The sequence below is a fragment of the Nocardioides sp. NPDC006303 genome, assembly GCF_040613175.1.
Lineage (GTDB): Bacteria > Actinomycetota > Actinomycetes > Propionibacteriales > Nocardioidaceae > Nocardioides.
The window spans coordinates 167,691-223,680 of record NZ_JBEXRR010000004.1; the positions used below are offsets into that span (position 1 = coordinate 167,691).

Genomic DNA, 55,990 nt, shown 5'->3' on the forward strand with positions numbered 1-55,990 from the left:
CAGGCCTTGGCCGGAGCTGCCGCGAGCCGGGTCGCGAGCCAGCTGTCGAGCACGGAGCAGTTGAGCTCCATCTGCGCCCGGGCGACCGAGGCGTCACCGTACGTCAGCCAGTTGACGCCGAATCCGTCGGCGAGAGTGGCCAGGACGTAGGTGGCCTCGTCGATGACCTCCGGCGTGACCGGGTCGCCCGCGGATGCCTCCTGCAGCGCCTTGCGCACCGTCTCGAAGGCCTGGTCGTAGACCGCGATGCCGCGGTCGCCGTGCTGACGCCGGGCCCAGTTGACGAGCTCGAAGGTCGCGGCGGTGAAGCTGGGCGAGTCGAGGTAGCACTCCATCACGCCGCGCAGGATCTGCCGGGCCGCGTCGGGAAGCGTGGTGTGCGGGTCGCTGCCTTCGATGACCTCGCGGTACTTGCCGGCCACGAAGGTGTAGACGTCCGCGAAGAGGTCCTCCTTCGAGTCGTAGCAGTAGTGCAGCATCGCCACGTTGGCCTTGGCCTGCTCGGCGATCCGGCGCGTCGTCGCGCCGTCGATCCCGTGGGCGGCAATGACCTCGACGGCGGCCTCGATGAAGTCGCGACGTCGCTGGGCGACGGGGATGCGTGCCATCAGGTCCTCCGAGGGTGTCGGTGCGCCCTCAGTGAGTTGGGCGCTTGATTTAGTCACAGCGACTATATCAGTGCCGCCCGCCGGAATCCGGGCTCTGAAAACTTAGTCAAACATCTTAGTCATTGATCTTGATCACATGACTAACTAGGCCGTAGCGTATGAGCCGGATCACACATCCCCGATCGGAGGCCACTCATGGCGCAGATGAACCAGCAAGCGGCACCACGTCGCCGGGCGACGGCAGGACACGGGCCCGACAAGGGTCTGCTCATCGGCATCGGCGCGCTGATGGTCGTGCTGACCAACGCCGTGATCTTCATCCTTCCGCCGCTGCTGCCGGTGATCCAGGCGCAGTACGGGCTCGCCACGGTCGCCGAGACGACCTGGCTCTACACCGCCCTGACGCTCGGCGGGGGAGCGGGATTCATCCTGCTGCCGCGCCTCGCCGACCTATACGGCGACCGCAACGCCTCCGTGGCCGCGTCCGCCTTCCTCGCTGTCGGCGCGGCGGTCCCGGCGATCGGCGACTCCTATCCGACGCTCCTCGCCGGGTGCACGCTGATGGGCTTCGGCTGCGCGGCGCAGCTGCTGCCGCTCGGCTTCCTGCGACGCAACCTCGGCGAGTCCGGCATCACCGTCGGCGTCGCCGTCCTGGTGATCGCCACGGGCGCCGGCATCGTCGTCGGCATGATCGGCGGCGGTCTGATCGTCGAGACCCTGTCCCTGCGCAGCTTCTTCGCCATCCTCACTGCCGCCTGCGCGGCGACCACCCTCGCGACGTACCTCCTGGTCCCGCACGCCCCGCCGGCCGAACGAGCCGGTCGGATCGGTGTGGTCGGCACGGTCTGGATGATCGGCTGGGTCGCGGCGATCCTGCTGACCCTGACCCAGGGACTCGTCTGGGGCAACGCGGCCCTCATCCCGCTGACGATCGGCATCGTCGGCGGCATCGCCTGGATACGCGCCCAGCGCCGGTCGTCGACGGCAGTCTTCGACGTGGCCCTGATGCGGGCGCCGCTGGTCACCGCCTCGTGCCTGTCCATCGCCCTGTTCGCAGCGGTGAACTCGGCCTTCCTGCTCCTGCTCAGCACCTACGCACAGGTCATCCCGGAGGCGCTCCGCCCGGTCGACGCGTACGGCCTCGGGCTCTCGGCCCTCCAGACCGGCTGGCTGATGGTGCCCTTCGCGGTGACGTTCCTGGTCGGCGGCGCGGTGGTCGACCGTCCTGTCGCCAACGGTCGCGGCGTGCCCGTGTTCGTCGTGGGTGCCCTCATCAGCGCGGCGGGCCTGGCCTGGCTGGCGATGATGCACGACCAGCAGTGGCACTACCTGGTCGGCGCCGCCGTCATGGGCCTCGGCTGCAGCATCGGGTACGCCGCCGGCTTCACCCTGGTGCAGGCGGCCGTGCCCGAGGAGAAGGCCGGGATGGCCGCCGGCGTCGCTGGCACCTTCATGGCAGTCGGCTTCGCCTTCGGCACCGCACTCGTGAGCGCCGACCTCAGCGCCTCGCTGGTCCCGGTTCCCGGCACGACGCTCGAGGTGGCTGCCGAGAGTCTCTACGGCACCGGCTACTGGATCTCCGGAGTCCTTGCGCTGCTCGTCGTGGTGACCGTGCTGGTCTCCCGTGCCCGCGCGCGCCGGCGTACCAGCCGGCTCGCCGCCTGATCCGCTCCCTCCATCTCACCTGAAGGAAATCTGACATGAAAGAGCTGCTCTTCCTGCTGGCCGATCTGTGGATGATCGTCGTCGGCTTCACCTGCGGATGGAAGTTCATCCGGCGCTACGACAACTACCTGCTCGGCCTGGAGTGGATGGTCGTCGCGACGTCGGGCTCGAACTTCCTGCTCTGGTCGCTCATCAGCGGCGACGAGGGCCACGTCCTGTACGACATCGCCTACTTCTTCGACGCGTTCTCGCGGTCGGTGGGCATCACGTTGATCGCCGTCCTCGGGCTGATGCGGGTGACCCACCGCTACAAGCCCAGCGTGACCGTCGAGGTCGGCGTCTTCGGGCTCGCGATCGCCGCCGGTCTCTACCTGCAGCAGTTCCGCGGCCACGAGCTGCACGTGGGACCTGCGTCGTACTACCTCGTGGTCAACCTGCTCACCACCGCGTTCCTCGCCTACTTCTCGTGGCGTCTGTGGACCATCGGAGCCAGGGGCCACGCGGTCGTCGCCGGCCTGGCGAGCGCGGCGGCGACGGGGATCGCCCTGACGTACGACTTCTTCCCGTTCCCGGACGATGCGCACCGCACCGTCTTCTACATCCTGGCGCTCAGCACCTGGGGCTTCCAGATGTTCATCTACTACCGCGCCTACGGTGCCTTGCACGACCACAACGTCGCCACGGGCCTCGAGCCGGCGGGCGATGCTCGCAAGGTGGTCCGCGCATGAACACCGACCACGTCACCTACACCGCCTTCACCGGATGGGTCGACCCGCCGGCAGACGTCCGGGGCGCGCTCAACGGTGACCTCGAGTGCGAGGTCGTCGTCATCGGCGGAGGCATCAACGGGATGTCGACCGCCCTGCGACTCGTCGAGCGCGGTCAGGACGTCGTGCTGCTGGAAGCCGAGTTCTGCGGCCACGGCGCCAGCTCGCGCAACGCGGGGCAGCTGGCGGGTGCGCCGGGTGGCGACCTCCAGCTGCTCAACCTGCTGTCGCGCAAGAAGATGCCAGGCATGATGCGGCTGGCCGAGCATGCCGCCCACCACGTCGAGGACTTCATCGCCAAGCACGACATCGACTGCGACTACGAGGCGACCGGCAACGCGTTCGCCGCGGTCTCGCGCGGCCAGATGGGGCGGGTACGCCGGGTCGCCAAGATCGTGACCCGGGCCGGCGGCCACGTCGAGGTCGGCACAGCTGCCGAGCTCGGGATCCCGCGCGGCCTCGTGGGTGGGATGCGCGAGCTCGTCGGCGGGATGATGAACCCCGGCAAGTTCGTCCTCGGCATGCGCCGCGTCCTGCTCGACTCCTCCGCGCGGGTCTTCGAACAGACCAAGGTCACCGACGTCACGCGCGACGGAGGCGAGGTCGTGCTGACGACCTCGCAGGGCACGGTTCGGGCGAACAGGGTCGTCATCGCCACGAACGCCTACGCGGGGGAGTGGGACATCACCCCGAAGCACCTCTCCGTGCCGATCTACGTCATCGAGGTGGAGACCGAGCCGATCGCACCCGAGCGACTGGCCGCACTGGGCTGGACCAGCCGCATGGGTCTGGTCACCCAGCACGCGATCATGGAGAACTACCGCCTGACGCCCCGCAACACCATCGTCTTCGGCGTACGCCGCCTGGAACGGGGCACGAGCTATCCGCTCCCGGAGAAGGTGCCCGACCCCGGCCTGGTCGAGGAGCTGGCCGGGGCATTCGCGACGCGCTTCCCGTCGCTGGCAGACGTGGCGATCGACCGCGCCTGGGGCGGATGGATCGCGATCACCTCGTCCTGGCTTCCGCTCGCCGGCCAGGTCGGCGACGACATCTACTACTCGATCGCCTGCAACGGTCACGGCCTGGCCCAGGCGCCGTACATCGGGACGCTCATCGCCGACGCGATCGTCGACGGCGAGCGGCACGAGGACCTGCAGGCGGTGTGGCAGGAGAAGCCCAGCTTCCCGCGGCCGATGATGATGAGCGGCGCCGGACTCAGAGCGATCTGGGCCGTGGACCGATTCAACGACCTGATCAACGGCAGCCGGCGCCGCGCTCGGCTCAGGGCTTGAAGACGACCTTCACCATCCCGTCGGACTTCTCCTGGAAGGACTTGTACGCCTCCGGGGCCTCGCTCAGGGGGAGGTGGTGGGTGGCGAACGAGTCGACGCCGAGACGGTCGTCGTCGCCCTCGAGGAACGGCATCAGGTCCTCCGTCCAGGCGCGTACGTTGGCCTGGCCCATGCGGATGCTGACCTGCTTGTCGAAGAGCTGCATCATCGGGAACGGGTCCATCGCGCCGCCGTAGACTCCGGCGATCGAGACGGTTCCGCCGCGGCGCACGGCCTCGAAAGCGGTGTGGAGGGCGGCCATCCGATCGACGCCGGCTGCCTGCATCACCGGGCGGTTCACGACTCCCGGCATCGTGGCCAGCAGCTTGGTCATCCCCTCGACGATCGGCGAGCCGTGGGCCTCCATCCCCACGGCTTCGACCACGGCGTCGGCTCCGCGTCCATCGGTCAGGTCGCGTACCCGCTCGGCGACCTTGCCGGACTCGAGGCTGATCGTCTCGGCCCCACGCTGCCGCACCCGGGCGAGACGCTCGGGCTCGCGATCAACGCTGATGACCCGGTGGCCGGCGTCGAGCGCGAAGCGGCTCACCATGTCACCGATAGGACCGGCGCCGAGGACCAGCACCGTGCTCTCCGGGTCGGGGTCGGCGTACTGCAGTGCCTGCCAGGCGGTCGGCAGGACGTCGGAGAGGAAGAGGAACCGGTCGTCGGGCGGACCGTGCGGGACCTTGATCGGCAGCTGGTTACCGAAGGGAACGCGCAGGTACTCCGCCTGGCCGCCCGGGACCTGGCCGTAGAGCGAGCTGTAGCCGAAGAGGCTGGCGCCGGTGCCCTTGTCGCGGTTCTGGGTGGTCTCGCACTGCGAGTGCAGGCTGTGCCGGCACATCCAGCAGGTGCCGCAGCTGATGTTGAACGGCACCACGACGCGGTCGCCGACGCTCACCTCGCGAACCCCGGGACCGACCTCTTTCACGATCCCCATCGGCTCGTGCCCGACCACGTCGCCCGGTGTCATGAACCCGGTGAGCACCTCGTAGAGATGCAGGTCGGATCCGCACAGTCCGGTCGAGGTGATCTCGACGATGATGTCGTCGTCCTCGACGATGTGCGGATCGGGGACGTCGTCCACCCGGATGTCCCGTCTTCCTTGCCAGGTGACTGCCTTCATGGGTGTTCCTCCTTCGGATCGAGTCACCTCCGCGGTACCCGGATCCGGCGATTCAAGCCTGGTGGGCGGCAGTGCTGAACCCGGTCGCGGTGGGTACCGGTGAGGCTCACACAGCGGACCGGCCGCAGGGAGGGCGTGGACAACATGAAGGTGGTCGTCATCGGTGCGTCGGGAAACCTCGGCAGCGCCACCATCCGGGCACTCACCGCAGACGGGGCCGCCGAGGTCGTCGCTGTCGCGCGACGGGCTCCGGACGGCCCTCGGTCCAACGAGCATGCCTCCGTCGAATGGCGCGTGGCCGATGTGTCGACGGCCAACCTGGAGCCGGTGGTGGAAGGTGCCGACGCGGTCGTGCACCTGGCCTGGAAGTTCCAGCCCACACACCGCCCCGAGGAGACCTGGGCCACCAACGCCGTCGGCACGCGCCGGGTCCTCGAGGCCGTGGCCCGGGCAGGTGTCCCGGCTCTCGTGTGCGCCTCGTCGGTGGCGGCGTACTCTCCGGTCGATCACGACGACCCGGTCGACGAGACCTGGGAGACCGACGGTGCGTCGGCTGCCGCGTACTGCCGGGAGAAGGCGTACGTCGAACGGGCCCTGGACGCCTTCGCCTGCGCCCATCCCGAGGTCCGCCTGGTCAGGGTCCGGCCCGCATTCGTCTTCCAGCGCTCGGCCGCCAGCGAGCAACGACGTATCTTCGGCGGCGCCCTGGCCCGGCCGGAGCTCCTGGATCGGCGGCGCATCCCGGTGGTGCCGGTGCCAGCAGGCCTGCGGTTCCAGGCCGTCCACGCCGGAGATGTCGGCCGGGCCCTGGCCACGGCAGCGACCACCGATGTGACGGGCGCGTACAACCTGGCCGGTGACGGCGTCATCGGCCGCGACGAGCTCGGCGAGCTGATGGACGCTCGAACGGTCGAGGTCCCGCCGCGTCTCGCGCGTCATGGCCTGGAGGGTGCCTGGCATGCCCGGCTCGCGCCGGTCCCCGGAAGCCTCCTGGACGCGGTCATGCAGCTGCCGCTGATGTCGACCGCCCGCGCGGAGCTGGAACTCGGTTGGCAACCGCGCCACTCGGCCATGGACGCGCTCGAGGCGGTCCTGTCCGGGATGCCGGCGAAGGCGGGCAGCGAGCTCCCGCCGTTGCGACCCTGACGTCCAGAGAAGGAGCAGCCATGAACGACGACATGTTGCACGCCTACCTGCAGCACCACTGGGCAGGGTCCAGCGCCGGGGCCGCGATGTTCGAGCGAGTCGGCCGCTCGCACTCGGACACCGACGTGGCCGCCCGGGTACGTCAGCTGGCGACCGAGATCAACGAGGACCGGGAGCAGCTGCGGCAGATCATCATGGCGACGGGAGCCACCCCGTCGCGCATCGCCGCCACGACGGGGCGGGCAGTGGAGTTCGCCGGCCGGTTCAAGCCCAACGGCCGGCTGGTGCGGCGCTCGCCGCTCTCCGACCTGTTCGAGCTGGAGGCACTGCGTGACGCGGTGACCGCCAAGCGGGCCGGGTGGCAGCTGCTGCGTGCCGCCACCGAGGACGACGCACGTATCGACCCGCTGCAGCTGGACGAGCTCATCCGTCGCGCCGACGACCAGATCGCCCGACTCGAGGACCTGCACCTGCGGGTGGGCCGTACGGTGATCGGCGCCTGACGGCGAGGGATCAGTCTGGAATCAGTTTGGAGACGTGGTAGTGGCTCAACGCCCATCCGGCTTGCCCACGTTGTGCGATCACGGTGAGGTAGACCGTCACGTTTCCGTCGGGCCGCGTGAACAGCACACGGGCATATCCAGCTAAAGCCTCCTGGGCGAGCTCGCGTGTGGAGAGGAGCTCGTACTCCGCCCGTAGGCCGACCGGCTGCTTGGCGTAGTAGCGGTTGATGAAGTCGCGACCGACGCCGGGCGCGGGGTCGAAGCCCTGGAAGAGTGCGTCCTCGGTGAAGAGGGCGGCGACATCGGCCGGTCGGCGCTCGGCGATGGCCGTGACCCACTGGTCAAGGACGGTACGCAGTTCGTGCTCCGCGCTGATGGTCTCGCTGGTCATGGAAGTTCTCCTTCGGGTGAGGTGGGACGACTCAGTGGCCGGCACTCTGGCCGCCGTCGATGTGGAGGAACTCGCCCGTAACGAAGGGCGACTGCTCCAGGTAGAGCACGCCGCGGGTCACGTCGTCGATCTCGCCCAGGGTCCTCATGGGGTGGAGCGCAGTGAGGAAGTCATGGGTCTCGGGTGCGTGCATAGGTGTCTTGATGATGCCGGGGGAGACCGCGTTCACCCGGATGCCTCTGCTGGCGTACTCGATGGCGAGCGACTTGGTCGCGGCCGCGACCCCACCCTTGCTGAGGGACGCCAGGACCGAGGGCACCGCAGCGGATGCGTTCTCGACCAGGGTCGTGGTCACGCTGACCACGTGGCCTCCGTGTTCCTGGTGGAGGAGTTGGGCGAGCGCCGCCTGTGTGATGTGGAAGAAGCCGTCCAGGTTGGTGTTCTTGATCGCCTCGTAGTCCTCGATGGTGTAGTCGGTGAACGGCTTGGCGACGAAGATGCCCGCGTTGTTGATCAGTGTGTCGATCCGACCGAACCGATCGACGGCCGTCGCGATCACGCGCTGTGCGACCGTGGCGTTGCCGATGTCACCCGCGACGGTCTGCAAGGTGTCGGTCGAGGCTGACTCGATGGATCGAGAGTTGGCGACGACGGCATAGCCGAGGTCTTGATAGGCCGCGACGAGGGCGGCTCCGATTCCCTGAGAAGCGCCGGTGATGACGGCGACCTTTCGCGTGCTCATGGCGATGGAACATAGACGGTCGGTCAACTATTCCGCTAGGCGATCGGTCTACAATCGGTGCGTGGGACGGACTTCTGATGCGCGCGAGCGGCTCGTCGCTGCAGGCACCGAGCTGTTCAGCGAGCGGGCCTACAGCTCGGTCGGTGTGGCAGAGATCGCCACCCGCGCTGGCGTGCAGAAGGGATCCTTCTACTACTTCTTCCCGTCGAAGGAGGCCTTGGCGCTGGCTGTTGTCGACGCCCACTGGGAGTGGCAGCGTGGCGAGTGGTCCGCGATCCTGGCGGGGCCGGGTACGGCGTTGGAGCGCCTTCGGGGGATCTTCGACGTGACGGCACAGATGCAGGCGTCAGCGCTACGCGGCACTGGAGCGGTCACCGGCTGCCTGTTCGGCAACCTCGCCCTCGAAGTCAGCGCGAACAACCCGTCGATACAGAAGAGGCTTCAGGAGATCTTCGACGAGCAGGTCCAGATGATCGCCGAGCATCTGACCGTTGCGGTGGATGCCGGCGAGATCGAGATAGCGGACGCTCGAATGGCCGCGAAGTCGATCGTGGCGCAGCTCGAGGGGCTCGTGCTCTTCGCCAAGTTGTTCAACGACCCTGGCGAGCTGGACGACCTCTGGGGCAACAGTCTGCGACTGATGGGCACCACCCTGTCCGCCGAGGAGTCGGCTCCTCTGTGAGGGCCGGACCTCTCTAGCGTGCGTGCCGGCTGCCGCTCGGGAGGGTGATGGGGCGGCTCGTACGGAAACCGGCAGTGCGGAATAGGTTCACGCCATCGTTGTTTAGTAGATGGTCGGTCAACTATGAACGGCCCTCAAGAGAAGGGACTCACCCCATGTCCGAAAACGTGAAGGTCACGATCGTCTACTACTCCTCGACCGGTACCACGGCAGAGGTCGCCCGCGAGCTCGAGAAGGGAGTGCTGGCGACCGGCGCCGAGGTGCGCCTCACCAAGGCCCCGGAGCTCGCCCCACTCTCGGCCATCGAGTCGAATCCAGCCTGGGCGGCGAACCACGCCACCACTTCCGACGTACCGGAGGCGTCGCCGGACGACGTCGCGTGGGCCGATGTCGTCCTCTTCGGCACGCCGACCCGGTTCGGCAACGTCTCGGCCCAGCTCAAGCAGTTCATGGACACGCTCGGTGGTCTGTGGGCTGAGGGCAAGCTGGTCGACAAGGTCTACAGCGGCTTCGTCTCGTCCTCCAGCCTCCACGGAGGCCAGGAGACGACGCTGCAAGCGCTCTACACCTCGGTGCACCACTTCGGCGGGATACTCGTCGCCCCCGGCTTCACCGACCCGGTCAAGTACGACGACGGCAACCCGTACGGAACGTCGCACGTCGACGCCCAGGGGACCAACCCCGTCGGCGACGTGACCCGGGCCTCGGCCAAGCACCAGGCCCAGCGTGTGGTCGAGATCGCCCGGCGCCTCAAGGCCGGACAGGCAGCCTGAGAGAGGAGTGGACCGATGGCTGAATTCATCGTTGAGATCACGACCGTGGTCCCCGACGGGACCCCGCAGGCGGAGGTCGATCGACGTCGGGCCGCCGAGGCGGCCCGGGCTGCGGAACTGACGGCGAGTGGCAACCTCGTTCGGCTCTGGCGGCCGATCGGCGAGATGCGGAGCATCGGCCTGTGGGTCGCCGCCGACGAGGCGGCCCTTCGGGCGGACGTCTTGGAGACCTTGCCGCTGTCCCCGTGGATGACCTTCGACGTCACCGCGGTGGCATCGCACCCGAACGACCCGGCCGCTCGCGACCGCTGAACGAAACGCGCCCGCCAGCCGCGTTGCACCTCGTCGGACCCTCGGGCGACGGCGAGGTCAGCCGCGGCGGCGGCGCACTCGTGATCGGCGCATGACAGCAGAGTCCGCCGGTTACCAGGTGGCATGACATCACCGACTTGCCTGATCCTCAACTGCACCCTCAAAAACTCACCCGATGAGTCCAGCTCAGCGCTGCTCGGGTCCCAGATCCTGACGGCGCTCATGGACTACGAGGTGAAGGGCGAGATGGTCCGGGTCGTCGACCACAACGTCCGCTTCGGAGTCTCCACCGATGAGGGTGACGGCGACGCGTGGCCGCAGCTGCGCGAGCGGATGCTCGCCGCTGACGTGCTCGTGCTGGTCACCCCGATCTGGCTCGGCCAGCCGTCCTCGGTGTGCAAGATGGTGCTCGAGCGCCTCGACGCCGAGCTCAGCGAGACCGACGACGCCGGCCGGATGCTGACCTACGACAAGGTCGCCGGCATCGGCGTCGTCGGCAACGAGGACGGCGCCCACCACGTCACCGCCGAGCTCTGCCAAGCCCTCAGCGACGTCGGCTTCACCATCCCCGCCAACGGCTCGACCTACTGGGTCGGCGAGGCCATGCAGGCCGTGGACTACAAGGACAAGCAGCCGACGCCGGAGAAGACCGCGGGCACGACCAAGACCATGGCTCGCAATCTCGCCCACCTCGCCGGGCTGCTGGCCGACTCGCCGTATCCGCCGGAGGAGTGATCCCACCGGCTCGTCGACGTCTTCAGCCTCGCCGTACCGCTCCACGACCGGTGCAAAGCGTCCTGGTTCGTCGGCGATGTGGGCGTGGCCATCTGCGATCGAGCAGAGTCATGACAGTCAGTCGTCCGCCTTGGGCTGCCAGCGGGAGGCCCAGTCATCGAGCTGAACAAGTGATTCTCGAAGGGTCATACCTTGTTCGGTGAGAACGTACCCGTCGCCGGTGTTCTCGACGAGGCCGGCCTGCCCGAGCTCGCGAAGCCTGTCTGCCAGGACGCTTGATGAGACCCCGTCGCAGCGTTGCTGGAGCTCGCGGAAGGTGGGAGACGAGTCGTCCCGCAGCTCCCACAGGACCCGCATCGCCCAGCGTCGACCCAAGAGGTCCAAGAGCGCCATGATCGGGCGCCCTGTGTGTGAGCCGCGGACCGGGCGGCCCGGGAGTGGTGTTGGCTTTGTCATTTGCTTCCCTTTCCGAAGCGCCCATGTTAGCGTCTTGCTATGCCTCTGAAATCGAAGCAGCCGCGCATCGAGCCGCTTACGCCCCCCTATGGTGAGGAAGCGAAGGAGGCACTCGAGCTCCTCGGGCACTCGCCCATCCAACTGTTCCGGGTGTGGGCCCGCCGGCCTGACCTCGCCCGTTCCATCGCGGGCTGGGGGAGCTACTACTTCTCTCGCCAGTCGGCTCTCACGCTGCGCCAGCGCGAGCTGGTCATCGACCGAACTACTGCGTTGTGTGGCGCCGACTACGAGTGGGCCGTGCACGTCGCGGCGTTCGCCGAGAAGGCAGAACTCGACGCGGAGCAGCTCGCTTCCCTGACGCGTGGCAGACCGGCGGACGCCTGTTGGAACAGCGCAGATTGTGCTGTCCTTGAAGCCGTCGATGAGCTCCACTCGACCTCCGACCTCACCGACGACACCTGGACGCGCCTGGTCGCTGTCGCCGGTGAGTATGCCGCACTCGACCTGGTCCTGGTCTGTGGTTGGTACCACGCCATCTCGTTCGCGGTCAGGGCGCTCCGGCTGCCCCTCGAGCCAGGAACCGAGCCGATCTCCGCACATTGATGTCCGATCAGATCTCTCATCCCACCACTGGAGGTTCTATGCCCAAGGGCTACTGGGTCAGCGTCTATCCCACCATCGAGGACGCCGAGAGACTCGATGCCTACAACAAGCTGGCGGGCCGAGCCGTCACCGCCATGGGCGGGCGGGTACTTGCCAGCATCGGCGGCCGGGTCGAGGCGTACGAAGCCGGAATACCCGAGCGTGTCGTACTGATCGAGTTCGACAGCTTCGAACGGGCGGTCGCCGCACGCGCGAGCGCGGCCTACCAGGAGGCGCTGGCTGAACTTCCCGAGGGCTTCAAGCGCGACTTCCGCGTCATCGAGGGCCTCGGCTGATCACGGGAACGGAGAGCGCGACCATGACAGAGTTCCCTTCACCTGCGGCGCGAGTCGCCGTCGCCACCGCCCTGGCCGAGGACGAGGCGGGCCGGGACATCACCACGGCGTGGAGCGTCCCCGACGGCCTCGCGGCCGTGGCCGAGATCCGCGCCCGGCAGTCCGGCATCGCCAGCGGGCTTCCCGTGGTCGCCGAGGTCTTCGCCCAGGTCGACCCCGACGTCACGGTGGAAACGCTAGTCCCCGACGGCGCCCGGCTCGCCGACGACGATGTGCTGGTGCGCCTGTCCGGCCCGGCTCGCAGCCTGATCACGGGCGAGCGGGCGGCGCTGAACTTCTTGCAGCGCATGTGCGGCATCGCGACGCTCACGGACCGTTACGTCCAGGCCGTTGCCGGGACCGGGGTGCGCATCTTGGACACCCGCAAGACGGCGCCTGGCCTGCGTGCCCTGGACAAGTACGCGGTGACCGTCGGTGGCGGCCACAACCACCGGCTCAACCTGGCGGCGATGGTGCTGCTCAAGGAGAACCACATCGCTGCGGCAGGCGGCGTGACCGCCGCGATCGGCGCGGTCCGGCGCGGGATGGAGCGTACGGGGGAGAATGTGGAGACCGATGTCGAGGTGCAGACCGTGGCGCAGGGCGTCGAGGCCCTCAATGTCGGGGCCCGCTGGATCATGCTCGACAACATGTCGGTGGCCGACATCGAGGTGGTGGTGAAGATCCGGGCCGAGCATGCAGACGCCTCCAGGATCCTGCTGGAGGCGTCGGGCACCGTCCGCCTGGACAGCGTCCGCGCCATCGCCGAGACAGGTGTCGACCTCATCTCGGTCGGCGCGTTGACGCACAGCGCTCCCGCGCTGGACCTGACGATGCTTCTGATGCCCGAACAGGTCCGCGGCAGCGGCGGGCTCCTCGAGCTCTGACGTACTCAGACCGGACGACGGAACGCCTCCGGACGACCGAAGTCGTCCGGAGGCGTTTCCGCTGCTCCCTGTTGGGATTTAGATGTCGTAGTAGAGCTCGAACTCGTGCGGGTGCGGGCGGAGCTGGATCGGGAGGATCTCGTCGTTGGTCTTGTAGTCGATCCAGGTCTCGATCAGGTCGGGGGTGAAGACGTCGCCCACGGTGAGGAAGTCGTGGTCGTTCTCCAGAGCCGACAGGACGGCACCGAGGGAGGTCGGCACCTGGTTGATCTCGGCCATCTCGTCCGGCGGGAGCTCGTAGATGTCCTTGTCGATCGGAGCGGGCGGCTCGATCTTGTTCTGGATACCGTCGATGCCGGCGAGGAGCAGGGCCGAGAAGGCGAGGTACGGGTTCGAGGACGGGTCCGGGAACCGGGTCTCGACGCGCTTGGCCTTCGGGTTGGTGCCGGTGATCGGGATGCGGACCGCGGCGGAGCGGTTGCGCGAGGAGTAGACCAGCGAGATCGGAGCCTCGAAGCCCGGCACCAGGCGGTGGAAGGAGTTCACGGTCGGGTTGGTGAACGCCAGCACCGACGGGGCGTGCTTCAGGACGCCGCCGATGTACCAGCGGGCCATGTCGGAGAGGCCGCCGTAGCCGGTCTCGTCGTAGAACAGCGGCTCGCCGGCGTTCCAGATCGACTGGTGGACGTGCATGCCCGAGCCGTTGTCGCCGAAGACGGGCTTCGGCATGAAGGTGACCGTCTTGCCGGCCTCCCAGGCGGTGTTCTTGACGATGTACTTGAACTTCATGACATCGTCGGCAGCCTTGAGCAGCGTGTCGAACTTGTAGTTGATCTCCGCCTGGCCGGCGGTGCCGACCTCGTGGTGGGCGCGCTCGACGAGCAGGCCGGAGGCCTCGAGGTTCTTGACCATCGTGTCGCGCAGGTCGGCGAAGTGGTCGGTGGGGGAGACCGGGAAGTAGCCGCCCTTGTAGCGCGTCTTGTAGCCCAGGTTGTTCGAGCCGTCGGGGTTCTTGTCGGCGCCCGAGTTCCACCAGGCCTCGACGGAGTCGATCTTGTAGAACGACTCGCCCTCGGAGGTGTTGTAGGCGACCTTGTCGAAGATGAAGAACTCGGCCTCGGGGGCGAAGAACGCGGTGTCACCGATGCCGGTCGAGGCGAGGTACGCCAGAGCCTTGCGCGCGATGTTGCGCGGGTCGCGAGAGTAGGCCTCCCCGGTGATCGGGTCGTGCACGAAGTACATCAGCGCGAGGGTCTTCGCGGTGCGGAACGGGTCGATGTACGCAGTCGTGACGTCCGGGTAGAGCGCCATGTCGGACTCGTTGATCGTCTGGAAACCACGGATCGACGAACCGTCGAAGGCCATCGGCTCCAGGTTGAACGACGACACGGGCACCGTGAAGTGCTGCTGGACGCCAGGCAGGTCGACGAAACGGATGTCGACGAACTCGACCCCCTCGTCAGAGATGAACTTCAAGAGTTCGTCGTCAGTGCTGAACATCAATCCTCCTTGGCTCACCCGGTCGGGCAGAGCCAGATAGGTCTCTCGCGATCGAGGCCGGACCCTCATGGATCCGACCGTGCCACGCAAATTACGAAGGGACGGTTGCACAGGAGTGTCGCAAATGTTTCAGGCGTGTAACAGGTTGTGTGATTTGATCGGCAACCATCCCGGATCTCACCCCTCAAGACGTTGCCGCCTACCCTTACGACGTGACCAGTTCCGCCACTCCTGCGACGCCCACTCTGCCTTATGACACCGCGAGCTGGGGCAGGCGCGTCCTGGCCCTGTTCATCGACTGGCTCGCGTCGTCGCTGGTGGCGTCGGTCTTCCTCGGTGTACGGGCGCTGCCGTTCGGGTCGCTGCTCGCCGGTGTCGACCCGCGGCCGACCGACAACCTGTGGATCCTGGTCGTCTTCATCGTGCAGACGGCGGTCTTCACCACGCTCGGCGGCGGCTCCTTCGGCAAGCTCGTCACTCGCCTGCGTACGGTGCGGGTCACGGCCGGTGAGCCGGACGTACGCCCGCTCGATCCGCTGCGGAGCATCGCCCGTCAGATCCTGGTCGTCCTCGTCGTGCCGCCGCTGGTCTTCCGCCCTGACCGCCGCGGGCTCCACGATCTTGCGGCAGGTACGGCGACCGTCACGCTTCAGACCTATCGACACGTGTTTCGCCGGGTTGGTTAAGAGGCATCCGGGGGTAGGTTTGACCGGTCAGCCGCAAGCAGCGGCAAACACGAAGGGAAGCTCAATGACGCTCAACCGTACTCTCGGGCCACGTGGCCTCTGGCGCCGCGCTGCTGTGGCAGGCGTGCTGGCCGTATCGCTCTCGGGCCTGGTGGCCTGCGGTGGCGGTGGCGGGGCCGGCGGCGCCAGCGAGGGTGACTCGGTCTCGGCCGAGGAGATGACCGAGGTGATGAAGAAGGCCACCGACATCGACACCGCCCACTTCACCACGAAGATGGACGCGAAGGCGTCGGGTCAGACGGTCTCGATGACCGGTGAGGGCGACATCCAGAAGGAGCCGCCGGCGCAGCACTCCACCATGAAGATGAGCGGTGGCTCGATGAACATGGATCTGGAGACGATCCTTGTCGACGAGAAGATCTACATCAAGGGCATGATGGGCGACTCGTGGATGACCGCGAGCGCCGACGACCTCGCCAAGATGGGCGGGACCAGCCTGGAGTCGATGAGCAACCCGCTCGCCTTCTTCGACGGGATGGAGGAGTCGATCAAGTCCTCCAAGTTCGAGGGTGAGGAGAAGGTCGACGGCACCGACACCAAGCACTACAGCTTCACCGTCGACTCCGCCGGGCTCGCCGAGAGCCTCGGCGCCGACAGCACCAAGGGCATGCCCAAGACGATCGACCAGGACATCTGGGTCGACGCCGACGGCCTGCTCCGCAAGGCCGAGGTCGGCATGGGCGACATGGGCACCGTCGAGATGCTCCTGTCCAAGCACGGCGAGGACGTGACCATCGAGGCGCCGCCGGCCGACCAGGTCACCGACATGCCGAGCATGGCCGGCTGACAGCCAGTTCGTACGCAGCAGGGCCGGTCCCCGAACGGGGACCGGCCCTGTGCCGTTCGTGGGACCGTGTCTGCATGACTCTCGACCCCGAAATCACCCGGCAGATCGAGGCCAACCGAGCCAACTGGGACGCTCGTACGCCGATCCACGTCGCCAGCGCCTTCTACGGCATCGACGGCTCGCGGCCCGCCGAGTCCTGGTTCGCCGACTACGAGTGGAGCGACCTCGGTGAGCTGTCCGGCCGCGAGGTCGTGCACCTGCAGTGTCATCTCGGCACCGAGACGGTGGCGTTCGCGCAGCGGGGAGCGGTGACGTACGGGTTGGACATCTCGGCCGAGGCGGTGGCCGCAGCGCGCCGGATCGCCGCCGAGCGCGGGCTGGCCGTCGACTACCACGAGGCCGACGTCCACGACGCCGTCGAGGTCCTGGGCGCCGGCCGGTTCGACGTCGTCTACACCGGCAAGGGCGCGGTCTGCTACCTGCCTGACATCGACCTGTGGGCGCGGGTCGTGCACGATCTGCTCAAGCCCGGCGGGTTCCTCTACCTGGCCGAGTTCCATCCGCTCCTCGACGCCCTCGGTGAGGTTCCGGAGCCCGGTCGGGAGGACTCCCTCGAGCTGCGCCACGACTACCTCTCGGGCCGGGGCGCGATCGCGAAGGACTCGACCCGCACCTACACCGACGGCCCGGCGCTGAGCCGCGCCACGACGGCGTACGAGTGGCGCCACGGGGTCGGCGAGGTCGTCACCGCCCTCGCCGGCGCCGGCCTGCGGATCGAGGTCGTACGCGAGGACGAGCGGCTGCCGTGGCCGCGTTTCCCGTCCATGGTGGTGGGGGAGGACGGCTGGTTCAGGCTGCCCGAGCAGGCGCCCCGGATCCCGCTTCTCTACGCGATCCGGGCACGCCGGTCCGGGTGACGCGCCGGGGATCGATGTGTGACCGCGGTTCGACTTGGAAATGTAGTCCGGGACGCTCCGGCCCATGTACCTGTGAGTAATGGACCGGAACGTCCCGGACTATCCATCCAAGAACGGTCAGCGGCCGCGGAGGTTGCCGCGCATGCCCTTCATCGAGGTCGGGACGGGGCCCTTCGGGATTGGCATGGTGCCGCGGGTGGCGTCGACGGCCTTGAGGCGGTTGAGGATGTCGGTGATCTCGGGGCCGGCGACCTTGCGGCCGATCTTGGTGACGTGCTTGGTCAGCTGCGGCAGCGGCACCTCGTCCTCACCGTTGCCGGCGACGACGGTCGTGATCGGCACCTCGCCCAGGACGCGGGCGTGGGTGCGCTTGGTGCTGGCCAGCAGCGAGCGGACCTTGCTCGGGCTGTTGCCCTCGCCGACGAGGACCACTCCCGGTGGGCCGACCACGCGGTGGACCAGCGTCTGGCTGCGCGGCTCGACGGCGACGGCCTGGGTGACGGTCCAGCCTCGGCGGAGCATGGTCAGGGCGGCGTACCCGCCACCGACCTGGCCCTCGAGCCGGGAGTACATCACCTTCTGCGCGCGCCGCGAGAAGACCACCATCGCGGCGAGGAGGCCGGCCAGCAGGGCGCCGACGATCGTGAAGATCCAGGAGAAGATGCCCTCGCCGGGGAGGAACCAGAAGATCACGCCGGCGACCGCGGCGACGACCACGAAGATCGAGCCGAGGATGAGGCCGATCTTGGGGTCTGACTGCTTGGTGAGCTTGTAGGTCTCCACCATCTGCTGGCGGCGACTCATGCTGCTCGGGTCGGTCTGGGACATCTTCCTCTTTCAGTTTCTCGTACGCAGGGACTCAGGCCACGGAGGAGGCGTCGCGCGCCTCGATCGCCTGACGGTACAGCCGACCGGCGCGGTAGGACGAACGAACGAGCGGACCGGACATGACGCCGGAGAAGCCGATCTCCTCGGCCTCGGCCTGGAGCTCGATGAACTCCTCGGGCTTTACCCACCGCTCGACCGGGTGGTGCCGCACGCTCGGGCGCAGGTACTGCGTGATCGTGATCAGCTCGCAGCCGGCGGCATGCAGGTCGCGCAGCGCCTCGGAGACCTCTTCGCGGGTCTCACCCATGCCGAGGATCAGGTTGGACTTGGTGACCAGGCCGAAGTCGCGGGCCTGGGTGATCACGTCGAGGCTGCGCTCGTAGCGGAACGCCGGACGGATCCGTTTGAAGATCCGCGGGACGGTCTCGACGTTGTGCGCGAGGACCTCGGGACGGGACTCGAAGACCTCCTGGAGAAGCTCCGGGATGCCGTTGAAGTCGGGGATGAGGTTCTCGACGCCGGTCTCGGGGTTGAGCTCGTGGATCTGCTTGACCGTCTCGGCGTAGAGCCAGGCACCGCCGTCGGCGAGGTCGTCACGGGCGACGCCGGTGATGGTGGCGTACTTGAGGCCCATGGTCTGCACGGACTCGGCCACGCGGCGCGGCTCGTCGCGGTCGAGGTCGGTCGGCTTGCCGGTGTCGATCTGGCAGAAGTCGCAGCGCCGGGTGCACTGGTCGCCGCCGATGAGGAAGGTGGCCTCGCGGTCCTCCCAGCACTCGAAGATGTTGGGGCAGCCGGCCTCCTGGCACACCGTGTGCAGGCCCTCGGACTTCACCAGAGCGGTGAGCTCCTTGTATTCCGGCCCCATCTTCGCTTTGGTCTTGATCCACTCCGGTTTGCGTTCGATCGGAGTCTGCGCGTTGCGGACCTCGAGACGGAGGAGCTTGCGACCTTCTGGGGCAGGAGCTTGAGTCACCCCACAAGGGTACGCCGCGTGCTGGTGGAACCTCGAAGGCAGGCGGCTACTGGTCGGTCACACCGACCGCGGCCGGCCCGCTCAGCCCAGGCTGGGGGAGAGCAGCGGGACCCGCGGGGTCTTCGCCGGGTCCGGCTTGGCCTCGAGGCTCGGGCCCTGCTCGTAGTCGCGCCAGGAGAGCATCTCGGCGATCTGCGCGTGGAGCACCGGCATCGCCTCGGCGTTGCCGATCTGCCGCCCGGCCTCGATCGAGAGGGTGGTGACGCCGGCGTCGGAGATCCCGCACGGCACGAACCGCTCGTACCAGCCCAGGTCGACGTCGCAGTTGAGCGCGATGCCGTGCATGGTCACGTGCTGGCTGACCCGCAGCCCGATCGCTCCGACCTTGCGCTCCAGGCGGCGTACGCCGTCCGGGGTCTCGCCCGCGGGCAGCCACACGCCGCTGCGGCCGGGGACGCGGTAGGCGGTGACGCCGAACTCGGCGCAGGTGCGGATCATCGCCTGCTCCAGGCGGCGTACGAAGTCGACGACCTTGACCTTCTCCGGCAGCCGCACGATCGGGTAGGCGACGATCTGGCCGGGGCCGTGGAAGGTCACCTCACCGCCGCGGTCGACGTCGATCACCGGGGCGCCGCCGGGATCCGCGGGCCGGTCCTCCGGCTTCGTACGCTTCCCCGCGGTGTAGGTCGGCGGATGCTCGAGCAGCAGCACCGTGTCGGCCTCTTCGCGGTCGACGACGCGCTGATGGACCTGCTTCTGCAGCTCCCAGGCGTCCAGGTAGTCGATCGTCCCGACCTCAACGAAGCGCAGCTCAGTCACACCGAGATCGTACGCCCCGGGCCGAGCGAGCCGGGCAGTGACCGGAATGGTGAAACGCCGGCTCGGACGGATAACGGTTTGGCGATATCCCGGCGGGGGTAAAGAGACCGTGTGCAGAATGCGCCTGTTTCGACTGGCCGCGCTCGGGAGCGATCGGTCTTCGGATCAGTCTTGAAAGGCACACAGACGTGCGTACCACCCAGAACCGTCGCCGCATCGCGGCGGTCGCCCTCGCTCTGACCGCGACCTGCACCGTTGCGGCGTGCGGTGAGACCGGCAACGAGGCGAAAGACACGGCGTCCGCGGCCGATGCCGTACCTTCGATCGAGCCCGGCACCACGCTATCGGCGTCCGAGGCCATGAAGGTCGTGAAAGCGGCCGCCGAGTCCCTGTCGACGGTCCACGTCGACATGGAGATCAACGCCGTCGAGGAGGGCGAGAAGATCGCCGGAACCGGCGAAGGCGACTATCAGCAGGACCCGATGGCCTTCCACGTGAAGGGCGAGATCAGCGGTGAGGACGGACCGAGCGCGGTCGAGTTCGTCACTCTCGACGACACCACGTACGCCAGCATGGATGGCGAATGGGTGATGGGCGGGTTCGCCACCGTGATGTCCGCGATGATGCCGGCGCCCAACCTCTTCCTGGACTCTGTCACCCACGCGATCTCTGCGGACACCACGACGTACGTCGGGCAGGAGGCGATCGACAGCGTCGACACCGCGCACTACACGTTCGATGCGGGTGAGTCGGACTTCGGAGCGGAGGTCTCGATCGTCGATGTCAACGTCGACTCCGAGGGTCGGCTGGTGCGCCTGAGGATGGACGGCGGAGACTCCGGGAACATCGTCTTCGACCTGTCCGCTCACGGCGAGCCAGTGAGCATCCAGAAGCCGAGCGGCAAGATCACCGACATGTCCGACATGGACATGTAGCCCTCATCTGGTGAGATGACGAGCGGCGCGGCCCCCGTGGGGACCGCGCCGCTCGTTGCTCACCGGCTCAGATCTCGAACTGAGCAGCCTCGAGGCGCTTCTTGACGTCCTGGAGGAAGCGGCCGGCGTCGGCGCCGTCGACCAGACGGTGGTCGTAGGTCAGCGCGACGTTGACCATGTAGCGCACCGCGATCGTCTCGCCGAGGTCCGGGTCGTCGATGACGACCGGACGCTTCACGACAGCACCCGGGCCGAGGATGGCGACCTGCGGCTGGTTGATGATCGGGGTGTCGAAGAGCGCACCGAACGAACCCAGGTTGGTGATCGTGAAGGTGCCGCCGGAGAGCTCGTCCGGGGTGATCTTGTTGTTGCGCGTGCGGTCGGCCACGTCCGCGATCTTCTTCGCGATGCCGGCGATCGAGAGGTCGCCCGCGTCCTTGACGACGGGGGTCAGCAGACCCTTCGCGGTGTCGACGGCGAAGGCGATGTTCTCGCGGTCGTAGTAGGTGACCGTGCCGGCCTCGATGTCGATCCCGGCGTTGAGCTTCGGGTGCACCTTGAGCGCGTCGATCGCGGCCTTGGCGAAGAACGGCAGGTAGGTCAGCTTGACACCTTCGCGCTGCAGGAACCCGGCCTTGTTGGCCTCACGGAGGCGGGCGATGTTGGTGACATCGACCTCCATGACCTGGGTCAACTGAGCCGCGGTGTGCAGCGACTCGGTCATCCGCTCGGCGATCACCTTGCGCAGACGCGAGATCTTCTCGGTGGTGCCACGCAGCGGCGACGGGGCCGTGGGGGCGGCGGCGGAAGCGGCCGGAGCAGCCGAGGCAGCCGGAGCGGCGGCTGCCGGGGCAGCGGCCGGAGCCGACTTCGCGGCGGCCGCCTGGAGGATGTCCTCCTTGCGGACGCGGCCACCGACGCCCGAACCCTGGACGGTGTCGAGGTCGACGTTGTGCTGGGCCGCGAGCTTGCGCACGAGCGGGGTCACGTAGCCGCCGGGCTGGATGGCCGGGGAACCGTCGGTGGACGGCGCGGCGTGAGCCGGGGCCGCAGGAGCCGGAGCAGAGGGGGCGGGCGCGGCCGGAGCCGGCGCAGCAGGAGCCGGCGCGGGTGCGGCGGCGGCCGGAGCGGGCTCGGGAGCGGGCTCCGGGGCAGGAGCCGGCTCGGGCTCGGGGGTGGGCTCCGGGGCCGGGGCGGCGGGCTCGGGCTCGGAAGCGGGAGCGGCGCCGGCGTCACCGACGAGCGCCAGCACGGCGCCGACCTCGACGGTCTCGTCCTCGGAGACCTTGATCTCGAGCAGGGTGCCGGCGACAGGCGAAGGGATCTCGGTGTCGACCTTGTCGGTCGAGACCTCGAGCAGCGCGTCGTCGACGGCGACCGCGTCGCCGACCTGCTTGAGCCAGCGGGTGACGGTGCCCTCGGTGACCGACTCACCCAGGGCGGGGAGAGCAACCTCGGTGGCGTTTCCGCCGGCGGCGGGCGCCGGAGCCGCAGGGGCGGCGGGCTCGGCGGGAGCCTCGGGCTCGGCCGGAGCGGCCGGAGCCTCGGGCTCAGCGGCGGGAGCGGCAGCCTCGGGCTCGGCCGCAGGCGCGGCGGGCTCCGCGGGAGCCTCATCGGCGCCGGCCTCGTCGGCAGCGCCGATGACGGCGAGCAGGCCACCGACCTCGACGGTGTCGTCCTCAGCGGCCTTGATCTCGAGCAGGGTGCCCGCGACGGGCGAGGGGATCTCGGTGTCGACCTTGTCGGTGGAGACCTCCAGCAGGGCCTCGTCGACCGCAACCGTGTCGCCGACCTGCTTGAGCCAGCGGGTGACGGTGCCCTCGGTGACGGACTCGCCGAGTGCCGGGAGAGTTACTTCGGTGGCCATGGATTCCTTCGTTCTACGTCTGTTCGTTGCTCTACTTGTATGTCCGGACACGCGCGTCACCACGACCGAGCCCAAGGGCTCGGCGAGGAGAGAGTCGCATCGGTCTGGGCCGACACCTGCCCGACGCACTCATGATGCCGCCAGATGTGCGGCCAAGGGCGTCGATCACGGAGCCCATCTTGTCACTACCCCCGCAGCGCTGTGTCAACCGGACCACTACTGATCGGTAGCCATCTCGCGTACGTAGTCCACCAGTGTTGCCACCGCCACACCCGTGCCTCCGGGAGTGAGATGGCCGGAGGCGCCGCCACTGTTGAAGGACGGTCCGGCGATGTCGAGGTGGGCCCAGGGGAGACCGCCGGTGAACTCGCGCAGGAAGGCGGCTGCGTACAGCCCACCGCCCCAGCGGATCCAGTCGTGCTGGTTGAGGTCGGCCACCTTGGAGGAACGGATTCGCTCGTCCATCCATTCCGGGATGGGCATCGGCCACATCTGCTCGCCGGCGACGTCGGCGGCGGCGAGAACACGGTCGACGACGTCCTCGGAGCCGAGTACGCCGCTGACCCGGTCGCCCAGCGCCATCACCATGTGACCGGTGAGGGTGGCGACGTCGAGGATCAGGTCCGGCGAGACCTCGGTGGCCCGTACGAGGGCGTCGGCGAGGATCATCCGGCCTTCGGCGTCCATGTTGGAGACCTCGACGGTCGTGCCGCCGTAGTGGGTGACCACGTCACCGGGGCGGTAGGACGAGCCGGAGACCATGTTCTCCGCCATCGGCACGAACGCGGAGACCTTCACCGGCAGCCCGAGGCGGGCGATCGCGAAGGTCGCCTGGGCCACCGCGGCGGCACCGGCCATGTCCGACTTCATCGTGGACATCGAGCTGCCCGGCTTGATGGTGAGGCCACCGGAGTCGAAGGTGATGCCCTTGCCGACCAGCGCGATGTGGCCGCGCGCATCGTCGGGGGAGTAGGTGAGCTCGACCAGGCGCGGCATGGCCGCCGAGCCCATGCCCACCGCGAGGATGCCGCCGCAGCCGAGCTCGGCGAGCTGCTCCTCGTCGTACACGGTCGTCTCGACGCCCTCGACCAGCCCGGCCACGTGCGCGATGGCGTCGGCGAACGACGGGGGAGTCAGGTCGGCCGGCGGGATGTTGACCCACTCCCGCGTGCCGGCGACCGCCTGGGCGAGGACCTGCGCCTCCTCGAAGGCGGTGACCGCGTCCGTACGCCGCGCGATCGCGCTCAGGATCGCGACATCGCTCGGCCCGCTACTGTCCTTACCCGACTTGCCGTTGTTCGACTTGTAGGTCGTGTAGGTGTAGCCGCCGAGGACGTAGCCCTCGGTGACGGCGCGCACCAGGTCCGGGGTGTCGGCCGGAAGGGACACGGCGACGGAGGTCGCGTTGGGCACCGCGCGGGCGGCGGCGCCGGCGGCGCGGCGTACGGCATCGGCCGAGTAGTTCCCGTCCGCACCGGGCTTGCCGAGCCCGACCAGCACGAGGAGCTGGGCGCCGATCTCGTTCCCTGCGGGCAGGCGGGTGATCTCGCCGGCCTTGCCGCTGACGCCGAGCGTGGCGAGCATCCCCGGCCACCGGCGGCCGTAGGCGGCCTTGACGTCCTCCGCGCCGGCAGTCACCTCGACAGCCTTCGCGCCCTGGCCGATGCCGACGACGACCGCCTCGGCACGAGTCTTGGCGGGGGAGGCGGTACGCAGCGTGTAGGTGATGTCAGGCAGGGTCACGCCGTGCAGTCTAGGTGTGGCGCGCCCGGAGGGGGCGCCGACCGGGGAGTGTCGGCCTGGTGCGATAAGTTCGCGGTATGGCTGAAGAGACCTCCACGGGGGGCGGGTCGGAGCTGCTCCAGTCCCCTCTGCACGAAAACCACGTCGGGCTCGGCGCGAAGTTCGGTGAGTTCGGCGGCTGGTCGATGCCGCTGGAGTATTCCGGCGTCGTCAAGGAGCACACGGCGGTCCGTGAGGCCGTCGGGGTCTTCGACGTCAGCCACTTGGGCAAGGTCATGATCAGCGGGCCGGGTGCGGCCGACTTCGTCAACGCGTCCTTCACCAACGACCTCAACCGGATCAAGCCGGGCAAGGCCCAGTACACGTTGTGCTGCGACGAGGAGACCGGCGGCATCGTCGACGACCTGATCGCCTACTACCGCGACGACGAGCACGTCCTGATCGTTCCCAACGCCGCCAACACCCCCGAGGTCGTGCGCCGGCTCCAGGAGGCCGCGCCCGAGGGGATCAACCTCGCCGACCACCACCGCGACTACGCGGTGCTCGCCGTCCAGGGGCCGAAGTCCGACGACCTGCTCGAGGCGGTCGGGCTGCCGGCCGGTCACGAATACATGTCCTTCGTGGAGGCTGCCGCCCCCGACGTACTCGGTGACGAGATCGGCGTCGTCGTGTGCCGCTCCGGCTACTCCGGTGAGCGCGGCTACGAGCTGATCGTCGCCAACGAGGCCGCCGGTGCGCTCTGGGACGCGCTGGTGTCCCGTGGCGAGGCGATGGGCGCGGTGCCGTGCGGCCTCGGTGCCCGCGACACCCTGCGTACGGAGATGGGCTACCCGCTCCACGGCCAGGACATCGCCCTCGACGTCACTCCCAACGAGGCCGGCCTCGGCTGGGCCGTCGGCTGGAAGAAGGATGCCTTCTGGGGCCGCGACAAGCTGGTCGCCGAGAAGGAGGCCGGCCCGAAGCGCGCCCTGCGCGGCATCGTCGCCGTCGGGCGAGGCATCCCACGCCCACACATGACCGCCTCCCTGACCGCCGACGTACCGGTCGGCGAGGTCACATCCGGCACCTTCTCGCCCACGCTGAAGAAGGGCGTCGGCCTGGTGCTCGTCTCGACCACGGTCAACCCCGAGGCCGAGATCGGCATCGACGTACGCGGCCGCCGCGAGATCTTCCAGCTCACCAAGCCTCCCTTCGTCCCTTCGCACGTTCGGGAGGGCTGATGAGCATCCCGGACGTTCCTTCGGTGTTCAAGCAGCCGTCTGCGGCAGACCGGCCGTGGTGGTGGCAGCTCGTCGACGCCTCGGGTGCCGAGGTGTCGGTCGACGGGGACCTCGCCGGCCAGCGCTTCGCCAACCAGAGCGACGCCGAGTCGTGGGTGGGCGAGGTCTGGCAGGACCTCCTGGACGCCGGCGTGGCCGCGGTTGTGCTCTTCGAGCACGACCGGCAGGTCTACGGTCCGATGAAGCTCACGGCCTGACGCACATCCACGACCTCGCCCCTCAAGGGTCGATGTGGTGGTCTCTACCCTCGATGCGACCACCATCTTGACCCTTGAGGGGCATTGTCGTCGGCGTCTGAACCGACGCGGTGATGCCTGTGGATAACTTCTGCAGGGTTTGCGGGATTGTTCGATGCTGTCGGTGTGAACGCATCAGCTGGATCCGAGCCGGTCCCTGACGTCGACATCGAGTCTGACGAGGTGCCGTTCGACCCGTCTCGTCCGTTCACCCGAAAGCAGGCGCTCGCGTCGGGCATCACGCCGAACCGGCTTCGCGGGCCCAGTTTCGTACGTCTGCACACGGGCGTGTTCGTGGCGGCGGACGTCGAGTTGACCCCGCTGATTCGTGGCGAAGCAGCGCTGATGACGTACGCAAACACCGCCTTCGCCAGCCACGCCACCGCGGCCCGGATAGCGGGGCTTCCGCTGCCGGCGCTGCCGGGTGAGCACGTCACCGTGATGACGCAGAAGGACCGTCACCGGATCGCTGGGGTCGTCTGTCATTGCGCGCCGAAAGCTGAGGTCAGGAGCGTGAACGAGGTGCGGGTCTCGATGATCGAGCAGAACTTCGTCGAGCTCGCCACGCTGCTCTCGCTGGTCGACCTCGTCGTGGTCGGTGACTATCTGGTGCGGAAGAACCCCAACGGGCTAGCCCGTCACCAGCGTTACTGCTCCAAGGCCACGGGCCCAGGTGCGGCGGCCGCTCGTCGGGCGCTGGCCTACGTGCGTATCGGCGTCGACTCGCCGATGGAGACCCGCCTGCGGATGTTGATCGTGCTTGCCGGTCTCCCCGAGCCGTTGGTCAATCAGCTGGTGGGGGAGGAGAGCGAGCTAGACTTTCGCAAGTACGACCTGTGCTGGCCGTCGATCAAGCTGATCGTCGAGTACGACGGGCGCCAGCACGTCGAGCGCGAGGACCAGTGGGAGTCGGACCTCGGCCGCCGGGAGAAGATCGACGACGACGGCTGGCGCATCCTCGTCTTCATCGCCAAGGACATCTACAACACCCCGGGCAACACCCTGAACCGAATCCATCGCCAGCTGGTGGCGAGGCGTCTTCCTGGCGTACCGACTCACCTGTCCCCTCAATGGCAGCTCCACTTCCCGGGCCGTCCCTGATTCCGATCCGACCAGTAGCCTCGGGCGCGTGAGTGCCTATGAGTTCCGCCAGGTCGACGTCTTCACCAACGAGCCGCTGCTGGGCAACCCGGTCGCCGTCGTACACGGGGCCGACGGCCTCACCGACGAGCAGATGGCTGCCTTCGCGCGGTGGACCAACCTGTCCGAGACCACGTTCCTGCTGACCCCGACGGACCCGGCTGCCGACTACCGGCTACGGATCTTCACGGTCAGCGGCGAGCTGCCGTTCGCCGGTCACCCGACGCTCGGGTCGGCGCACGCGTGGCTGGAGGCGGGCGGGAAGCCCAAGGGCGCGAGCCTGGTGCAGGAGTGCGGTGTCGGTCTGGTCGAGCTGCGCAGTGACGACCGGATCGCCTTCGCGGCGCCGGAGCTGCGCCGCGGCGGTGAGGTCGACGAGGACAGGTTGGGCGCGATCGCCAAGGGCCTGCAGATCGAGCGCGGCGACATCAAGGACGCGCGGTGGTGCGACAACGGGCCGGGCTGGGTGGGCGTGATGCTCGCCGACGCGGAGGCTGTGCTGGCCGTGACGCCCGACCACGCCGCTCTGGGGAGTCACAAGGTCGGTCTCGTCGGGCGCTACCCCGAGGGCAGCGAGTGCGCGGTCGAGGTCCGGGCGTACTTCCCGGCCGACGGCGTCGCCTTCGAGGACCCGGTCACCGGGTCGCTCAACGCCGCGCTGGGGCAGTGGCTGGCGGGGACGCAGCTCCCCGAGGCGTACGTCGCTTCTCAAGGGACCGTCATGAAGCGGCGGGGGCGGGTGTACGTCGAGCGGGTCGGGGACCAGGTGTGGGTGGGCGGAGACACACTGACCACCATCCGTGGGACGGTGGAGCTCTGACCTAGGCTGGGGCCGTGCAGTCCTACCTCGATCTGTTGACCCGCATCCTCGACGAGGGCGTGGAGAAGTCCGACCGCACCGGGACGGGCACGATCAGCGTCTTCGGTCACCAGACCCGCTACGACCTCAGCGAGGGTTTCCCGCTGCTGACGACGAAGAAGGTCCATACCCGCTCGGTCTTCGGGGAGCTGCTCTGGTTCCTGCGCGGCGACACCAACGTGCGCTGGCTCCAGGAGCGGGGCATCACGATCTGGGACGAGTGGGCCGACGAGAACGGCGACCTGGGGCCGGTCTACGGCTACCAGTGGCGCTCCTGGCCGACCCCGGACGGGCGCCACGTCGACCAGATCGCCAAGATCATCGACCAGATCCGCACCGATCCCGACAGCCGCCGCCACGTGATCAGCGCCTGGAACCCGGCCGACATCGACGACATGGCGCTGCCGCCGTGCCACACGCTGTGCCAGTTCTACGTCGCCGACGGCAAGCTGAGCCTGCAACTCTACCAGCGCTCCGCCGACGTGTTCCTGGGGGTGCCGTTCAACATCGCCTCCTACGCCCTGCTCACCCACATGGTCGCCCACGTGACCGGGCTCGAGGTCGGCGACTTCGTGCACACGCTCGGCGACGCCCACCTCTACAGCAACCACCTCGAGCAGGCCCGTCTCCAGCTCACCCGCAAGCCGGGGCCGCTGCCGACCCTGCGGCTCAACCCGGACGTCAAGGACATCGACGCGTTCGAGCTCGAGGACATCACGGTGGAGGGCTACGACCCCGCCCCCGGCATCAAGGCCCCTGTTGCCGTCTGAGGCCGGTTCGGGGCGCGTCGTGATGGTCGCGGCGGTCGCTGACAACGGCGTCATCGGCAACGGCCCCGACATCCCCTGGAAGATCCCCGGCGAGCAGGCCGAGTTCAAGGCGATCACGATGGGCCACACGCTCGTCATGGGCCGCACCACCTTCGAGTCCATCGGCCGCCCCCTCCCGGGTCGCACCACGGTGGTTCTGACCGGCGACAAGACCTGGTCGTACGACGGCGTGCTGGTCGCCCACGACATCGAAACCGCCCTCGCCCTGGCCGCGAAGGAGCAGGGCGACACGGTCATCGCCGGCGGCGCGCAGGTCTACGCAGCAGCGATGCCGTACGCCACCGAGCAGGTCATCACCCGGGTCCACCTGACTCCCGAGGGTGACGTCCTCTACCCGCCCTTCGACCAGGCGGAGTGGGTCGAGACGAAGCGTGAGCCCCACGAGGCGTACGACCGCGTCTTCCTCGCTCGTGCTCCCTGACGCGCGAGTAGGTGTCTCGCCCCTCTAAGGTAAACGGCATGGAGCTACGCATCTTCACCGAGCCTCAGCAGGGGGCGTCCTACGCCGACATTCTCGCTGTCGCCAAGAAGGCCGAGGAGCTGGGGTTCGGGGCGTTCTTCCGCTCCGACCACTATCTGAAGATGGGCTCGGTCGACGGACTGCCCGGACCGAGCGACGCGTGGACGACGCTCGCCGGCCTGGCCCGCGACACGAGCACGATCCGGCTCGGCACGCTGGTCACCTCGGCGACCTTCCGCCTTCCGGGTGTGCTGGCCATCCAGGCCGCCAATGTGGACGACATGTCCGAGGGCCGGGTCGAGCTCGGCCTGGGAGCAGGCTGGTTCGAGCAGGAGCACGAGGCGTACGGGATCCCGTTCCCGGCCCTGGGAGAGCGGTTCGATCGGCTGGAGGAGCAGCTCGAGATCATCACCGGGCTGTGGGCGACCGAGCCGGGGGAGACCTTCGACTTCAACGGGAAGCACTACACGATCAAGGACAGCCCGGGCCTGCCGAAGCCGATCCAGACCCGTGGCCACGCCGGCTCGATCCCGGTGATCGTGGGCGGCGGCGGCAAGAAGCGTACGCCGACGCTGGCCGCCACTTTCGCCGACGAGTTCAACGCCGCGTTCGTCTCCGTCGAGGACTCGCTGGCGCTGTTCGAGAACGTCGGGCGCTTCGTCGAGGCGGCCGGCCGGGACGACTCGATCATCTACTCCGCCGCCCAGGTGCTCTGTGTCGGCCGTGACGAGGACGAGATCGCCCGCCGTGCGCAGGCGATCGGCCGCGAGCCGGCCGAGCTGCGTGAGAACGGCCTGGCCGGCACGCCGGACGAGGTCGTCGCCAAGATCAAGCGGTTCGAGGACGTCGGCGCGAGCCGCATCTACCTCCAGGTGCTCGACCTGAGCGATCTCGACCATCTCGCACTCGTAGCCGACGAGGTCATGCCGCGCGTCTGACGATAGTCTGTACGCCATGACTGATGCTCCCTTCGGCACCGTGCTCTCCGCACTCGTCACGATGTTCAACGACGATGGCTCGGTCGACCTGGAGCAGACCCAGAAAGTCGCCAAGCACCTGGTCGATCACGGCCACGACGGCATCGTCGTCTCCGGCACCACCGGCGAGTCGCCGACCACCACTCCGGCCGAGGACGGCGAGATCCTGGCCGCCGTCAAGGACGCCGTCGGTGACCGCGCCAAGATCGTGGCCGGCATCGGCACCAACGACACCCGCACCACGGTCCAGCTCGCCAAGCAGGCGGCGTCGATCGGCGCCGACGGCCTGCTGCTGGTGACGCCCTACTACAACAAGCCGGGCGAGCGCGGCATCCGCGAGCACTTCCGCACCGTCGTCTCCGCGACCGACGCCCCGGTCATCCTCTACGACGTTCCCGGCCGCACCGGCTCCCCGATCACCCTCGACACCTACCGCGAGGCGATCACCTGGGACACCGTCGTCGCGGTCAAGGAGGCCGCCGGCGACTTCCCGCGCGGCACCCGGCTGCTCGACCTCGGCTACTCGATCTACTCCGGTGACGACGCGCTCACCCTCGCCTGGCTGGCGCACGGCGCCGTCGGCGTGATCAGCGTCGCCGCCCACGTGCTCGGCGACCAGACGCGGACGATGATCGACGCCTTCGCGGCGAGTGACATCGAGACCGCCCGCAAGACTTATGCGCGGATGCTCCCCGCGATCGACGCCATCATGGGCGTCCCGAACTACGGAGCCACCACTGCCAAGGCCGCTCTCGAGCTGACCGGCGTGATCGACAACCGCAACGTACGAGGGCCCCTGGTGGCTCTCGACAGCGACGAGGTCGAGGCGCTGCGAGCCGGGCTGGAGGCCTCTGGCCTTCTCTAGAAGGAACGCCTTTGTCTCACCCACACCCGGAGCTGACCGAACCCGGCAAGCTCCCCAAGGGCGGCCTGCGGGTCACCCCTCTCGGCGGCCTCGGCGAGGTCGGCCGCAACATGACCGTCTTCGAGTACGACGGCCGGCTGCTGATCGTCGACTGCGGCGTCCTCTTCCCCGAGGAGCAGCAGCCCGGGGTCGACCTGATCCTGCCCGACTTCGGTCCGATCCGTGACCGGCTCGGCGACATCGAGGCGCTGGTCCTGACCCACGGTCACGAGGACCACATCGGCGCGACGCCCTACCTGCTCCGCGAGCGCCAGAACATTCCGCTGGTCGGCTCCGAGCTGACCCTGGCCCTGCTCGGCTCGAAGCTGCGCGAGCACCGCCTGCGCGAGACGGTCCAGCACAAGGTACGCGAGGGCGACACGATCTCCTTCGGGCCGTTCGAGCTCGAGTTCGTCGCCGTCAACCACTCCATCCCGGACGCGCTCGCGGTTGCGATCCGCACCGGCGCCGGCCTCGTGCTGCACACCGGCGACTTCAAGATGGACCAGCTGCCGCTGGACGGCCGGATCACCGACCTGCGCGCGTTCGCCCGGCTCGGCGAGGAGGGTGTGGACCTGTTCCTCACCGACTCCACCAACGCCGAGGTCCCCGGCTTCACGACCGCGGAGAAGAAGATCGCGCCCGCGATCGAGCAGGTCTTCCGCGAGTCCGACCAGCGCATCATCGTGGCCTGCTTCGCCTCCCACGTGCACCGCGTCCAGCAGGTGCTCGACAGTGCGGTCGCACACGGCCGCAAGGTGGCGTACGTCGGTCGGTCGATGGTACGCAACATGCAGATCGCCTCCGACCTGGGCTACCTGCACGTGCCCGAGGACGTCATCGTGGACGCCAAGGAGCTCGCCGACCTGCCGCCGGAGAAGGTCGTCATGGTCTCGACCGGCTCTCAGGGCGAGCCGATGTCGGCGCTGTCCCGCATCGCCAACGGCACCCACAACTTCGTGCACATCGAGCCGGGCGACACTGTCCTGCTGGCCAGCAGCCTGATCCCGGGCAACGAGAACTCGATCTACCGGGTGATCAACGGGCTCGCCCGTCTGGGCGCCAACGTGGTCCACAAGGGCAACGCCCTGGTGCACGTCTCGGGCCACGCGAGCGCCGGCGAGCTGCTCTACTGCTACAACATCGTCCGCCCACGCAACGTGATGCCCGTCCACGGCGAGGTGCGTCACCTGCTCGCCAACGGTGACCTGGCCCGCCAGACCGGCGTCGAGAGCGTCGTCTACGCCGAGGACGGCGTCGTCGTCGACCTCATCGACGGCAAGGCCGAGATCGCGGGCAAGGTCGAGTGCGGCTACGTCTTCGTCGACGGCACCACCGTCGGGGACGTCACCGAGTCCGAGCTCAAGGACCGCCGGATCCTGTCCGAGGAGGGCTTCGTCTCGATCGTCGTCGTGGTCGACTCGGTCAAGGGCACCGTCGCCAGCGGCCCCGAGATCCATGCCCGCGGCCATGTGTGGCCCGACAACGCCTTCGAGCCGATCAAGCAGCCGATCGTCAAGGCGGTCAACCGCGCCATCTCCGAGGGTGCGACCGACACCTACCAGCTGCAGCAGGCCATCCGGCGTACGTTCGGGCGCTGGGTCTCCAGCACCCACCGTCGCCGCCCGATGATCGTTCCCGTCGTCATTGAGGCCTAGGCGAGCGCTAGAAGCACGCCAGCCGTGATCAGCGCCTGGCCGACGTGATAGGTCACCATGATCTGCACGTTGGTCAGGCGCGGCGGCGCATTGCCGTGCTCGGCGAGGTTGAGCCCGATCAGGGTGTCGCTGACGACGAAGATCGTCGCACCCGCGGCGATCCACACGCTCCCGGTCAGCCAGCCGAGCACGAGCATGGTGGCGATCACCAGGGAGTACGCCGCCAGGGCCGCCGCCATCGGCACACCGCCCATCTGGCGGGCGCCCCGGAGCACCCGGCCCATCGGGATCGCCAGGGCGACCGCGACGGCGAAGCCGGCCCAGGACCACCTCGGGGTCTCCAGCCCGAGGGCGAGGAAGGTCACGGCGTACGCCAGGTGACCGACGAAGAAGAGCCCCACGCCGCCGAGGAACCGCCGCGCCGAGGAGCCGATCATCGAGATGTCGCCGAGCATCCCGAAGAAGAGCGCGACGATCAGCCACAACGCCGCCGCTTCGCCGTCGCTGACGAGTCCCACCAACACCATCAGCCCCACCATCACCAGAGGTTTGGTGAAGTAGTGGACCCGTCGCCAGCCGAACCAGACGCAGGTCCAGTCCGCCACGGCATCGGCGGCGGTGAGAAGGGCGATGAGGACCGCGAGGCTCTGCATGGCGGCAAACTACACCGATGCAACACACCCCCATGGGGTCCCGGAGCCAGGCCGCTCGGTCAAATACCCTGCTTGTATGGCGACCCGTACGTCTTCCCCGCCGGGTTCGCGGAGCTCGACCACCAATAAGAGCACCCGTCCCCGGAGTACGACCACGACAAAGCGAGCAACGGCCACGAGCCGGGCCCGCTCAAAGGCAGCGCCGAACAAGGGCCAGAACAAGCGCCGTCCCGCCGCAAAATCGACCAACCGGAAGACGACGAACCGTACGCCACCTCGTGCCGTTCGCAACGGGCCCAGCCCGATCGCGGTCCTCTTCGACGCCATCTTCTCCACCATCGCCAGCCTGTGGCTGGCGATCGCCGGGGGAGTGGCGGCCATCTTCCGCGTCGGTGGCCAGGCCGCCAGTGACCTCGAGCCGGAGCACCGGCGCGACGGCGCCGGCCTGTTCCTGATCGGCCTCTCGGTCCTCGTCGCCGCCGGCGTCTGGTTCCAGCTCGGCGGACAGTTCTTCGACGTGGTCCGCATCGCCGTCGCCGGCGTCGTCGGCAAGGTCGGCTGGCTGGTGCCGGTCGGGCTCGTCGTCGCTGGTGCCCGGCTGATGCGCGACCCGGTCAACGCCGCCCCGGTCGGCCGGCTCGCGATCGGCTGGGCCGCGTTCCTGATGGCCACACTCGGCATTATCCAGATCGCCAACGGCAACCCGCAGCCCACCTCGGGCGACAGCACCGAGCTGCAGTGGGCCGGCGGCGCGATCGGCTACGTCGTGGCCAGCCTGCTGCTCGACGTCATGCGCTCGACGGCTGTGGTCGTCGTGCTCCTGTCCCTCCTCGTCGTCTTCGGGATCCTGGTGATCACCGGGACCCCGCTCTACCAGGTGCCGAGTCGCCTGATGGAGCTGCGCGACCGGGCGCTCGGCCTGACCCCGCCCGAGGAGATGAGCGAGAGCGGCACCAACATCCGGCGGGTGCGCCGGGGCAACAAGCTCTTCGCCGACGACGACACCTTCGACCCGGAGGGCTTCGAGCCCTACGAGACGCCGCTCCTCGAGGAGGAGAAGCCGAAGAAGAAGCGCAAGAAGGACGGGCTCGACATCGCGCTCGCCCTCGACGAAGACCCGGACGCCGACACCCAGCCCGACGAGGCAGTGCCCAGCGACGCGGCGGGCCTCATGCCCGCGGTAAGCGACACGGCACCGAAGCCCGGCAAGCGGCGCGACCTCGAGCCGCCGCCGCACGCCGAGCTGCCCCAGCGCGTCGAGCAGCTCATGCTCGCCGGCGACGTCGCGTACACGCTCCCGGGCAGCGACCTGCTCAAGCCCGGCTCGCCGCACAAGGCCCGCTCCAAGGCCTCTGACGACATCGTCAGCCGGCTCCAGGCGGTGCTCGAGGAGTTCAACATCGACGCCGCGGTCACCGGCTACACCCGTGGCCCGACGGTCACCCGCTACATCGTGGAGCTCGGCGCCGGCGTGAAGGTCGAGAAGATCACCGGCATCCAGAAGAACATCGCCTACGCGGTGGCCTCCGCCGACGTACGCATCCTCTCGCCGATCCCCGGCAAGTCGGCCGTCGGCGTGGAGATCCCGAACAGCGACAAGGAGATCGTCACCCTCGGTGACGTGCTCCGCTCCAACGCCGCCCGCGGCGACCACCACCCGATGATCACCGGTGTCGGCAAGGACGTCGAGGGCGGCTTCGTGGTCGCCAACCTCGCCAAGATGCCCCACCTGCTGGTCGCGGGTGCGACCGGTTCGGGTAAGTCGTCCTTCATCAACTCGATGATCACCTCGGTGCTGATGCGGGCCACGCCCGACGAGGTGCGGATGATCATGGTCGACCCCAAGCGGGTCGAGCTCAACTCCTACGAGGGCGTGCCGCACCTGATCACGCCGATCATCACCAACCCGAAGAAGGCCGCCGAGGCGCTGGCCTGGGTCGTACGCGAGATGGACATGCGCTACGACGACCTGGCCAACTTCGGCTTCCGTCACGTCGACGACTTCAACAAGGCCGTACGCGCCGGGAAGGTGCAGCTCCCGCCCGACTCCGAGCGGGTCCTGTCGCCCTACCCCTACCTGCTGGTCATCGTCGACGAGCTCGCCGACCTGATGATGGTCGCCCCGCGCGACGTCGAGGACGCGGTCGTACGTATCACCCAGCTCGCCCGTGCCGCCGGCATCCACCTGGTGCTGGCCACGCAGCGGCCCTCGGTCGACGTGGTCACGGGTCTGATCAAGGCCAACGTGCCCTCGCGGCTCGCCTTCGCGACCTCGTCGCTGGCCGACTCGCGCGTCATCCTCGACCAGCCCGGTGCGGAGAAGCTGGTCGGCCAGGGTGACGGGCTGTTCCTGCCGATGGGCTCCTCCAAGCCGATCCGTGTGCAGGGCTCGTGGGTCTCCGAGTCGGAGGTCAACGCGGTCGTCAAGAGCGTCAAGGGCCAGCTGGAGCCGTCCTACCGCGAGGATGTGACCGCTCCCGCGGAGTCCAAGCGGGTGCTGGACGACGACATCGGCGACGACATGGACCTGGTCATCCAGGCGATCGAGCTGATCGTTTCGACCCAGTTCGGATCGACCTCGATGCTGCAGCGCAAGCTCCGCGTCGGGTTCGCCAAGGCCGGCCGCCTGATGGATATTCTCGAGTCGCGCGGGGTGGTCGGTCCCTCCGAGGGCTCCAAGGCACGCGACGTACTCGTCAAGCCGGACGAGATCGACGGCGTCATCGCAACGATCCAGGGGGAGATGTGAGCGAGAATTCACCGGCGGTCGAGACCGTTGACCCTGCCGAGAACGTCGAGGCCGTCGAGGCCGTCGAGGCCCATGACGTCGACGTCGTCGAGGTACGCCGCAACGGCCGCCTCGCGCTGGTGGTGGCGCTCGCGTCGCTGCTCGTCGGCATCGCCTTCGTGCTGCGTGGCGGCATCGAGGGCTACCTGGTCGGCCTGATCCTGCTCGTCGTCGCGGCGGTGCAGGGCTGGACGGCCTGGGACTCCCGGATGCCGCTGCTGCTCGTGGACGAGCAGGGCGTACGCCTCCGCTTCGGCCAGACCTGGCAGGGCATCCCGTGGTCGAAGATCGAGTCTGTCGAGCACACCCCGCGTCCGGACGGGATCGAGCGGTTCTGGAAGGACGGCCGCATCGGCGTGCTCCTGCACGACGAGGACGAGGTGCTCGATGAGCTCTCGCCGACCGCCCGGCGCCAGGCGATGCTGACCGAGCGCCTCTACGGCCTTCCGTTCTCCCTTCCGCTCGGCCTCTCCACCCGCGTCCTGGGCGCCGGTGACGACGTCACCGAGGCCATCGCGATCGTGGCGGCCGACGGCGTCGAGGTCGTCGAGATCGACCCCGCGCTCGACGTGGAGGAGCCCGAGACGGACACCGACGAGAGCACCGAAGACCACATTGCCGATGCCGCCTCGGACGACGGTGACACCGCGGTCCGCCCTCCCCTCTCCGGGCGGGCCGGAGACACCAACCCCCGGATGCTCAGGGTCTTGGACGAGCCTGATATCAATGCCGCAGACGTGGTGGACGAGGCGGAGCAGGACCAGGTGGACCGGGACACGAACCAGGACGAGACGACGCCGAAGACCGACCCCGAGCCCGACGTGAAGGCGGAGGTCAGGGCGGAGCCCGTCGCGCCGCTGCGTGAGCCCTCGACGGCGGTCCGGGTGGACGTACGCTACGTGCCCGAGGAGCCGCAGGAGACCATCGCCGTCCACGGCGCGAACGCGCTTCAGCTGGATCTGGCGGAGGCGGCGTTCGCCGACGCGGACATCGACGAGGTGGATGTCGACGAGGAGACCCAGGTCTTCGCGAACGACCCGGACGTCGAGGACTCCGAGCCCGAGGGCGTACGTCCGATCGCGGTGCCCGACGAGGGGGTCAAGGCGCTCGCCATCGACGGTGTCGACGACGAGCCCACCGAGGTGGTGCCGACCAAGGTCCCCGAGATCGGTGCCGAGATCGCCGCGGCCCGCCGCCGGCTGGCCCTGGACATGGACGGCCTGGCCGAGTGGACCCGGATCCGTCCGCACGTCATCGAGGCGATCGAGGTCGACGACTTCGGCCCCTGCGGCGGCGACTTCTACGCCCGTGGCCACCTGCGTACGCTGGCGCGTGTCCTCGGCATCGAGGTCGCTCCGCTGTTGCGCACCTATGACGAGAAGTACGCCTCCGGCCCGGTCAGCCCGCGCGCCGTCTTCGAGGCCGAGCTCGCCCACAGCGCGGCGATCCGCCCCGTGCGGCGGATGCGGGGCGGTCCGTCCTGGTCGGTCCTGGTCGCCGCGGTGATGGCGGTCATCCTGGTCTGGTCGGTCGCGCGCCTGGTCATCGACGGCACCCAGCACGAGCCCGAGGCCGGAGCGATCCAGCTCGACGGCTCTGCCGGCACCGACAGCCCCTACGGCAAGTCCTCGCCCGTACCGGTGACCATCTCCGCTGCCGGTGGCGGTGCCCACGTGGTCGTCCGCGACTCGCGCGGCAAGGTGGTCTTCAGCGGCGACCTCGCCTTCGGCGAGTCCAAGGAGCTCCAGGTCACCCCGCCGCTTCGCGTACAGACCTCCGACGGCTCCCTCAAGGTCGCAGTGGGCGACGGCAAGGCCAAGGCCCTCGGCAAGACCGGCGAAGCCGCTCAGCGCACCTACACCGCCAACTAGCAACGTTCCGTACGTCAAGTACGCCGAGTCGGCTCGTCATGACGAGCCGACTCGGCGCTGTTTTCGGTCAGAACGAGCCGACTCGGCGGGTTGTTAAAGAGTTCGGGATTCGGTGACGTGGGTCACATCGACTTTGGGACCATCATCCGAGAGAGCGCTCTCACGAGTCGCCAGACTCATCGCTCATTCATCGGGAAGCGAGTCATCATGAGAAGTCTCAAGGCATTAGGAGCCGCTGTGGTCGCGGCCGGCGTGGTCGCGGTGGCGATCCCGCTGTCATCGTTCGGGCAGGCGTCGGAGGCGTCGGAGCCGGGCACCCCGGCCGGCTGGACGAAGGTGTGGAGCGATGACTTCACCGGCGCGGCCGGGTCGCGGATCAACACCAACAACTGGATGTACGACATCGGCCACTCCTACCCCGGTGGCGCCGCCAACTGGGGCACCGGGGAGATCGCCTACCACAGCGACAGCACCCAGAACGTCTACCAGGACGGCAACGGCAACCTCGTCATCAAGCCGATCCGCGACGGCGCCGGCAACTGGACCTCCGGGCGCATCGAGACCACCCGCACCGACTTCCAGCCGCCTTCCGGCGGCGTGCTCCGCGTCGAGGGTCGCATCCAGATGCCGAACGTCACCGGCGCGGCGGCCCAGGGCATCTGGCCGGCGTTCTGGATGCTGGGAGAGCCCTTCCGCGGCAACTACTGGAACTGGCCGGGCATCGGCGAGATCGACATCATGGAGAACGTCAACGGCGCCAACCAGGTGTGGGGCACGCTCCACTGCGGCACCTCGCCCGGCGGCCCGTGCAACGAGACCACCGGCCTCGGCGGGACCCTCCAGGGTTGCCCGGGCTCGACCTGCCAGTCGTCGTTCCACACCTACGCGATGGAGTGGGACCGCAGCACCAGCCCGCAGCAGATCCGGTTCTACGTCGACAACACGCTCTACCACACGGTCCGCTCCGACCAGGTCGACGCGACGACCTGGAACAACGCGACCAGCCACGGCTTCTTCATCATCCTCAACGTCGCGATCGGCGGCGGCTGGCCCGGCAACCCGACCTCGGCGACCGCCTCCGGCGTGCCGATGCTGGTCGACTACGTCGCGGTCTACTCCAAGGGCGGCGGCACCACCGAACCGACCGACCCGCCCGCCCCGGGCAATCGGGACGCCTACTCGACCATCCAGGCCGAGTCCTACAACGCCCAGAGCGGCACCCAGACCGAGGCGACCGCCGACACCGGTGGCGGTCAGAACGTCGGCTACCTCGGCAACGGCGACTGGCTCCGCTACGACGGCGTGAACTTCGGCTCGAGCGCCGCCCGTACGTTCTCGGCCCGGGTCGCCTCCGGCGCGCCCGCAGGGGTCAGCGGCCTGGTCGAGGTACGCCTCGACAACGTGAACAATGCCCCGATCGGCAGCTTCTCGGTGGCCAACACCGGAGGCTGGCAGAGCTGGCGTACGGTCCCGGGCAGCATCAGCGGGGTGACCGGCACGCACACGGTGTTCCTGCGGTTCACCAGCGGCCAGCCGGCCGACTTCGTCAACCTCAACTGGTTCACGTTCTCCCGGTGAGCGGGAGGCGATAGGTTCCACTCATGAACGAGACCCCGGCCGGCCGGCCGACGCTGGAGACGGTGGCGCGGGCGGCCGGGGCCTCGCGAGCGACGGTCTCGCGCGTCGTCAACGGCTCCACGACCGTGCGACCCGACGTCGCCGAGAGCATCCGCCAGGCCATCGCCGACCTCGGCTACGTGCCGAACCCCGCGGCGCGGAGCCTGGTGACGCAGCGTACGGACTCCATCGCCCTGATCCTGCCGGAGTCCGCGACCCGGGTCTTCTCCGACGACGCGTTCTTCCCCGGCGTGATCCGGGGTGTCGGGGAAGCGCTGGAGAAGGCGGACAAGCAGCTGGTGCTGCTGCTCGCCTCGACGCAATCGAGCCACGACCGGATCCTGCGCTACGTGCACGGCCGCACCGTCGACGGTGTCGTGCTGGCCTCGATGCACGGCGCCGACACCCTGCCCGAGGAGCTGCGGGTAGCGGGCGTCCCGGTCGTCACCAGCGGGCGGCCGCTGGGCGAGGCGACCGTGCCGTACATCGACGTCGAGCACGCCAGCGGCGTGAAGGCGGCGATGGACCACCTCATCGGCCTCGGCCGCCGCCGGATCGCGACCATCTGCGGGCCGCAGGACATGGTCGCCGGGCGCGAGCGCCTGGCGGGCTACCTCGCCGGTCTCGAGGCGCTGCCGGGGGCCGTGCCGCTGGTCGAGGAGGGTGACTTCATGCGCCAGTCCGGCATCGACGCGATGGAGCGGCTGCTGCAGCGCGATCCCGGCATCGACGCCGTCTTCGCGGCCTCCGACCTGATGGCCGACGGCGCCCTGCGTACACTGCGCCGGCTCGGCCGCCGGGTGCCCGACGACGTGGCGGTGATCGGGTTCGACGACGTCGAGGCCGCGCGGTTCACCGACCCGCCGCTGACGACGGTGCACCAGCCGATCCACGAGATCGGCACCCGCCTCGCCGAGCAGATCCTCCGTCTGGTGGCGGGGGAGGAGGTCGAGGCCTCGGTCGTGCTCCCGACCAGGCTGGTGATCCGCGAGTCCGCCTAGGCCAGTCTGGTCAGGACAGTGCCCGGTAGCGCCGCTCGGGCCGCCCGGCGGTGCCGTAGTTGAGACGTACGCCGATCCGGCCCGTGCTCGCGAAGTGCTCGAGATAGCGGCGCGCGCTCACCCGTGAGACTCCGATCGCGTCGGCGCACTCGGTGGCGCTGAGCTCACCGACGGTCTGCAGCGCGGCCAGCACCGCGCGGGCGGTCTCCGCGCTGAGCCCCTTCGGCAGCCGCTCACGAGTCTCGCGTGCGCCCTGGTGGCTGAAGACCTCGTCGATGCCGGCCTGGACCTCGTCGCGGTGCTCGGCACCCTCGGCTCCCTCGGCTCGCCGCCCGATCCGGGCGAGCGCCTCGCGGGAGCGGCGTACGTCATCGAGCCGGGCGGCGAGGTCCTCGAACGGGAACGGTTTCACCACGTAGTGGGCGGCGCCACCGGCCGCGGCGGCCCGCACCGTGTCGGCCTCGCGAGCGGCGGTGATGACGATGACGTCGGCGTCGTCGCCGCGTCCGCGCAGCCGGCGCAGCAGCTCGATGCCGCTGAAGTCGGGAAGGTGCACGTCGAGGAGCAGCACGTCGGGGGAGAGGCGGGCGGTCTCCTCGAGCGCCTGGGAGCCGGTCGCTGCCACGCCGACGACGCGGAACCCTTCGACGCGCTCCACGAAGCGGGTGTGGATCGAGGCCACCATGAAGTCGTCCTCGACCACGAGCACGGTGAGCTCCGGTGCGGACGTCATCGGGCCTCCTCGGGGGCAGCAGTGGTGGGTGGGGCGAGCGGCGCGGCGCCCGGCAGGGTTGCGATGAAGACTGCTCCGGGGCGTTCCGCCGACCCGCTATTCTCCACCTCGACCTCGCCGCCGCGTGCACGGCACACCAGCTGCACCAGCGCGAGCCCGACACCGCGGCCGCTGGCGTCGCGCGGCTTGGTGCTGAAGCCGCGCCGGAAGATCTCGGGCAGCCGCTCGGCCGGCACCCCGCCGCCGGTGTCGGAGACGCGTACAGTCACGGTCTCGCCCTCGGCCGTCAGGCGTACGCCGACCCGACCGTCGAGCGGCCCGACCAGCGCGGCCGCGTCGACGGCGTTGTCGACCAGGTTGCCGAGCACGGTGACCACGTCGGCCGACCCGTCGGGGGTGAGCCGCGGCATCGCGCTCGACGTCTCCAGGTCGATGCTCACCCGCCTCTCGGCGGCCAGGCTGGCCTTGGCGATGAGCAGGGCGGCCACCGCGGGGTCGTCGATCCGGGAGGTGATGTGGTCGCTCAGCGCCGCCCGGCGTGCGGTCAGCCCGGTGACGAACTGGCCCACCTCGGCGTACTCCTCCAGTTCGAGGAGCCCGGTGATGGTGTGCAGCTGGTTGCTGAACTCGTGGGTCTGCGCGCGCAGGGTCTCGGTGACGCTCTCGCGGGCGTTGAGCTCACTCTGCAGCGCCACCAGCTCGGTGCGGTCGCGCAGCGTGGTGACGGTGCCGGCGGGGCGGCCGTCGTGGTGGACCCGGTTGCGGTTGAGCACCAGCACCCGCTCACCGGCGACCAGCGGCGCGTCGTGCACCTCCTCGGGTCCGCTGAGCAGGGCGAGCGTCTCGGCGGGCAGGTCGAGCTCGTCGAGACGGTGTCCGGTCGGGTCCGAGGTCAGCCCGAGCAGCTCGCGGGCGCTGTCGCTCATCAGGCTGACCCGCCCGTCGGCGCCCACGGCCAGCACCCCCTCGCGGATCGAGCGCAGCAGGCCCTCGCGGTGGTCGGCGAGGGCGGCGATGTCGCGCGGTTCCAGCCCACGCGTACGCCGCTTGATCAGCCGCGCCAGCAGCCACGAGCCCAGCACGCCGAGCGCAAGACCGGCCAGCAGCACCGTGAGGGCGTCGGCCCAGGTGCGGGCGAGGCGCTCGGTCAGCGGCGGGTAGTCCTCGGTCACCACGACCACGCCGACCGGACGCGGCGCCTCGGCGTCCGCACCGGTCGAGCCACCGCCGTAGACCGGGACCTGGGCGGCGATCGCCCGGCGGCCGGCGTCGTCGATGTCGCCGGACCAGGCACGGCTCGTCTCGCGCCTGCCCAGATCGAGGGTCTCGCCGACCCGAGTGGGGTCGGTGGCGACAAGGACCGTGCCGTCTAGTGCGGTGAGGTAGGCGGTGTCGGCGCCCGCGTCGGCGGCGCGGGTCTGCAGGTAGAAGCCCAGGGCCTGCCGGTCGGGGGTGCTGCTGGTCAGTCCGTCCTGGATCGCCGCGATCCCGGCCAGGCTCTCCGCGGCGGCGCGCAGCCGGTCCTCGCGGGAGTCACGGAAGTCGGCGTCGCTCTGCCGCAGGGAGACGATGCTGGTCGCCACGACGACGAGCAGCAGCACCGAGAGCTGCAGCAGCAGCACCTGCCCGGCCAGCGACAGGTGGCGGCGCGATCCTTGTGACCACAAGTTACACAACCTCCTTTGGTTGCCGAATGGTGACGGCGGTCACCTCGGGCTGTGACGATCGCCACTGACCGTTTCATCCCCCTGAGTCTGGAGGCCAGCCGTTGTCGACGCCGACATCGCAGTCCCCGCCCCGACCGCCGCTGCCGCCGCAGCGGGTCCGGGCAGCGAGCATACGCCGTACCCGTGCCCTCGCCGTCGTGCTCGTGACCTGCCTGCTCGCCGCGGCATCGGCCTGCGGCGTGACCCGTGGCGAGCAGTCCCGTGACCTCGACATGTGGATCCCGAACAGCCCCGGCGGCGGCTACGACCAGACCGGCCGTGCGGCCGTGGGAGTCCTCGACCGCGGCGACATGACCGGCGGCGACATCCAGGTGACCAACATCCTGGGAGCCGGCGGCTCCGTCGCGATGTCCCGCCTGATGAGCGAGGAGGGCAACGGCAACCTGCTCATGACCATCGGCCTGGGCGTCGTCGGCTCCACCTACTCCTTCGGCGTGGACGCCCGTCCCCAGGACGCCACCCCGATCGCCCAGCTCATCGAGGAGCAGGAGGGCGTGCTGGTTCCGGCCGACTCGCCGTTCAAGACCATCGACGACCTGGTGAAGGCCTGGGCCGAGGACCCCGAGTCCATCGTGGTCGGCGGCGGCTCCTCACCCGGTGGCCCCGACCACCTCTTCCCGATGCAGCTGGCCGAGGCCGCCGGCATCGACCCGAAGGAGGTCAAGTACGTCCCGTACGACGGCGGTGGCCCGCTCACCAGCGCGCTGCTCGGTCAGAAGATCGACGTCGGCTTCTCCGGACTCGCCGAGTTCGAGGGCCAGGTGGAGGCCGGTGAGCTGCGGGTCCTGGCCGTCTCGGGCGACGAGCGCGGCACCGGCGTCTTCGCCGACGCACCCACGCTGACCGAGAGCGGCATCGACCTGGTCTTCCTCAACTGGCGCGGCGTACTCGCCCCGCCAGGCATCAGCGACGAGCGCCGGGAGGAGCTGATCGACCTGCTCACCCGGATGCACGACTCGAAGCAGTGGCAGCAGGCCCTGAAGGACAACGGCTGGACCGACGCCTTCGTGACCGGCGACGACTTCGACGACCTGCTGGTCGAGCAGGACCAGCGCGTCGCCTCGACCCTGAAGGAGCTGGATCTGCTGTGAGCGTCCACGAAACCGAAACCCAACCCCCCGAGCCCAAGAGCCCGGCGCGCCGGATCGACGTCGCCCAGTACGGCCTGGCCCTGTTCCTGGTCGTCGTCGGGATCTACACCGTCATCGACGCCACCGGCCTGGAGGTCGGCTTCGCCGACCCGGTCGGCCCCCGCGTCTTCCCGTACGTCATCGGCACCGGCCTCGTCGTCGTCGGCGTGCTGCTGGCGGTCGCCACCGCCCGCGGCTCCCAGCCGGAGCCCGAGGAGGGCGAGGACGTCGACCTGAGCTCGTCGGCCGACTGGCTGACGGTCCTCAAGCTGGTCGCGGTCCTGCTGTTCACGGTCGCGACCGTGAACCTGCTCGGCTGGGCGATCTCGGGCGCGGCGCTGTTCGCCGGCGCAGCCTGGTGCCTCGGCAGCCGAACGATCGTGCGGGACGTGATCGTCGGGCTCGTCCTCTCGGTCGCCAGCTGGTACGCCTTCTACGTCGGTCTGGGCATCCCGCTCACCCCTGGCGTACTCGACGGGATCCTGTGAGGACTGACTGATGGAGAACCTCGAACTTCTCATGGGTGGGCTCGAGTCCGCCCTGACCCCGATGAACCTGCTCTACGCCGCCATCGGCGTGCTGCTGGGCACCTTCGTCGGCGTGCTGCCCGGCATCGGGCCGGCGATGGCCATCGCGCTGCTGCTGCCGGTGACGTACCGGCTCGAGCCGACCAGCGCGTTCATCATGTTCGCCGGCCTCTACTACGGCGGCATGTACGGCGGCTCCACCACCTCGATCCTGCTGAACACACCGGGGGAGTCCGCCTCGGTGATGACGGCGCTGGAGGGTAACCGGATGGCCAGAGCGGGGCGTGGCGCGCAGGCGCTGGCCACTGCCGCGGTCGGCTCGTTCGTCGCCGGCACCATCGGCACCATCCTGGTGGCCTTCTTCTCGCCGGCCCTGGCCGAGGTGGCCGTCGAGCTGGGTGCGCCCTCGTACTTCGCGCTGATGGTCCTGGCCCTGGTGATGACCACGACGGTGCTCGGCACCTCGGCCCTGCGCGGCTTCGCCGCACTGTTCCTCGGCCTGACCATCGGCCTGGTCGGTCTCGACCTCAACACCGGCCAGCCGCGGCTCACCTTCGGTGTGACCCAGCTCGTCGACCGGCTCGACATCGTCGTCGTCGCGGTCGGCATCTTCGCCCTCGGCGAGGCCCTGTGGGTGGCCGCCCACCTGCGCCGACGCCCGGCGCACGTGGTCCCGGTCGGCCGGCCCTGGATGGGACGCGACGACTGGGGCCGCTCCTGGAAGCCGTGGCTGCGCGGCACCGCCTTCGGGTTCCCGTTCGGCGCGCTTCCTGCCGGCGGCGCGGAGATCCCGACGTTCCTCTCGTACCTGACCGAGCGGAAGCTCTCCAAGCGCGGCGACTTCGGCCGCGGCGCGATCGAGGGTGTCGCCGGGCCGGAGGCGGCCAACAACGCCTCGGCCGCCGGCATGTTCGTGCCGATGCTGGCCCTCGGCCTGCCGGTGACGGCCACCGCCGCGGTGATGCTCTCCGCGCTCCAGGGCTACGGCATCACCCCGGGCCCGCAGCTGATGACCGAGCACGCCGACCTGGTGTGGACGCTGCTGGCCAGCCTCCTGATCGGCAACACCCTGCTGCTGGTGCTCAACCTGCCGCTGGCGCCGCTGTGGGCCCGGCTGCTGCGGATCCCGAGGCCGCAGCTCTACGCAGGCATCCTGTTCTTCGCCTGCCTGGGGGCGTACGCCACCAACCTGGACCCGTTCGACATCGCGCTGCTGGTCGCCTTCGGTCTGCTCGGGCTGATGATGCGCCGCTTCGGCCTGCCCGTGCTGCCGCTGATCCTGGGCGTCATCCTGGGGCCGTTGATGGAGAGCAAGCTGCGTGAGGCGCTGACGATCTCGGGCGGTGACTACGGTGTGTTGCTGAGCGAGCCGCTCGCGGTGGTCATCTACATCCTGATCGCGTTGTTCATCCTGGGCCGGCCGTTCATCGCCCGGGTCCGGGCACGGGCCGAGCAGTCGGCCGACGTCGAGGACGAGAAGGAGCTGGTGGACTGATGAGTGAGACTCCCGCAGGTGGCTGGGTGGTCGTGGCATGGGCGCCCGACGTCTACGGCTCGGTCGCGCTGGACTGGGCGCTGGCCGACGCCGAGCGGCGCGACCGCGGCGTCGTGGTCGTCAACGCCTCCCGGGGCGACACCCTGGTCGACGACCGCTACGCCCTCGAGGAGCAGGTCGCCGAGCTCGAACGCCGGCTCACCGAGTCGGGCCGGCCGCACGAGATCCGGCAGTCGATCGACCCGGACGTCGCCGGCGCCGTCCTCGACGCCGCCGAGCAGCTCGACGCCAAGCTGGTCGTGGTCGGTCTGCGGCGGCGTACGCCGGTCGGCAAGCTGCTGATGGGCAGCGTCGCGCAGCGGATCCTGCTCGGCGCTTCCTGCCCGGTCCTCTCCGTGAAGCCGGGCTCCGTGCCCGAGTGATCGACGCCGGTCCGGCGCGAGGGTTCGGTCTCCGGGGTGTGTGCCCGTCATACTTCACGGTGATGAGCACTGCCACCGAACCCTCCGCCGAGACCGCGCCGACCGACCAGCAGGCTGACCAGCCACTCGTGTCCGTCGCCATGGTGACCCTCGGGTGCACCCGCAACGAGGTGGACTCCGAGGAGCTCGCCGGCCGGCTGACGGCGGGAGGCTTCCGGCTGGTCGCCGACCCGGACGAGGCCGACACCGTGGTCGTCAACACCTGCGGCTTCGTCGAGCAGGCGAAGAAGGACTCGGTCGACACGCTGCTCGAGGCCGCCGATCTCAAGGAGACGGGTCGCGCCCAGGCGGTGGTCGCGGTCGGCTGCATGGCTGAGCGCTACGGCAAGGACCTGGCCGCCGAGCTCCCCGAGGCCGACGCGGTGCTCGGTTTCGACGACTACCCCGACATCGCCGCCAAGCTCCGCTCCATCCTCAGCGGCGAGGCCCACCACCCGCACACACCCCAGGACCGGCGCCTGCTGCTCCCGATCTCCCCGGTCGAGCGCGACGCCTCCGCCATCTCGGTCCCCGGCATGGCCGCCGTCGACCAAGTGCCCGGTTTCGCGGGACGTACGCGGCTCGACGACGCCCCGTGGGCGCCGCTGAAGCTCGCCAGCGGCTGTGACCGGCGCTGCACCTTCTGCGCGATCCCGCAGTTCCGCGGCTCGTTCGTGTCCCGGCGCCCCTCCGACGTGCTCCACGAGGGCCAGTGGCTGGCCCAGCAGGGCGTCAAGGAGCTCTTCCTGGTCTCGGAGAACTCCACCTCCTACGGCAAGGACCTCGGCGACATCCGGCTGCTCGAGACGCTCCTGCCGGAGCTGGCCGCCATCGACGGCATTGAGCGCGTACGCGTCTCCTACCTGCAGCCCGCCGAGACCCGGCCCGACCTGCTGAAGGTCATCGCCACCACGCCGGGTGTGACGCCCTACTTCGACCTGAGCTTCCAGCACGCCTCCAACGCCGTGCTGCGGCGGATGAAGCGGTTCGGTGACCCGGAGAGCTTCCTGGGCCTGCTCGAGCAGATCCGCGGCTACGCGCCCGAGGCCGGGGTGCGGTCCAATGTCATCGTCGGCTTCCCCGGGGAGACCGAGGAGGACCTCGAGATCCTGACCGACTTCCTGGTCGCCGCGCGCATGGACGTCACCGGCGTCTTCGGCTACTCCGACGAGGAGGGCACCGAGGCCGCCGGCTTCGACGAGTCGCTCAAGCTGGACGCCGACGAGATCCGCGCCCGCGTCGAGCATGTCAACGAGCTCGTCGAGGAGCTCACCGCGCAGCGCGCCGAGGAGCGGATCGGCGAGCAGGTCGTCGTGCTCGTCGAGGAGATCTCCGACGGTGAAGTGCTGGGCCGCGCTGCCCACCAGGGGCCAGAGGTCGACGGGATGACCTCCCTCGAAGGGGACGTCGAGGGCGTACGTGCGGGTGATCTCGTGAGCGCGACCGTCATCGCCTCCGAAGGCGTTGACCTGGTCGCTGAAGTGAACGGATAGGGTTCGCCGCGTGAACGACGAGAGCACTGCCCCCGAGGAATCGGTGCAGAAGACGAGCAACTGGAACGTACCCAACGCGCTGACCACGCTGCGGATCCTCGCGGTGCCGTTCTTCGCGTGGGCGCTGCTCGCCGACGGTGGCGACAACCCGACGCTGCGCTGGGTCGCCTTCGTGATCTTCGTGCTGGCCATGATCACCGACAAGATCGACGGCGACCTGGCCCGCAAGCACAACCTGATCACCGACTTCGGCAAGATCGCCGACCCGATCGCCGACAAGGCGGTCACCGGGATGGCCTTCATCGGCCTCTCGATCGTCGGCGACATCTGGTGGTGGGTGACCATCATCGTGCTGCTGCGCGAGTGGAGCGTCACGCTGCTGCGCCTCTCGGTGCTCAAGAAGATCGTGATCGCCGCCGACCAGCTCGGCAAGATCAAGACCACGGTGCAGGCGGTCGCCCTCGGCGGCCTGCTGCTGCCGCTGCCGCACGGTTCCGCCCACGGTGGTGCCTTCGGTGACGCCCTGGTCTGGGAGCTGCTCTTCTACGCCTTCCAGATCTGCCTCGCCGTCGCGGTCGCGTTGACGATGTGGTCGGGCGCCCAGTTCTTCCACGGCGTCTGGAAGCAGCGCGCCGCCCTGCGCTCCTCGTAGTTCTCCAATTTCGGGTAGTTGTAACTCCGTTACCGGACGTTCATCCAAGATCCCCGCCGTGAGGGCGTACGCCGCGTTATGGTCGCGTGGTTTCGGTCGGTGCTGAATCGGGCAGGCCGCCCATCGCCATCTACTTCCATGCGGGGAGTCATCCATGTTCTCAGCACGTCAGGTGCTCGGTTCGGTGGTCGGCCTGACGGCCGCCGTCGCCGGCATCGGTGCGGTCGCCATCCCGACCGCGCGCGCCGCCACGACGGCCGAGGCCGTCACCATCGCCGACATCCAGGGCACCGGCACCGCCAGCCCGCTCGTCGGTGAGACCGTCACGACCAGCGGCATCGTCACCGCCGCCTACCCCTCGGGTGGCTTCTTCGGCTTCTATCTCCAGACCCCTGGCACGGGCGGGTCGCTCGACCTCGGGTCCCACGACGCCTCCGACGCGGTCTTCGTCTACCAGCCCCGTTCGGCGGGCGCCGTCACCGTCAAGCCGGGCGATGCGGTGACCGTGACCGGCGAGGTGACCGAGTACGCCGGGCTGACCGAGATCTCGGTGCCCACCGCCGCCGACATCGTCACCGACGGCACGGGGTCGATCGACCCGGTCGTGTCGCAGTGGCCGGCGACCGCCGCGCAGAAGGAGTCGCTGGAGGGCATGCTCTTCGCGCCCCAGGGCGAGGTCACGGTGAGCAACACCTACGGGGTCGAGAACTTCGGCGAGCTCGGTCTCGCCCAGGGCGACCGCCCGCTGCTCCAGCCGACCGAGGTGGCCCGTCCCGGGTCGGCCGAGGCCGAGGCCGTCGAGGCCGACAACGCCGCTCGCGGGATCGTGCTCGACGACGGCTCCTCGACCACGCTGCGCCCGCCGACGAGCCGGACGATCCCCTACGTCTCCAACACCGCGCCCGTCGTGGTCGGTGCCTCCGTCGACTTCCGCGGCCCGGTGATCCTCTCCGAGGGCGGCTCGCCCTCGGCGCCGACCTACCGCTTCCAGCCGACCCAGGTCGCCACCGCCGACCCGGCGTCGTGGCCGGCCGACTTCGAAGACGTACGCACCGCCGCCCCCGACGAGCGCAAGATCGGCCGCCGTGCCGACGTGAAGATCGCCTCCTTCAACGTGCTCAACTACTTCACCACGCTCGGCGACGCCGACGACGACAACGTCGGTGACGGTGGCTGCACCGCCTTCAAGGACCGTGCCGGCGACGGCAACAACGTCAGCGGCGGATGCGACCAGCGCGGTGCCTGGGACCCGGCCGACTTCGGTCGCCAGCAGTCGAAGATCGTCTCGGCGATCAACGCGCTCGACGCCGATGTCGTCGGCCTGATGGAGATCGAGAACTCCGCCCGCCTGGGCGAGACCCCGGACGAGGCGACCAACTCGCTGGTCGCCGCGCTCAACACGGCCGCGGGGCGCAAGGTCTGGACGGCCAACCCGTCCTCGGCCGAGCTGCCCGACGCATCCGGCGCCGACGTGATCACCAACGCGATCATCTACAAGCGCTCGGCCGTACGCCGCATCGGTGAGGCCCGTGCGCTGGGCGACCAGAGCGGCGACGACCAGGCCTTCGGCAACGCCCGCGAGCCCATCGGCCAGATCTTCAAGCCGGCTTCCGGTGGGGCCCCGTTCTTCTTCGTGGTCAACCACTTCAAGTCGAAGGGTTCGCCCGGCCCGTGGCCGGGCGACGGCGACATCGGCGACGGCCAGGGTGCCTCCAACGAGTCGCGGGTCCGCCAGGCCACCGCGCTGGTCTCCTGGGTCTCCTCGATCCGTTCCCAGACCGGGATCAGCGACGTCGCGCTCGCCGGCGACTTCAACTCCTACACCCAGGAGGACCCGATGCAGGTCCTCTACGAGGCCGGCTACGCCGACTCCGAGACGCTCAGCGGCAACGAGGAGTACAGCTACTCCTTCTCGGGTCTCGCCGGATCGCTCGACCACGTGCTCCTCAACCGGCACGCCCAGCGCCGCTTCACCGGCTCCGACATCTGGGGGATCAACTCTGGTGAGTCCCTGCTGATGGAGTACAGCCGCTACAACTACACCGGTGCCGACCTGCACACCGACTCGCCGTTCCGCTCCTCGGACCACGACCCGGTCGTGGTCGGGCTCCAGCGCAACGCCGGCTGACCTGGGCTCGGGGCCCCGCTCGCGGGGCCCCGAGACGGTCGCCTGAGGAAGAATTTGCTCGGGCACTGACCTAAATCGGTTAAGGTCCTTCGCGAACCCCATTCTCGCGAGGGAGACGTGCCATGCGTAAGCGTTCGAGAACAACCGTCACGATCACGGCCTGGCTCACAGCGGCGCTGGCGGCCACGGCCACGATGTCGCCCCTGGGGCCGGCCTCGGCCAGCGCCGACACGGCGCCGACGAGCGCAGCGGCACACCCGCTCCCGACAATCTCACCGACGCCGCGGTCTGTGGCCCGGGCAGGTTCGGACGTGCCGGTTCCCGAACGGGTCGAGCTAGTCGTCGGCGACGACACCGACGCCCCGGCTCGCGAGCTGACCAGCCGGTTGTTGCGTGAGCACGGAGCGACGCGTCTGGACGTGGTCACCGACGTGACCGGCACGGCGCCGCTGACGGTGCTGCTCGGGTCGGCGGAGCGCAGCGACGTACGTCATGGGCTAGGTGACGTGGTGGTCCCAGCCGATGCCGAGGGCTACGCGGTCCTGGCCGACGCCTCCTCGGGCGGCGTCGGCACGGTGACACTGGCCGGGCGCGACCAGGCGGGCCAGTTCTACGCCGCCCAGACGCTGCGCCAGCTCTTCGTGGCGGACGCCGACGACTGGAAGATCGCCGGCGCTGAGGTGAGTGACGCCCCGAGGATGCCGCTGCGCGGGAGCATCGAGGGCTTCTACGGCAAGCCGTGGAGCCATGCCGAGCGTCTCGACCAGCTTGGCTTCTACGGGCGGGTCAAGGCCAACACCTACATCTACGCCCCCAAGGACGACCCCTACCACCGCGAGCGCTGGCGCGAGCCGTACCCAGCCGAAAAGCTGGCCGAGTTGCGCGAGCTCGTGGCGGCGGCCACTGCGAACCACGTCCGGTTCACCTTCGCGCTCTCGCCGGGCAACACCGTCTGCTACACCGGCACGAGCGATCGGGCGGCGCTGACGGAGAAGTTCCAGGCGATGTACGACATCGGGGTGCGAGCCTTCTCGCTGCCGCTGGACGACATCGCGCTCTCGTTCAACTGTGCGGAGGACACTGCGGCGTACGGGGAGGCGACCCAGGCCAGCGTCGGTCGTGCCCAGGCCGAGCTGCTGAGCTGGCTGCAGGAGTCGTTCGTCGCGACCCACGACGGGGTCCAGCCGCTGCAGACGGTGCCGACGCAGTACGGCGACCTGACCGAGACGCCCTACAAGCAGGCCTGGCGCGAGCATCTCGCCCCTGAGGTCGAGGTGATGTGGACCGGCACGGACGTGGTGCCCCCGGCGATCACCGTCGACCAGGCCTCGGCGGCCCGCGAGCTCTTCGGCCGCAAGGTGTTCGTCTGGGACAACTACCCGGTCAACGACTTCGGGCAGACCGCTGGCCGGCTGCTCCTCGGCCCGTACGCGCATCGCGAACCGGGTCTCTCCGGGCATCTTGCCGGCATCGTGTCGAACCCGATGAACCAGGCGTACGCCAGCAAGCCGGTCGTCTTCACGATGATGGACTTCGCCTGGAACGACCTCGGCTGGGACCGGGCGACCTCCGCACGCCAGGCCGCACGCGACCTCGCCGGTGGCGATCCGCGAGTGACCGAGGCGGTGGAGATGTTCGTCGACCTCAATCATGCGGCTCCGACCTTCGGGCCGGACCTGTGGCTTCCGCAGTCACCCGAGCTCGCCGCGCGCATCGATGCGTTCTGGGAGACGTGGACGGTCCGCCCGCAGAACGCGATCAAGGGCCTGCGACCCACGGCGCGGCTGATGGCCTCCACACCCGAGACCATCAGGGCCGGGGTCGAGGACGGGTTCGTCGCCGACGCGGACCGGCATCTGCAGGCCACCGACCTGTGGGCGGAGGCGATGGGTCAGGCGCTCGCGGTGCTCGACGCCGTACGCCGCGACGACAAGGGCGCCGCCGCGGCCGCGCGGTCGCGGATGGAGGCGTTGGCCGAGGAGGCCTCGCAGATTCGCTCCGAGCCCGGCAAGAACCGGGTCGAGGGTCTGGTCATGATCGGTGACGGCGTGCTGGACGCCTTCATCGAGGACGTCGCCGCCGAACACGACTCCTGGCTGGGCCTGCCGCCACTGCGCAACATCTCCGAGGGCAAGGCGGCCACCCAGATCTCGGACTGGTCCTCGAGCTACGGCGCGGAGAAGGCGGTCAACGGCAGCACCTCCGACTTCAGCACCACCTCCGGTAGCGAGGCGCAGCCATGGTGGCAGGTCGACCTCGGTGCGTCCTTCTCGCTCGAGGCGGTCAAGATCTACAACCGGCTGGACTGCTGCGCCGAACGCCTCCGCGACTACCACGTCCTGGTCTCGGACTCGCCGTTTCCCGCCACCCTGGCCCAGGCGCTGGCCGACCCCGCGGTGACCTCACACCACGAGACGGTCCAGGCCGGGCGACCGACGAATATCGACCTGCCCGCGCAGGGGAGGTACGTCAGGGTCTGGCTGTCCTCGCCGACCCCGACCGAGCTCAACATGGCCGAGGTCCAGGTCCTCGGCCGCGCTCGATGAGGTCGATACTGTCTGAGGCATGAATCGAGTCGAGGAGCTCAACGGCGCTCTGCAGGAGGCGGGTGCCACCGTGGCGACCGCCGAGTCCCTGACCGCCGGCCGCCTGGCCGCGATGCTCACGGACCCTCCGGGTGCCTCGAAGACGTATCGCGGCGGCTTCGTGACGTACGCGACGGAGCTGAAGCAGACCCTGCTGGGTGTCCCTGTCTCGGTGATCGAGACCGTCGGAGTGGTCTCCGCGGAGTGCGCGGCGGCGATGGCCGCGGGGGCGCGGGAGCGGTCGGGGGCGACGTACGGAATCTCGACCACGGGCGTGGCCGGGCCCGACGAGCAGGAGGGAAAGCCCGTCGGGACGGTGTACGTGGGCCTTTCCGGTCCGCACGGTGAAACAACGACGCTTCTCGGACTGTCGGGCTCGCGCATGGAGATCCAGCGTGATACGTGTTTGTTCGCTGTTGATGAACTACTCGGACTACTTCGGCGGGAACATCGAAGGGTCAGGTAGCGTTGGAGCAAGACGTCACCCAGATGTCGGTGACTTGTGAACTGTAGGAGGCTGACCGCAATGGTGCTCTTCCGTCGACTTCTCGGCGAGGTGCTTCGTGCCCAGCGGCTGGAGCGTGGGATGACCCTGCGCGAGGTCTCCGCGGAGGCGCGAGTCAGTCTCGGCTACATCTCCGAGGTCGAGCGTGGCCAGAAGGAGGCCTCCTCCGAACTCCTCGCCTCGCTCTGCAGCGCCCTCGACGTCGCCCTCTCCGACGTCCTTCGCGACGTCTCCGACGCGGTCGCCGTCGAAGAGGCAACCATCCTTCGGATGCCGGTCCGCGCTGCGGCCGACGCCGCCGCCGCTTGATTCTCTCCCCAATCTGGGGGAGTTTTCGTCACGCGTGTCTCAGCGCGGACCGTTCCGTCTCCTTGCCGACGTGAGCCCACCACGGGCTCGCGCATTCATGGGGAGATGGTGCGATGACCATGGCAGTCGAGAACGAGCTTCCAGACCTGACGGTGCCGTCACCGGGTCTCGAGGGCGACGTGCATTCCCCCGATCTGCTCGAGGCCGAGCTCTTCGGGCTGGAGGAGACCTTGAACATCCTTCGCGACGAGTTCACCTCGGTCGCTCCCGGCGAGCGGACGCATGTCGCCCGCCACATGCGTGACACCCGCGTCCGGATCGCCCAGATCCGGTTGCGCCTGCTCCACGGACGCTAGGCCTGGCAGCTCGCGCAGTAGTAGGCCGGGCGCTCCTTGCCGGGAGGGCCGACGCGGGCGACGGTCACGGTGCCGCCGCAGCGTCGGCATGCCCGGCGGCCATAGACCCACATCTGGCGGGAGCGTGACCAGTCGGCCTGCATCAGGTCGCGGGTTCGCTGGAGGATCCGGGGGAGGCGGTCGCCGGCATCCGTGACCGTACGCAGCGGGTTGATCCCGGCGATGAAACAGGTCTCGGCGGCGTAGATCGTGCCGATCCCGGCCAGGTTGGTCTGGTCGCGCAGTGCGTCGAAGAGTGGCCGTTCGGGTTCCCGGGCGAGGCGTTCGAGGGCTGCGTCGGGGTCCCAGTCGTCGGCGAGGATGTCCGGGCCGAGGTGGGCGACCAGTCGCTCCTCCTGGTCGCGGGGGACGAGCTCGACGATGCCGAGGAGGAAGCCGACCGCCTCGATCTTCTCGGTGCGGAGCACCACGCGCGCCTGGAAGCCGGGCTTCGGCCAGCGCCGGCCGGCCTCGAAAACCCGCCAGGATCCCTCCATCTTCAGGTGGGTGTGCAGCGTCCATTCGCCGGTGCGGTGGTCGATCCGGGTCAGCAGGTGCTTGCCGTGCGTCGCCGTCTCGCGCACGGTGCCGCCGGACAGGTCCGCCGTGGCCAGCTGCGGCACCCGGAAGTCCGTACGCGTGAGCACCTGCCCCGCCAGCCCCTTGTCGAGCCTGCGGGCGGTCCGGAGCACCGCGTCACCCTCGGGCACGCGCTCACCTGCTCGGCGAGGTCAGGCGCAGGCCGCGCGGGGTGGCGACGAAGCCGGCGTACTGGAGGGCCTGGCGCAGCGGGGTGTCTCCCGAGCCGAGCAGCGGGGCGCCGTCGGCCTTCTCGACGGTGAGCCGTCCCAGCGCCCCTCTCTGGACGGCCTCGGCGAGCGCCTCGGCGCCGGGCTCGAGGAGGTTGGGCTCCTCCGACCAGGTCAGCAGGGTGCGGCCGCCTCGCTCGACGTACATCGCCAGCTCGCCGTCGACCAGCACCACGATCGCGCCCGCCTTGCGGCCGGGCCGGTGGCCCTCCTCCGCGACCGGCCACGGGAGGGCCGCGCCGTAGGGGTTCGCGGGGTCGGTCGCGGCGAGCGCGAGGGCGACCGGCTTGTCGGCCGGTTCGACCCGCGAGAACGTACGCAGCCGGTCGACCGAGCCCGCGGTGCCGAACTGGGCCGCGCCCAGGCCCTCGACGAAGTAGCCCCGGCGGGCCCGGCCGGAGTCCTCGAATGCGCTGAGCACCTTGTAGACGGCGGCGAACCCTCCGGGGGTGCGCTCGGACTGGACCGCCCCGCGGGTGACCACACCGTGGCGGTCCAGGAGCCGCTCGGCCGCCGCGTGGGCGCGCTTGGTCGGGTCGGAATCG

At 69.2% G+C, this 55,990-nt stretch carries 56 protein-coding genes (2 of these 56 only partly in view); 40 read left to right on the forward strand and 16 right to left on the reverse strand.

Annotated features, from left to right (window positions below; genetic code table 11):
* On the reverse strand, window positions 1–608 hold the 5' portion of the coding sequence (locus tag ABZY89_RS05395) for a TetR/AcrR family transcriptional regulator (RefSeq protein ID WP_355225263.1). It extends 1 nt beyond the left edge of the window; the window shows 608 of its 609 coding nt (coding positions 1–608); its start codon is at window positions 606–608; only part of the stop codon is in view: it crosses the left edge, with 2 bases visible at window positions 1–2.
* A gap of 195 nt (window positions 609–803) precedes the next feature.
* Here ABZY89_RS05395 and ABZY89_RS05400 point away from each other — a divergent pair, with 195 nt between their 5' ends.
* The 3 genes from ABZY89_RS05400 to ABZY89_RS05410 are packed head-to-tail and all read left to right on the forward strand — an operon-like array spanning window position 804 to window position 4,332.
* A complete protein-coding gene (locus tag ABZY89_RS05400; protein WP_355225265.1) occupies window positions 804–2,273 on the forward strand; it encodes an MFS transporter in 1,470 nt (489 codons plus the stop codon).
* Between the two features lie 35 nt (window positions 2,274–2,308).
* Window positions 2,309–3,001: a hypothetical protein gene (locus tag ABZY89_RS05405; RefSeq protein ID WP_355225266.1), complete on the forward strand. Its 693-nt coding sequence runs from the start codon at window positions 2,309–2,311 to the stop codon at window positions 2,999–3,001.
* Complete coding sequence (locus tag ABZY89_RS05410; protein WP_355225268.1) at window positions 2,998–4,332, forward strand: FAD-binding oxidoreductase; 1,335 nt, start codon at window positions 2,998–3,000, stop codon at window positions 4,330–4,332. The genes ABZY89_RS05405 and ABZY89_RS05410 overlap by 4 nt, the downstream gene beginning before the upstream one ends.
* Here ABZY89_RS05410 and ABZY89_RS05415 read toward each other — a convergent pair.
* Entirely contained in the window at window positions 4,322–5,500 is a 1,179-nt protein-coding gene (locus ABZY89_RS05415; RefSeq protein ID WP_355225270.1) for an alcohol dehydrogenase catalytic domain-containing protein, read from the reverse strand. The genes ABZY89_RS05410 and ABZY89_RS05415 overlap by 11 nt on opposite strands.
* Before the next feature lie 99 nt (window positions 5,501–5,599).
* Here ABZY89_RS05415 and ABZY89_RS05420 point away from each other — a divergent pair, with 99 nt between their 5' ends.
* The gene (locus tag ABZY89_RS05420) at window positions 5,600–6,646 is read left to right on the forward strand and encodes an NAD-dependent epimerase/dehydratase family protein (protein WP_355225272.1); all 1,047 of its coding nucleotides are present in this window, start codon (window positions 5,600–5,602) and stop codon (window positions 6,644–6,646) included.
* A gap of 20 nt (window positions 6,647–6,666) precedes the next feature.
* A complete protein-coding gene (locus ABZY89_RS05425) occupies window positions 6,667–7,149 on the forward strand; it encodes a hypothetical protein (RefSeq protein WP_355225274.1) in 483 nt (160 codons plus the stop codon).
* Window positions 7,150–7,159: 10 nt separating this feature from the next.
* On the opposite strand, the gene ABZY89_RS05430 is transcribed toward ABZY89_RS05425, so the two are convergent.
* Window positions 7,160–7,540, reverse strand: coding sequence for a nuclear transport factor 2 family protein (locus ABZY89_RS05430; RefSeq protein ID WP_355225275.1), 381 nt, complete (start codon window positions 7,538–7,540; stop codon window positions 7,160–7,162).
* A gap of 31 nt (window positions 7,541–7,571) precedes the next feature.
* Window positions 7,572–8,282, reverse strand: a complete 711-nt coding sequence (locus ABZY89_RS05435; protein WP_355225277.1) for an SDR family oxidoreductase — start codon at window positions 8,280–8,282, stop codon at window positions 7,572–7,574.
* 61 nt (window positions 8,283–8,343) lie between these two features.
* On the opposite strand from ABZY89_RS05435, the gene ABZY89_RS05440 reads away from it, so the two are divergent.
* The 4 genes from ABZY89_RS05440 (at window position 8,344) to ABZY89_RS05455 (ending at window position 10,784) form a co-directional block, all read left to right on the forward strand.
* Entirely contained in the window at window positions 8,344–8,964 is a 621-nt protein-coding gene (locus ABZY89_RS05440) for a TetR/AcrR family transcriptional regulator (RefSeq protein ID WP_355225279.1), read from the forward strand.
* A 155-nt stretch (window positions 8,965–9,119) separates the two neighbouring features.
* Complete coding sequence (gene wrbA / locus ABZY89_RS05445) at window positions 9,120–9,737, forward strand: NAD(P)H:quinone oxidoreductase (RefSeq protein ID WP_355225281.1); 618 nt, start codon at window positions 9,120–9,122, stop codon at window positions 9,735–9,737.
* Between the two features lie 15 nt (window positions 9,738–9,752).
* The gene (locus ABZY89_RS05450; protein WP_355225283.1) at window positions 9,753–10,049 is read left to right on the forward strand and encodes a muconolactone Delta-isomerase family protein; all 297 of its coding nucleotides are present in this window, start codon (window positions 9,753–9,755) and stop codon (window positions 10,047–10,049) included.
* Between the two features lie 123 nt (window positions 10,050–10,172).
* Window positions 10,173–10,784, forward strand: coding sequence for an NAD(P)H-dependent oxidoreductase (locus tag ABZY89_RS05455; protein ID WP_355225285.1), 612 nt, complete (start codon window positions 10,173–10,175; stop codon window positions 10,782–10,784).
* 117 nt (window positions 10,785–10,901) lie between these two features.
* Here ABZY89_RS05455 and ABZY89_RS05460 read toward each other — a convergent pair whose 3' ends face one another.
* Window positions 10,902–11,177, reverse strand: coding sequence for a helix-turn-helix domain-containing protein (locus tag ABZY89_RS05460; RefSeq protein WP_355225287.1), 276 nt, complete (start codon window positions 11,175–11,177; stop codon window positions 10,902–10,904).
* Between the two features lie 102 nt (window positions 11,178–11,279).
* Here ABZY89_RS05460 and ABZY89_RS05465 point away from each other — a divergent pair, with 102 nt between their 5' ends.
* Genes ABZY89_RS05465 through nadC form a run of 3 tightly spaced genes read left to right on the forward strand, consistent with a single transcriptional unit; the run spans window position 11,280 to window position 13,104 of the window.
* Window positions 11,280–11,843: a carboxymuconolactone decarboxylase family protein gene (locus tag ABZY89_RS05465; protein WP_355225289.1), complete on the forward strand. Its 564-nt coding sequence runs from the start codon at window positions 11,280–11,282 to the stop codon at window positions 11,841–11,843.
* 38 nt (window positions 11,844–11,881) lie between these two features.
* Window positions 11,882–12,178, forward strand: coding sequence for a DUF1330 domain-containing protein (locus ABZY89_RS05470; RefSeq protein WP_355225291.1), 297 nt, complete (start codon window positions 11,882–11,884; stop codon window positions 12,176–12,178).
* Between the two features lie 23 nt (window positions 12,179–12,201).
* A complete protein-coding gene (nadC, locus tag ABZY89_RS05475; protein WP_355225293.1) occupies window positions 12,202–13,104 on the forward strand; it encodes a carboxylating nicotinate-nucleotide diphosphorylase in 903 nt (300 codons plus the stop codon).
* A 78-nt stretch (window positions 13,105–13,182) separates the two neighbouring features.
* On the opposite strand, the gene glnA is transcribed toward nadC, so the two are convergent.
* A complete protein-coding gene (gene glnA / locus ABZY89_RS05480) occupies window positions 13,183–14,604 on the reverse strand; it encodes a type I glutamate--ammonia ligase (protein WP_355225295.1) in 1,422 nt (473 codons plus the stop codon).
* Window positions 14,605–14,816: 212 nt separating this feature from the next.
* On the opposite strand from glnA, the gene ABZY89_RS05485 reads away from it, so the two are divergent.
* The 3 genes from ABZY89_RS05485 (at window position 14,817) to ABZY89_RS05495 (ending at window position 17,054) form a co-directional block, all read left to right on the forward strand.
* On the forward strand, window positions 14,817–15,290 hold the full coding sequence (locus tag ABZY89_RS05485) for an RDD family protein (protein WP_355225297.1): 474 nt from the start codon (window positions 14,817–14,819) through the stop codon (window positions 15,288–15,290).
* A gap of 64 nt (window positions 15,291–15,354) precedes the next feature.
* Window positions 15,355–16,137: a DUF6612 family protein gene (locus ABZY89_RS05490; RefSeq protein ID WP_355225299.1), complete on the forward strand. Its 783-nt coding sequence runs from the start codon at window positions 15,355–15,357 to the stop codon at window positions 16,135–16,137.
* 74 nt (window positions 16,138–16,211) lie between these two features.
* Window positions 16,212–17,054 carry a class I SAM-dependent methyltransferase gene (locus ABZY89_RS05495; RefSeq protein ID WP_355225301.1) on the forward strand — a complete coding sequence of 281 codons (843 nt, stop codon included), beginning with the start codon at window positions 16,212–16,214 and terminating at the stop codon, window positions 17,052–17,054.
* Window positions 17,055–17,171: 117 nt separating this feature from the next.
* Here the strand turns inward: ABZY89_RS05495 and ABZY89_RS05500 are convergent, their stop codons facing one another.
* The 3 genes from ABZY89_RS05500 to lipB form a co-directional block, all read right to left on the reverse strand.
* Entirely contained in the window at window positions 17,172–17,882 is a 711-nt protein-coding gene (locus tag ABZY89_RS05500; RefSeq protein ID WP_355225303.1) for a DUF4191 domain-containing protein, read from the reverse strand.
* A 31-nt stretch (window positions 17,883–17,913) separates the two neighbouring features.
* On the reverse strand, window positions 17,914–18,858 hold the full coding sequence (gene lipA, locus ABZY89_RS05505) for a lipoyl synthase (RefSeq protein WP_091040837.1): 945 nt from the start codon (window positions 18,856–18,858) through the stop codon (window positions 17,914–17,916).
* A gap of 81 nt (window positions 18,859–18,939) precedes the next feature.
* Window positions 18,940–19,677 carry a lipoyl(octanoyl) transferase LipB gene (gene lipB / locus ABZY89_RS05510; RefSeq protein WP_355225305.1) on the reverse strand — a complete coding sequence of 246 codons (738 nt, stop codon included), beginning with the start codon at window positions 19,675–19,677 and terminating at the stop codon, window positions 18,940–18,942.
* Between the two features lie 188 nt (window positions 19,678–19,865).
* On the opposite strand from lipB, the gene ABZY89_RS05515 reads away from it, so the two are divergent.
* Entirely contained in the window at window positions 19,866–20,612 is a 747-nt protein-coding gene (locus ABZY89_RS05515; RefSeq protein ID WP_355225307.1) for a DUF6612 family protein, read from the forward strand.
* Window positions 20,613–20,679: 67 nt separating this feature from the next.
* Here ABZY89_RS05515 and sucB read toward each other — a convergent pair whose 3' ends face one another.
* Window positions 20,680–22,479, reverse strand: a complete 1,800-nt coding sequence (sucB, locus tag ABZY89_RS05520; protein ID WP_355225309.1) for a 2-oxoglutarate dehydrogenase, E2 component, dihydrolipoamide succinyltransferase — start codon at window positions 22,477–22,479, stop codon at window positions 20,680–20,682.
* Window positions 22,480–22,695: 216 nt separating this feature from the next.
* A complete protein-coding gene (locus ABZY89_RS05525; RefSeq protein WP_355225311.1) occupies window positions 22,696–24,222 on the reverse strand; it encodes a leucyl aminopeptidase in 1,527 nt (508 codons plus the stop codon).
* Window positions 24,223–24,299: 77 nt separating this feature from the next.
* Between ABZY89_RS05525 and gcvT the strand changes: the two genes are divergently transcribed.
* The 9 genes from gcvT (at window position 24,300) to ABZY89_RS05570 (ending at window position 32,566) form a co-directional block, all read left to right on the forward strand.
* Complete coding sequence (gene gcvT / locus ABZY89_RS05530) at window positions 24,300–25,442, forward strand: glycine cleavage system aminomethyltransferase GcvT (protein ID WP_355225313.1); 1,143 nt, start codon at window positions 24,300–24,302, stop codon at window positions 25,440–25,442.
* Complete coding sequence (locus ABZY89_RS05535; protein ID WP_176883497.1) at window positions 25,442–25,699, forward strand: hypothetical protein; 258 nt, start codon at window positions 25,442–25,444, stop codon at window positions 25,697–25,699. The genes gcvT and ABZY89_RS05535 overlap by 1 nt, the downstream gene beginning before the upstream one ends.
* 165 nt (window positions 25,700–25,864) lie before the next feature.
* Window positions 25,865–26,839, forward strand: a complete 975-nt coding sequence (locus ABZY89_RS05540) for a DUF559 domain-containing protein (protein WP_355225316.1) — start codon at window positions 25,865–25,867, stop codon at window positions 26,837–26,839.
* A gap of 28 nt (window positions 26,840–26,867) precedes the next feature.
* On the forward strand, window positions 26,868–27,698 hold the full coding sequence (locus tag ABZY89_RS05545; protein WP_355225318.1) for a PhzF family phenazine biosynthesis protein: 831 nt from the start codon (window positions 26,868–26,870) through the stop codon (window positions 27,696–27,698).
* A 14-nt stretch (window positions 27,699–27,712) separates the two neighbouring features.
* Window positions 27,713–28,507 carry a thymidylate synthase gene (locus ABZY89_RS05550; protein WP_355022008.1) on the forward strand — a complete coding sequence of 265 codons (795 nt, stop codon included), beginning with the start codon at window positions 27,713–27,715 and terminating at the stop codon, window positions 28,505–28,507.
* On the forward strand, window positions 28,497–28,988 hold the full coding sequence (locus tag ABZY89_RS05555; RefSeq protein ID WP_355225320.1) for a dihydrofolate reductase: 492 nt from the start codon (window positions 28,497–28,499) through the stop codon (window positions 28,986–28,988). Before ABZY89_RS05550 ends, ABZY89_RS05555 begins: the two co-directional genes overlap by 11 nt.
* A gap of 38 nt (window positions 28,989–29,026) precedes the next feature.
* A complete protein-coding gene (locus ABZY89_RS05560; protein ID WP_355225322.1) occupies window positions 29,027–29,965 on the forward strand; it encodes an LLM class F420-dependent oxidoreductase in 939 nt (312 codons plus the stop codon).
* A 16-nt stretch (window positions 29,966–29,981) separates the two neighbouring features.
* Window positions 29,982–30,869 (forward strand): 4-hydroxy-tetrahydrodipicolinate synthase, encoded by an 888-nt coding sequence (dapA, locus tag ABZY89_RS05565; RefSeq protein ID WP_355225324.1) that lies wholly within the window; start codon window positions 29,982–29,984, stop codon window positions 30,867–30,869.
* Window positions 30,870–30,880: 11 nt separating this feature from the next.
* The gene (locus ABZY89_RS05570; RefSeq protein ID WP_355225326.1) at window positions 30,881–32,566 is read left to right on the forward strand and encodes a ribonuclease J; all 1,686 of its coding nucleotides are present in this window, start codon (window positions 30,881–30,883) and stop codon (window positions 32,564–32,566) included.
* Here the strand turns inward: ABZY89_RS05570 and ABZY89_RS05575 are convergent.
* On the reverse strand, window positions 32,563–33,219 hold the full coding sequence (locus ABZY89_RS05575; RefSeq protein WP_355225328.1) for a lysoplasmalogenase: 657 nt from the start codon (window positions 33,217–33,219) through the stop codon (window positions 32,563–32,565). The genes ABZY89_RS05570 and ABZY89_RS05575 overlap by 4 nt on opposite strands.
* Window positions 33,220–33,295: 76 nt before the next feature.
* Here ABZY89_RS05575 and ABZY89_RS05580 point away from each other — a divergent pair, with 76 nt between their 5' ends.
* The 4 genes from ABZY89_RS05580 (at window position 33,296) to ABZY89_RS05595 (ending at window position 40,496) form a co-directional block, all read left to right on the forward strand.
* Window positions 33,296–35,968, forward strand: coding sequence for a DNA translocase FtsK 4TM domain-containing protein (locus ABZY89_RS05580; RefSeq protein ID WP_355225330.1), 2,673 nt, complete (start codon window positions 33,296–33,298; stop codon window positions 35,966–35,968).
* Entirely contained in the window at window positions 35,965–37,878 is a 1,914-nt protein-coding gene (locus tag ABZY89_RS05585) for a helix-turn-helix domain-containing protein (protein ID WP_355225332.1), read from the forward strand. Before ABZY89_RS05580 ends, ABZY89_RS05585 begins: the two co-directional genes overlap by 4 nt.
* 207 nt (window positions 37,879–38,085) lie before the next feature.
* Entirely contained in the window at window positions 38,086–39,456 is a 1,371-nt protein-coding gene (locus ABZY89_RS05590) for a glycoside hydrolase family 16 protein (protein WP_355225334.1), read from the forward strand.
* A gap of 23 nt (window positions 39,457–39,479) precedes the next feature.
* Window positions 39,480–40,496, forward strand: coding sequence for a LacI family DNA-binding transcriptional regulator (locus tag ABZY89_RS05595; RefSeq protein ID WP_355225336.1), 1,017 nt, complete (start codon window positions 39,480–39,482; stop codon window positions 40,494–40,496).
* A 10-nt stretch (window positions 40,497–40,506) separates the two neighbouring features.
* Here the strand turns inward: ABZY89_RS05595 and ABZY89_RS05600 are convergent, their stop codons facing one another.
* Together ABZY89_RS05600 and ABZY89_RS05605 are read right to left on the reverse strand one after the other, a co-directional pair.
* Window positions 40,507–41,229, reverse strand: coding sequence for a response regulator (locus ABZY89_RS05600; protein WP_355225338.1), 723 nt, complete (start codon window positions 41,227–41,229; stop codon window positions 40,507–40,509).
* Window positions 41,226–42,896 carry an ATP-binding protein gene (locus ABZY89_RS05605; protein ID WP_355225340.1) on the reverse strand — a complete coding sequence of 557 codons (1,671 nt, stop codon included), beginning with the start codon at window positions 42,894–42,896 and terminating at the stop codon, window positions 41,226–41,228. The genes ABZY89_RS05600 and ABZY89_RS05605 overlap by 4 nt, the downstream gene beginning before the upstream one ends.
* 197 nt (window positions 42,897–43,093) lie before the next feature.
* Here ABZY89_RS05605 and ABZY89_RS05610 point away from each other — a divergent pair, with 197 nt between their 5' ends.
* The 11 genes from ABZY89_RS05610 (at window position 43,094) to ABZY89_RS05660 (ending at window position 54,597) form a co-directional block, all read left to right on the forward strand.
* Entirely contained in the window at window positions 43,094–44,047 is a 954-nt protein-coding gene (locus ABZY89_RS05610) for a tripartite tricarboxylate transporter substrate-binding protein (protein WP_355225342.1), read from the forward strand.
* Window positions 44,044–44,574, forward strand: coding sequence for a tripartite tricarboxylate transporter TctB family protein (locus ABZY89_RS05615; protein ID WP_355225344.1), 531 nt, complete (start codon window positions 44,044–44,046; stop codon window positions 44,572–44,574). Before ABZY89_RS05610 ends, ABZY89_RS05615 begins: the two co-directional genes overlap by 4 nt.
* 10 nt (window positions 44,575–44,584) lie before the next feature.
* Entirely contained in the window at window positions 44,585–46,108 is a 1,524-nt protein-coding gene (locus ABZY89_RS05620; protein WP_355225346.1) for a tripartite tricarboxylate transporter permease, read from the forward strand.
* The gene (locus tag ABZY89_RS05625) at window positions 46,108–46,530 is read left to right on the forward strand and encodes a universal stress protein (RefSeq protein WP_355020968.1); all 423 of its coding nucleotides are present in this window, start codon (window positions 46,108–46,110) and stop codon (window positions 46,528–46,530) included. Before ABZY89_RS05620 ends, ABZY89_RS05625 begins: the two co-directional genes overlap by 1 nt.
* A 128-nt stretch (window positions 46,531–46,658) precedes the next feature.
* Window positions 46,659–48,062: a 30S ribosomal protein S12 methylthiotransferase RimO gene (gene rimO, locus ABZY89_RS05630; protein WP_355225377.1), complete on the forward strand. Its 1,404-nt coding sequence runs from the start codon at window positions 46,659–46,661 to the stop codon at window positions 48,060–48,062.
* Between the two features lie 10 nt (window positions 48,063–48,072).
* A complete protein-coding gene (gene pgsA / locus ABZY89_RS05635; protein ID WP_355225347.1) occupies window positions 48,073–48,714 on the forward strand; it encodes a CDP-diacylglycerol--glycerol-3-phosphate 3-phosphatidyltransferase in 642 nt (213 codons plus the stop codon).
* 154 nt (window positions 48,715–48,868) lie between these two features.
* Window positions 48,869–50,842: an ExeM/NucH family extracellular endonuclease gene (locus tag ABZY89_RS05640; RefSeq protein WP_355225349.1), complete on the forward strand. Its 1,974-nt coding sequence runs from the start codon at window positions 48,869–48,871 to the stop codon at window positions 50,840–50,842.
* 194 nt (window positions 50,843–51,036) lie between these two features.
* Entirely contained in the window at window positions 51,037–53,388 is a 2,352-nt protein-coding gene (locus tag ABZY89_RS05645; RefSeq protein WP_355225379.1) for a beta-N-acetylglucosaminidase domain-containing protein, read from the forward strand.
* Between the two features lie 19 nt (window positions 53,389–53,407).
* Entirely contained in the window at window positions 53,408–53,893 is a 486-nt protein-coding gene (locus ABZY89_RS05650) for a CinA family protein (protein WP_355225350.1), read from the forward strand.
* A 60-nt stretch (window positions 53,894–53,953) separates the two neighbouring features.
* Window positions 53,954–54,241, forward strand: coding sequence for a helix-turn-helix transcriptional regulator (locus ABZY89_RS05655; RefSeq protein WP_355225351.1), 288 nt, complete (start codon window positions 53,954–53,956; stop codon window positions 54,239–54,241).
* Window positions 54,242–54,354: 113 nt separating this feature from the next.
* The gene (locus tag ABZY89_RS05660) at window positions 54,355–54,597 is read left to right on the forward strand and encodes a hypothetical protein (RefSeq protein ID WP_355225353.1); all 243 of its coding nucleotides are present in this window, start codon (window positions 54,355–54,357) and stop codon (window positions 54,595–54,597) included.
* On the opposite strand, the gene ABZY89_RS05665 is transcribed toward ABZY89_RS05660, so the two are convergent.
* Window positions 54,594–55,346 (reverse strand): DNA-formamidopyrimidine glycosylase family protein, encoded by a 753-nt coding sequence (locus tag ABZY89_RS05665; RefSeq protein ID WP_355225355.1) that lies wholly within the window; start codon window positions 55,344–55,346, stop codon window positions 54,594–54,596. The two genes, ABZY89_RS05660 and ABZY89_RS05665, sit on opposite strands and share 4 nt — an antisense overlap.
* A gap of 4 nt (window positions 55,347–55,350) precedes the next feature.
* On the reverse strand, window positions 55,351–55,990 hold the 3' portion of the coding sequence (locus tag ABZY89_RS05670; protein WP_355225356.1) for an ATP-dependent helicase. It continues 3,977 nt past the right edge of the window; 640 of the gene's 4,617 nt are visible here — the last part of the coding sequence; the start codon falls outside the window, past its right edge; the stop codon is at window positions 55,351–55,353.

What these genes read in the sequence shown, in the direction of transcription:
- ABZY89_RS05400 (WP_355225265.1), top strand. Translation starts at nt 804, where the DNA reads ATGGCGCAGATGAACCAGCAAGCGGCACCACGTCGCCGGGCGACGGCA.
- ABZY89_RS05405 (WP_355225266.1), top strand. Translation starts at nt 2,309, where the DNA reads ATGAAAGAGCTGCTCTTCCTGCTGGCCGATCTGTGGATGATCGTCGTC.
- ABZY89_RS05410 (WP_355225268.1), top strand. Translation starts at nt 2,998, where the DNA reads ATGAACACCGACCACGTCACCTACACCGCCTTCACCGGATGGGTCGAC.
- ABZY89_RS05415 (WP_355225270.1), bottom strand. Translation starts at nt 5,500, where the DNA reads ATGAAGGCAGTCACCTGGCAAGGAAGACGGGACATCCGGGTGGACGAC.
- ABZY89_RS05425 (WP_355225274.1), top strand. Translation starts at nt 6,667, where the DNA reads ATGAACGACGACATGTTGCACGCCTACCTGCAGCACCACTGGGCAGGG.
- ABZY89_RS05430 (WP_355225275.1), bottom strand. Translation starts at nt 7,540, where the DNA reads ATGACCAGCGAGACCATCAGCGCGGAGCACGAACTGCGTACCGTCCTT.
- ABZY89_RS05435 (WP_355225277.1), bottom strand. Translation starts at nt 8,282, where the DNA reads ATGAGCACGCGAAAGGTCGCCGTCATCACCGGCGCTTCTCAGGGAATC.
- wrbA (WP_355225281.1), top strand. Translation starts at nt 9,120, where the DNA reads ATGTCCGAAAACGTGAAGGTCACGATCGTCTACTACTCCTCGACCGGT.
- ABZY89_RS05450 (WP_355225283.1), top strand. Translation starts at nt 9,753, where the DNA reads ATGGCTGAATTCATCGTTGAGATCACGACCGTGGTCCCCGACGGGACC.
- ABZY89_RS05455 (WP_355225285.1), top strand. Translation starts at nt 10,173, where the DNA reads ATGACATCACCGACTTGCCTGATCCTCAACTGCACCCTCAAAAACTCA.
- ABZY89_RS05460 (WP_355225287.1), bottom strand. Translation starts at nt 11,177, where the DNA reads ATGGCGCTCTTGGACCTCTTGGGTCGACGCTGGGCGATGCGGGTCCTG.
- ABZY89_RS05465 (WP_355225289.1), top strand. Translation starts at nt 11,280, where the DNA reads ATGCCTCTGAAATCGAAGCAGCCGCGCATCGAGCCGCTTACGCCCCCC.
- ABZY89_RS05470 (WP_355225291.1), top strand. Translation starts at nt 11,882, where the DNA reads ATGCCCAAGGGCTACTGGGTCAGCGTCTATCCCACCATCGAGGACGCC.
- nadC (WP_355225293.1), top strand. Translation starts at nt 12,202, where the DNA reads ATGACAGAGTTCCCTTCACCTGCGGCGCGAGTCGCCGTCGCCACCGCC.
- glnA (WP_355225295.1), bottom strand. Translation starts at nt 14,604, where the DNA reads ATGTTCAGCACTGACGACGAACTCTTGAAGTTCATCTCTGACGAGGGG.
- ABZY89_RS05490 (WP_355225299.1), top strand. Translation starts at nt 15,355, where the DNA reads ATGACGCTCAACCGTACTCTCGGGCCACGTGGCCTCTGGCGCCGCGCT.
- ABZY89_RS05495 (WP_355225301.1), top strand. Translation starts at nt 16,212, where the DNA reads ATGACTCTCGACCCCGAAATCACCCGGCAGATCGAGGCCAACCGAGCC.
- ABZY89_RS05500 (WP_355225303.1), bottom strand. Translation starts at nt 17,882, where the DNA reads ATGTCCCAGACCGACCCGAGCAGCATGAGTCGCCGCCAGCAGATGGTG.
- sucB (WP_355225309.1), bottom strand. Translation starts at nt 22,479, where the DNA reads ATGGCCACCGAAGTAACTCTCCCGGCACTCGGCGAGTCCGTCACCGAG.
- gcvT (WP_355225313.1), top strand. Translation starts at nt 24,300, where the DNA reads ATGGCTGAAGAGACCTCCACGGGGGGCGGGTCGGAGCTGCTCCAGTCC.
- ABZY89_RS05535 (WP_176883497.1), top strand. Translation starts at nt 25,442, where the DNA reads ATGAGCATCCCGGACGTTCCTTCGGTGTTCAAGCAGCCGTCTGCGGCA.
- ABZY89_RS05560 (WP_355225322.1), top strand. Translation starts at nt 29,027, where the DNA reads ATGGAGCTACGCATCTTCACCGAGCCTCAGCAGGGGGCGTCCTACGCC.
- dapA (WP_355225324.1), top strand. Translation starts at nt 29,982, where the DNA reads ATGACTGATGCTCCCTTCGGCACCGTGCTCTCCGCACTCGTCACGATG.
- ABZY89_RS05575 (WP_355225328.1), bottom strand. Translation starts at nt 33,219, where the DNA reads ATGCAGAGCCTCGCGGTCCTCATCGCCCTTCTCACCGCCGCCGATGCC.
- ABZY89_RS05580 (WP_355225330.1), top strand. Translation starts at nt 33,296, where the DNA reads ATGGCGACCCGTACGTCTTCCCCGCCGGGTTCGCGGAGCTCGACCACC.
- ABZY89_RS05590 (WP_355225334.1), top strand. Translation starts at nt 38,086, where the DNA reads ATGAGAAGTCTCAAGGCATTAGGAGCCGCTGTGGTCGCGGCCGGCGTG.
- ABZY89_RS05595 (WP_355225336.1), top strand. Translation starts at nt 39,480, where the DNA reads ATGAACGAGACCCCGGCCGGCCGGCCGACGCTGGAGACGGTGGCGCGG.
- ABZY89_RS05600 (WP_355225338.1), bottom strand. Translation starts at nt 41,229, where the DNA reads ATGACGTCCGCACCGGAGCTCACCGTGCTCGTGGTCGAGGACGACTTC.
- ABZY89_RS05620 (WP_355225346.1), top strand. Translation starts at nt 44,585, where the DNA reads ATGGAGAACCTCGAACTTCTCATGGGTGGGCTCGAGTCCGCCCTGACC.
- ABZY89_RS05625 (WP_355020968.1), top strand. Translation starts at nt 46,108, where the DNA reads ATGAGTGAGACTCCCGCAGGTGGCTGGGTGGTCGTGGCATGGGCGCCC.
- ABZY89_RS05640 (WP_355225349.1), top strand. Translation starts at nt 48,869, where the DNA reads ATGTTCTCAGCACGTCAGGTGCTCGGTTCGGTGGTCGGCCTGACGGCC.
- ABZY89_RS05645 (WP_355225379.1), top strand. Translation starts at nt 51,037, where the DNA reads ATGTCGCCCCTGGGGCCGGCCTCGGCCAGCGCCGACACGGCGCCGACG.
- ABZY89_RS05650 (WP_355225350.1), top strand. Translation starts at nt 53,408, where the DNA reads ATGAATCGAGTCGAGGAGCTCAACGGCGCTCTGCAGGAGGCGGGTGCC.
- ABZY89_RS05655 (WP_355225351.1), top strand. Translation starts at nt 53,954, where the DNA reads ATGGTGCTCTTCCGTCGACTTCTCGGCGAGGTGCTTCGTGCCCAGCGG.
- ABZY89_RS05660 (WP_355225353.1), top strand. Translation starts at nt 54,355, where the DNA reads ATGACCATGGCAGTCGAGAACGAGCTTCCAGACCTGACGGTGCCGTCA.